Genomic DNA, 57,671 nt, shown 5'->3' with positions numbered 1-57,671 from the left:
GCTGAGCGTGTACGATCCCGGACAGGTTCAACGTTCCGGCGCACAGAAGCACGGTTACGATGACGAACCCGATGGAAACTTCATAGGAAACCATCTGCGCGGCGGAACGCAGCGCCGACAGGAACGGGTACTTGGAGTTGGATGCCCAACCACCGATAATGACACCGTAGACTTCCAGCGATGACACCGCGAAGACAAAGAGAACGCCGAGGTTGATGTTGGCGATCACCCAACCGTCCGCCACCGGGATAACGGCCCAGGCTGCAAGAGCCAGAAGCACGGACACCAGTGGCGCCAGCAGGAACAGCACCTTGTTGGACCCGGACGGGATCACCGGCTCTTTCAGAACGAACTTCAAGAGGTCGGCGAAACTCTGTAGCAAGCCCCATGGGCCAACCACGTTCGGACCACGGCGGATCTGGACAGCAGCCCAGATCTTGCGGTCTGCGTAAAGCACATAGGCGACAATCACCAGAAGCACGACCATCAGCAGAATGCTCTGGAACGCCATCCAGAGGAACGGCCAACCGTAGGTCGTCATGAACTCAGACATATCGGTCCCCTACCCCTTATTCTGCTGCTTCTGCCGCTCGCGTTTTGGCGAGCGCCGAACACTCGGCCATCGTCTTCGACGCGCGAGCGATCGGGTTGGTCAGGTAAAAGTCGCGGATCACGTTGGCGAAGCCCGCGCTATCCATATCGGCCTTGGCGTTACCGAGCTTTTCGATATCGCCAGCATCACCGGCCTCGATCGCATCAATGCCCGTCATGTGCGGCACAGCTTCAAACAGCTTGGCACGCAATTCGGCAAGAGAGTTGAACTCCAGCGTCTGACCAAGAACCGCAGACAATGCCCGCAGGATCGCCCAGTCCTCGCGGGCATCGCCCGGAGGGAACGCAGCCCGGTCAGCCATCTGGACGCGGCCTTCGGTGTTGACGTAGATCGCGGATTTTTCCGTGTAGGCGGCACCTGGCAGAATCACGTCGGCACGATGTGCACCGCGGTCGCCATGCGTCCCCTGGTAGACAACGAAAGCCCCTTCCGGAACTTCAACTTCATCGACGCCGAGCAGGAACAGCACATCCAGTGCGCCCGGCTCGAGCATTGCGCCGGTGTCCTTGCCACCCTCGCCCGGTACGAAACCGAGATCGAGCGCGCCGACCTGCGAAGCTTCGGTGTGCAGGATGTTGAAACCGTTCCAGCCGTCTTTCACGACACCCAGAGACTTGGCAGCCTCGGCAAGCGTTGCCAGGATTTCAGCCCCGTCCGGACGGTTCAGCGCACCCTGGCCGATGATGAACATCGGACGCTCGGACTTTGCCGGAGCGTGCTTCACGAATTGCTTCAGGCTGTCCGGACCGGCCCCCAGATAGGTCACCGGATAGGTCAGGTCTGCATTTTCGCCGATCAGGCCGATGGTCACGTCGCCCCGGACCCAGCGTTTGCGGATACGGGCGTTCAGAACCGGTGCTTCCTGGCGCGGGTTGGTGCCAATCAGCATGATCGCGTCAGCGTCTTCAATGCCTTGTATGGTGCTGTTGAAGAGATAGCTTGCACGGCCATTTTTCGGATGCAGCGGAGATCCCGGGAAGCGGCTATCGATGTTGGCAACACCAAGCTTTTCCATCAGGGTCTTCAGCGCAAACATGTCCTCAACGCCTGCCATCTGGCCGGCCAGAGCACCGACTTTGTCAGCGCTCGTGGCCTTCACCTTGTCGGCGATGATCTGGAACGCTTCGCCCCAGGACACAGGCTGCAGCTTGCCGTCCTTCTTGGCATAAGGCCGGTCGAGGCGCTGGGTCTTCAGACCGTCCCAGATGTAACGGGACTTGTCGGAGATCCACTCCTCGTTCACCTCTTCGTTGAGGCGCGGCATCACCCGCATGACTTCCTTGCCGCGCGTGTCGACACGGATCGCGGAGCCAACCGCGTCCATCACGTCGATGCTTTCGGTCTTGGTCAATTCCCAAGGACGGGCGTGGAACTCATAAGGCTTGTGCGTCAAGGCACCAACCGGGCAAAGGTCTGCGACGTTGCCCTGCATTTCGGACGAAAGAGCCGCCTCGAGATAGGTGGTGATTTCCGCATCTTCGCCGCGGCCGATCAGGCCCATATCGGTGACACCGCACACTTCCGTCGTGAAACGGACGCAACGTGTGCAATGGATGCAGCGGGTCATGATCGTCTTGATCAGCGGACCGATTTCCTTGTTCTCGACAGCGCGCTTGTTCTCGTGGAACCTGGATCCATCGACGCCATAGGCCATCGCCTGGTCCTGCAGGTCGCACTCGCCGCCCTGGTCACAGATGGGGCAATCCAGCGGGTGGTTGATGAGCAGGAACTCCATCACCCCTTCGCGGGCCTTCTTGACCATTTCGGACTTGGTCTCGACTACCGGCGGCTCGCCGTTGGGTCCCGGACGCAGGTCCTTCACACCCATGGCGCAGGAGGCGGTCGGCTTGGGCGGTCCGCCCTTCACTTCCACCAGGCACATGCGGCAGTTGCCGGCAATCGACAGCCGGTCATGGTAACAGAAGCGCGGAACCTCGGTGCCCGCCTCTTCACAGGCCTGAAGCAGCGTGTAGTCCGCCGGGACTTCCACTTCCTTGCCGTCGATGATGAGCTTCGTCATCCGTTGCTCTCCAAATCCCGTTCCGCTTACTCAGCCGCCACCATGGTCGAAGAAGACTTCGACTTGGCGACATAGTCATCGATGCGTTGCTCGATAACAGGCCGGAAATTCTTGATCAAACCCTGGATCGGCCAGGCGGCCGCGTCCCCGAGTGCGCAAATCGTGTGGCCTTCGACCTGCTTGGTCACCTTGAACAGCATGTCGATTTCCTCATAGGAGGACTCACCCTTGACCATGCGTTCCATCACACGCCACATCCAGCCCGTGCCTTCACGGCACGGCGTGCACTGGCCGCAGCTTTCGTGTTTGTAGAAGTAGGACAGGCGGGCAATGGCCTTGATGATGTCTGTCGACTTGTCCATCACGATCACGGCCGCCGTGCCCAGGCCGGAGCCGAGGCCGCGCAACGTGTCGAAGTCCATCGGCGCGTCCTTGATCTGCTCCGATGTCAGACACGGAACAGATGAACCGCCTGGAATAACGGCAAGCAGATTGTCCCAACCGCCCCGGATGCCACCGCAATGCTTGTCAATCATCTCGGCAAACGGAACGCCCAGCTCTTCCTCGAAGGTCGACGGCTGGTTGACGTGACCGGAAACGCAGAAAAGCTTGGTACCTGTGTTGTTCGGACGGCCGAGCGCCGAGAACCATGCAGCACCGCGGCGCAGGATGGTCGGAGCAACAGCGATCGATTCCACGTTGTTCACCGTGGTCGGGCAACCATAGAGGCCGACGTTCGCCGGGAACGGCGGCTTCAGGCGCGGTTGGCCCTTCTTGCCTTCCAGGCTCTCCAGCAGCGCAGTTTCCTCGCCGCAGATGTAGGCGCCTGCACCGTGGTGGACATAAATGTCGAAGTCGTAGCCGTTCTTGTTGTTCTTGCCGATCAGACCGGCGTCATACGCCTGGTCGATAGCTGCCTGAAGGCGTTCGCGCTCACGAATGAACTCGCCGCGTACGTAGATATACGCAGCAATGGCACCCATCGCATAACCGGCGACGAGGCAACCTTCGACCAGCGTGTGCGGATCGTGCCGCAGAATTTCGCGGTCCTTGCAGGTGCCTGGCTCGGACTCGTCGGCGTTGACGACGAGATATGCCGGACGGCCATCGGACTCTTTCGGCATGAACGACCATTTCAAGCCAGTCGGGAAGCCCGCACCGCCACGGCCACGCAGACCCGAATCCTTCATTTCCTGAATGATCCAGTCGCGCCCCTTGTCGATGAGGCCCTTGGTATCGTCCCACTGTCCGCGCTTCTTGGCGCCTTCCAGGCCCCAGTCGTGGAGACCGTAGATATTGGTGAAGATCCGATCCTGATCCTTCAGCATCTCTTCCCCCTAGTCTTCGCTCTTGGAGGAGGCCACTTCACCGGCTTCCACGCGCTTGGAAAATTCCGTTTCCTCGCCGGAAGCGAGGATCTTTGCCTGTTCGACCCAGCCATCACGCTCGATCCGGCCCTTGAACTTCAACCGGCTATCGACCCAGGCAATCTCCTGAGGACCCCAGTTTGCGACCTGGTCGAAATGGTAGAACCCGAGTTCGTTGAGCGTTTCTTCCAGCTTGGGTCCGACGCCCTTGAGTTTCTTGAGGTCGTCTGCCTTGCCGTCACGCGCTGACTTCAGCAGCTCAGGCTCTTTCTCGCCCTCACCGCCCTTGTCCGCTGCGGAGGTCTCGTCATCACTGGCATCAGCGGTGCGAGCAACCTCGACTTCTGTCCGGTCGTTTGAATCGGGACGACCCTTGTTCTCGCTGCGCGCCTTGGGTGTGGAAGGAGACGTTGCGGCGTCGCCCTCACCAGACTGCGCCTTTTTGGGCGCCGCAGGCTTTGCTTTCTCCGGTGCGGCAACTTTGCCAACAGGTTCTTCGGTCTTCTGCTCGGATTTGGCTGCATGAGCAGCTCTCACACGAGCGACCGCGTCTTCAGCCGGCGTCGGCACACCATCATAATCGTTGCCGCCTGCGTTGATCGAAGGACCGGCAAAGGCATGAGAGGCTACTTCAGATCCATCGACCAGATGCGGGACAGGCAGAACACCCTTTGTATCGTCATCGATCTCGGTCAGGCTCGTCTGCCCCCCCTCGGCCATGGCAAACCGGCGACCGTTTTGCGGGCCCGGTGTCACTTCCTTGCCGGCGGCAATATCATCGATCAATTCGTTGAAGCTATCCGGCGTGAGGTCTTCATAGGTATCCTTGAAGATCTGCACCATCGGCGCATTCACGCAAGCTCCCAGGCACTCGACTTCTTCCCAGGAGAACATGCCGTCCTCGGAAATTTCGTGCATGTGCTTGGCAATGCGGCTCTTGCAGATCTTGATCAGATCTTCGGAACCGCGTAGCTGACAGGGCGTCGTGCCGCAAACTTGGATGTGCGCCTTCTTTCCGACCGGCTGCAACTGGAACATGGTGTAGAACGTTGCCACTTCCAGAACACGGATCTTCGGCATGTCCAGCAGCTCCGCGATATAGCGGATCGCCGGCTCACTCACCCAGCCATCGTTCTGTTCCTGCGCACGCCACAAAAGCGGAATGACCGCGGAGGCCTGACGGCCTTCCGGATAACGGTCGATCAGCTTCTTCGCCCACTCGAGGTTCTTCTCGGTGAACGCGAAGCTTTCTGGTTGTTCCGCGGCAAGTCGACGAACTGCCATGGTGTTATCCCCGTTCTGTCATAATGACCGGAGCCGGACGGGCGGCTGCCAGGGTCGAAAATTGGTTGTGAGCCGCCCGCATCAGCGGTCGACCTCACCGAACACGATGTCCATCGACCCCAGCACTGCCGAAACGTCGGCAAGCATGTGCCCGCGGCACAGGAAGTCCATGGCCTGTAGGTGGCTGTAACCCGGAGCCTTGATCTTGCAACGGTACGGCTTGTTGGTACCGTCCGCGACCACGTAGACGCCGAATTCACCCTTCGGTGCCTCGACGGCGGCGTAAACTTCGCCCTCGGGCACGTGATAGCCTTCGGTGTAAAGCTTGAAGTGGTGAATAAGCGCTTCCATGGAACGCTTCATCTCACCACGCTTCGGCGGCACGATCTTGCCGTCGATAGAGGAAATCGGACCGGTTTCGACGGTCAGCTTTTCAAGACACTGCTTCATGATCCGGACTGACTGGCGCATTTCTTCCATGCGGATCAGGTAGCGGTCATAGCAGTCACCGTTCTTGCCGATCGGGATATCGAAATCAAGTTCGGAATAGCATTCATAAGGCTGCGACTTGCGCAGATCCCAAGGCGCACCGGAGCCGCGAACCATCACACCGGAGAAGCCCCACGCCCAAGCGTCGTCCAGATCGACAACGCCGATGTCAACGTTACGCTGCTTGAAAATGCGGTTGTCGGTCAGGAGACCCTCGATATCGTCCAGCGTCTGCAGGAACGGATCGCAGAAATCCCAGATATCGTCGAGCAACTCGCGCGACAGATCCTGGTGAACACCGCCCGGACGGACGTAAGCGGCGTGCATACGCGCACCGCAGGCCCGCTCGTAGAACACCATCAGCTCTTCGCGGGGCTCAAAGCCCCAAAGCGGTGGCGTCAGGGCGCCGACGTCCATGGCCTGGGTCGTCACGTTCAGAAGGTGCGACAGCAGACGGCCGATTTCCGAGTAAAGGACGCGGATCAACTGGCCGCGTTTGGGAACCTCAACACCGAGCATACGCTCAACAGCGAGGGCAAACGCATGTTCCTGGTTCATCGGCGCCACATAGTCGAGGCGATCGAAATAAGGAACGGCCTGCAGATACGTCTTCTGCTCGATCAGCTTTTCGGTTCCACGGTGCAGGAGACCGATGTGCGGATCCACACGCGTTACCACTTCGCCGTCAAGTTCAAGCACGAGACGCAGCACACCGTGCGCCGCCGGGTGCTGCGGACCGAAGTTGATGTTGAAATTACGAACCTGAGCCTCAGCCATTTTGAGGTTCCTGCATTTTTTGCGTGAAATAGGCGATGACTTCGGGACCGGTCATTCTGCGGGTTTCATTAGCGAAAGCGTAGTTTTCCGGCTGTTCGTCAACGAAAATTTCGGACATGAACTTGAACACGGAAGGGTCGTCAAAGGCTTGCGCGGAAACGTTCACATGCGAGCCATCGGCCATGCGCCACATCAGTGAGGAACCGCATTTGCTGCAGAAAACCCGTTCGCCGTAGTCGGAAGACTTGTACACGCCGAGCGCATCCTCACCTTCAACATCAAGACTGTCCATCGATCCGCAGCTGACGGCCATGTATGTACCACCGGCCCAGCGGCGGCACATGGCGCAGTGGCAGACCCCCATTTCGCCATCAACGGGCGTTGCGGTAAACCGCACCTCGCCGCAAAGACAACCACCTGAAAGTCGTTCGCTCATTCCTGCTCCGCCCCTCAGTTCGTCGTTGCCTTCTCGTCACCAGGCAGCACGTAGTCCGTGCCTTCCCAGGGCGAGAGGAAGTCGAAGGAGCGCATTTCCTGATTCAGGCGTACCGGTTCGTAGACAACGCGTTTCTTCTCGTCGTCGTAGCGAACTTCCACAAAGCCCGTAACCGGAAAGTCCTTGCGCAGCGGGTGGCCGTCGAAACCGTAGTCGGTCAGGATACGGCGAAGATCCGGATGGCCGGAAAACAGAATGCCATACATGTCGTAGGCTTCCCGCTCGAACCATTCAGCACCAGGAAACAGCGGTGTCAGGGATGCGACCGGCGTATTCTCGTCGGTGGCCACCTTCACGCGGATGCGCTGGTTCTGAACAGGAGACAGGAAGTGATAGACAACGTCGAAGCGCTTTTCACGCGACGGATAGTCCACACCGCAAATGTCCGTCAGATTGACAAACTTGCACGAACTGTTGTCGCGCAGAAAGCGGATCGCATCGAGAATATCGGTCGCGTTTACGGTCAGCGTCAGCTCACCGTATTCGACCTTCCAGGACACAAGGGACTCACCCAGACCGAGCTCGATATGCTCAGCGAGTTCCTTCAACGTCTCGTCCATCGTGTTCGACCTCACTCGTGGATCAACAGGCGGCCAACCGGTTCCGGTTACGTGCCAACTGCAGATCGATCCAGTTTGCCGGGTCTTCAGTGCGCCCCACAGGACGCGGCCCGGTCAGTCAGTTTCGCGGGCGCCATGCACCCATTTCCTCAAAAATCCGCCGCCTCTCCGGCGGCAGATCCTTATCGCTCGATCGTGCCCGTACGGCGGATCTTCTTTTGAAGCATCAACACGCCGTAGAGCAGCGCCTCGGCTGTCGGAGGACAGCCCGGCACATAGATATCGACCGGCACGACCCGGTCACATCCACGCACCACAGAATAGGAATAGTGGTAGTAACCGCCACCATTGGCACAGGAGCCCATGGAGATGACATAGCGCGGCTCAGGCATCTGGTCGTAGACCTTGCGCAGCGCCGGCGCCATCTTGTTGGTCAGCGTTCCGGCAACGATCATGACATCGGACTGGCGTGGAGAAGCGCGCGGCGCGAAACCGAAGCGCTCGGCATCGTAGCGCGGCATGGACATCTGCATCATTTCCACGGCGCAGCACGCCAGACCGAACGTCATCCACATCAAAGAGCCGGTGCGGGCCCACTGGATGAGGTTGTCGGTGGAGGTGACGAGGAAACCCTTGTCAGCCAACTCGTTGTTGACTCCCATGAAGAATGCGTCATCCGCCCCGACAGGCTTGCCCGTGTTCGGGTCGATAACACCCTGCGGCTGTGGCGCGACGAGCGGCTTGGTCGTGGTCAATCCCATTCCAGCGCTCCCTTTTTCCATTCGTAGATGAAGCCGACGGTCAGGACACCGAGAAAGACCATCATGGACCAGAAGCCGAACCAGCCAAGGTCACCGAAAACAGTTGCCCAGGGGAACAGGAACGCGACTTCAAGGTCGAAGATGATGAATAGGATCGAGACCAGATAAAAGCGCACGTCGAATTTCATGCGCGCATCGTCGAAGGCGTTGAAACCGCACTCATAGGCCGACAGCTTTTCCGGATCCGGATTCCTGTAAGCCAGGATGAACGGCGAAATAAGCAGCGCAAGGCCGATCACCAGCGCAATGCCGATGAACACAACGATCGGGACATATTCCCGCAAGAGTTCTTCCATGTCTTTCGCGTCCTTGCATATGGAGGCGGATCGGGAGGCGATCCGGTGCCGGGGCTGCGCGCCCCGTTGCCTCATTATACCGGCAGGTCACGCAGTGCCCGTCGGCATAATGAAACCAACATGCGATCGCACGCTTAGCTTACGACTTGGTGCAACGCAAGACCCACATGCGGTCAAACTCTTGCCATGTTTGCACCTACTTCGCACCTACCCCCGACAAATCCTTAATTTCAGCCAGTTTGCAGGTGGGCAAAAACTTTGCACAACCCTTCAGGAAATATGCCGCACCTGCGTTCGTATTCAACCCGCGCGCAGAATCGCGAACTGCGACATTCAAACACCAAAAGAGCTGAAATTTGAATGAACTGCGCCGCACCTGCATTGAACGCATGATAGTCATATTACCGTCGATGCCAAGGGGGGCGACGACCGGCGCAACAAGACAACCGCTTCAAGCGCGGCGTAACCATTTCGGCAGATTTATCTGGTGAAGAAGAGAAACCGTGAGTGGCGCGAGTGACGGGGCTCGAACCCGCGACCTCCGGCGTGACAGGCCGGCACTCTAACCAACTGAGCTACACCCGCACATTCACGGTATCTGCGCCATTTCCCGTTGCACCAAAGTACATTGATGGGAAGTGGCGCGAGTGACGGGGCTCGAACCCGCGACCTCCGGCGTGACAGGCCGGCACTCTAACCAACTGAGCTACACCCGCTTCGTCAGGCAACGCGTTGTCGCCCTGAAGTGGCGCTGATGTACGGCGGCTGGTTTGGGAAGTCAAGCACCCTATTCCATCCGAATTGCCGTTTTTTGACAAAGCCGCGCCCAATCGCAGATTTTCCCCAAGGCTGCTTTGCCATTCAGTGTGGATAACTTCCTGTTTCGTAACGGAATTGTCTGTGCCTTGAGCGGCCATTTTCTGTTGGCTTCAAGCAAGACCGTTTCGCCGGCACACAAGGTGACTCAGGTTTGCGCGGCTCCCGCAAGCTGGCCGGGCATTATTATTCCGCAGGCACCAGCCGCGTGTCGCGCAGCAGGCCTTCCTTGGCGAGAATTGGAACGGCCGCGGCAGCGAACAAAGAATTTATTTCCTTGAGACTGCGCATCACCTCCAGATGGGCGTTGCTCGATTCCATGCTCTCAACCGTCTTGGACTTCAATCGCTCAAGATGCCGGTTATGGCTTTCCCTCTCCAGCGTGCGCATCTTGTCTTTTTCTGCAATCAGCTCACGCGCGGAAGCGACATCGGCGGAGACCAGCACATTGAGGGCCAACTCCATATTTGCCAGAACGCGGTCGTGCATCCAGGTCAGCTCCTTCAGCCCTTCCTGCGAAAAGCTGATCTTGTTTTTCTGCAGTTCAAGCGCAAGTTCGAGAAGGTTCTTTGCCACCAGGTCACCTGCCCTCTCCAGATTGACCGCGAAACCGACCAGTTCCATGCTGCGTTCGGCCTGTTCTCCGGTCAGCTCTCCTCGGTTTACCTCCGCGATATAGAGTTTGACCGAGGAGTGGATCGCGTTGACCTGATTGTCCAACTGCTGCAGGCGCCTGATTTCCGGCTCACTGCCCTTCTCCAGCATCATGAGAACCGGTCTGGCCATCACCTCGACCAGCTCTCCCATGCGCAGCAACTCGCGTGTGGCGCTGGCAAGGGCGAGCCTGGGGTTGCCGATCAGTTGTTTGTCGAGCGCGCTTTGCGGCATCAGCCGGTCCCTCTCCTCTGCTTCCTCTGTGTCAGGCACCAGGCGCTCAACCAGCCAGGCCACCGGCTTCGTCAGTGGCAGACAGACAAGAACGAGAAGAAGATTGAAGAGGACATGAACGGCAACAATCTGCTGTGCCGGATCCGTGCTGAGCGCTGCCAGCGGCAGATCGTGAACTTCTAGCGCCAGCATCACCAGCACAGCACCGGTGGATCTGAACACAAAATTTCCGAGTGGCAGAAGCTTGGCCTTGCGGTCCATGCCGCGCGTCAGCCAGAGCGCGACGATACCGGCACCGATGTTTGCCCCCAGCACAAGCGGAATGGCGGCCTCGTGCGGCAGGCCAGTCTTCTGCACCAGGGCAGCGATCATCAGAACGGCTGCCACGCTGGAATGCACCAGAAACGCCAGCAGAGCGCCAACGGCCATTGCCGTCGGCGTGTCCTGCGCAAGGTAGCCTGCAAACTGCGGCATGAACCGCGCTTCCTTCAAAGGCGTTGTCGCCTCGCCGATCATTTGCAGCGCAATCAGAATGAAGGCGATTCCCAGGAGAATGCGTCCGATCTGCTTTGCAGAGCGCGCGTCGAGCTTCAGGAACAGCCAGGCGCCACCTCCCAACAAGAGAGGCACCAGCCAACTGAGATCGAAGACAAGGAACTGAACGACAAGCGCCGAGCCGAGATCGGCCCCCAGCAGCACCGCCAATCCGGCAGCGGTGGTGATAAAACCGGATGTCGCAAATCCTGCCGCCAGAATCGCAACCGCTGTTGCGCTTTGCAGCAAGATGGCAACAGCTGTTCCCGACAAGGCGCCGGCAACCGGCCCGGCAGACGCCTTGCCAATGGCACGCCTGAGAGAGGGCCCGGCAGCTCTTTCGAACCCCGTTCGCACCATCCGAACCGCGTACAGGAGCAGCATGACCGCCCCGAACATCTTGATGAAAACTAGGATCCCCATCGCGCCAAGTAGCTACCTTCAAACAAGTTTTTTATTTAGCCGAAGAAGTTTATCGGACAAAAAGGAAAAAGAAAACTCACCAATCGAAGGCAAAACGAAATCAACACAGCACAAAAGTGCAACCGAGCGCAGGAACCCGGGAGGCAACGTGAGTTTGACCGTCTCCGCCAGCCAGTCGCTTGGCGTAGCCTAACGACAGCAAACAATGCAAATAGCCCCCGATGCACCTACACCGTGGGTTCAATTGGCGGATTTTAAGAGAGGGAATGGTGGGCGATGAGAGACTCGAACTCCCGACATCTTCGGTGTAAACGAAGCGCTCTACCAACTGAGCTAATCGCCCTCAACGAGGTGAGACGCCTTTTAGGGGCTCGCCAGCTGCTTGGCAAGAGCAAAATCTCAGATTTCTAATTCCATGACAAAGCCTGTGGATGACGGTGGGAACTGAAGGCAAACTGGCTATTCCGGAAGCAGGAGAAAGCCAACACCATGCTGACGTCACGCCGGTCAATTCTGACAGGAATTTTGTCAGGTCTCTTCGCTCTGCCGCTTTTGAAAGGGGCCCGCGCTGCCTCTTCTGCCAATGGCCGCAAAGCGTTGGTCATCGGCGCAGGTATCGCCGGTTTGGCTGCCGCGAAAACGCTGGCAGACAGTGGTTTTTCTGTAATCGTGCTTGAGGCTCGCAGCCGGATCGGCGGCCGTCTGCATACTGACAGGTCACTGGGTACGCCGCTGGATCTTGGAGCAAGCTGGATCCACGGAACCAGAGCCAACCCGATCACGGAACTCGCACAGCGTTTCTCTCAACCACTGTTCGACTGGGACTATGATAACGAGGAGGTCTTCGATCTGACCGGACATGATGGCCGCTCGGTCGAGCGTTTCGAGATCTTCGCAGATGCTCTGGAGGGCTTCATGGAGGAAAATGAAACCTCCCTCTCCCGGATTTCTGCCAAGAACGCCATCAGGAAGATTCGCCAACAGAGATCCCTGTTGCAGCTCACAGATGCCGAAATCGGCTTTCTGGCGCATAGCCTGCTGGAACAGGAATTCGCAGCTTCAGCCACCGAATTGTCGCTGGCGGGCGTAGACGAAGGCACGGCATTTGGTGGACCAGATGCGGTGCTGCCGAACGGCTACGACAAGATTGCACTAGGGGTATCACAAGGATTGACCATCCTCACCGAAGCCGTCGTGGACCGCATCGAGCATTCCTCGAAAGGCGTCAGCGTCAGCGTCGCTGGCAAGGTTCTTGAGGCCGATTATGCGGTCTGCACTGTGCCTCTCGGTGCCCTGAAGGCCGGTTCAATCGCCTTTTCCCCGCCTCTCCCCGATACCAAGTGCCGCGCTATCGATGCTCTCGGGATGGGCTTGCTCGACAAGGTCTATCTGTCGTTTCCAGAACCCTTCTGGCACGAAACCGTCCTGAATTTCGGCCGCATCTCCACCACCCATGACGCATTTGCCTATTGGCCAAATCTTTTTCCCGTCACTGGAAAACCGATTCTCTGCGCGCTGAATGCCGGAGCCTTTGCGCTGGAACTTGAAAAGCTCAGTGAAGAGACCCGCAGACGCGCCGCCTTTGAAGCGCTGCAGACCATGTTCGGACGCGACATACCGCCACCTGTCGCCAGCATAAGCTCAGCCTGGCAAGAGGATAATTGGACACAAGGCTCCTACTCTTTCTTGCCGGTTGATGTGGCGCCCGGTGCAAGAACGGCTCTGGCTGCGGACCTCAACAGCCGGGTCTTCTTTGCTGGAGAAGCAACAGTTGCCGACTATCCGGCAACCGTACACGGCGCCTGGCTTTCCGGACAACGCGTCGCGCAAGAGGCAATAGCGCACGCCAGGTAAGCCTACTGGAACTTGTAGGCAAACTGGAGCATGTCGGCGAGCCCGCGCTGCGGGTTGTCCGCGGCAAGTCCGTTCTGATTGAAGAACTGCACCAGACGGGCAATCCCTTGCTGATCGTTCGGTCCCCTCGGCGGCGGCTGATCCATGAGCTTTGCGGCTATAATCCAGGACATCGTCCGGCGAAGACGATTCTGATTTGCGCTGAAGTCGGGATTGCTGGCGGCACGTTCGAACAAGCCGCCCCAGGCCTGATTGACGGCATCATTGATAGCCTCGACCCGAATGAAACCGGCCTTGTTGGGACTGCGCGCCTTGTTGAGAAGGTGATCGATATTATAGCCGGCAAGGTCGGATGGCGTCGCCTTGATGCCATAGACCTGTTCGACAAAACGCAGCCAGGCTTTCTGATAGGAAGAATAACCCGCCCTCACCCAGACGCTGGCATATTCATCAGGATTGCCGGGTTTCTGCACGACAGCAACGTTTTTCAGGCTGCTCCTGCCGACTTTGGCAGTGTGTACGTCATCATCAAAATCATCGAGGAACACCAGGCGGCCGAGGGCTTCAGGGTGTTCCACCTGAACCTGCACCAGAGGGTTACGGACCCAGGCATCAAAAAGCGCCCGCTGGCGCCTGCGGATCAAGGCTTGCAGTGACATTCGAACTCCTGTCGAGCAATTGTCATCGCCTCACGACAGGCGGACTATACTGAAGACGGCGCACGTCGCCAGCCCTCCACCCAAAATAGATCAGCCAGACAAGAAAAACCCCGCATCCGTTTCCGGATACGGGGCTCAGCGAAGAAATCGCAGGTGAGCGCTATTAGGCGTTCACGGCGTCCTTCAGGCCTTTGCCGGCCTTGAACTTCGGCGTCTTAGAAGCCGGGATCTGAATCGTTTCGCCAGTCCGCGGATTACGGCCTTCGGTTGCTGCACGTTCGGAAACAGTGAAGTTACCAAAACCGATGATGCGGACTTCGTCACCGCTTTTCAGCGTTTGGGTCACAGCATCAAAAGTTGCGTCAACTGCTTCGCCTGCCTGCGCCTTGGTGAGGCCGGTCTTTTCTGCAACAGCTGCGATCAGATCGTTCTTATTCATAGCAGATACCTTTCTAAGAAACGGCAGATTGCCGACGATTCCTGTCAGCGCCGTTGCGCGAAATTCGGTTGATTTGAACTGAAACGCAAGTGGTTTTTTCGCAGAAAACAGCCATTTCGACCGATTATTCAAAAGAAAAGCCCCGGTTTTCCCGGGGCTTTCCAATTTATGCACTGCAATGTCGCGATTAGTGGGCAAGAACGCCGGAGGCGTCATCGTCCTTTTCACGCGCTTTGGTTGCGGCCTCGTGGGCTGTCTCATCCCATTCGATGGGTTCAGGCTGGCGAATAAGAGCGTTTTTCAGCACTTCTTCCATGCCCGAAACCGGGATGATCTCAAGCGAGTTCTTGACCGAGTCCGGAATGTCCGCCAGATCCTTGGCGTTGTCTTCCGGGATCATGACCAGCTTGATGCCTCCACGCAGAGCGGCCAGCAGCTTTTCCTTCAGACCACCGATCGGCAGGATGCGACCGCGCAGGGTGATTTCACCAGTCATCGCCACATCCCGGCGAACCGGAATTCCGGTCATGGTCGAGATCACAGCCGTTGCCATGGCAATACCCGCGGACGGGCCATCCTTGGGGGTGGCGCCTTCCGGAACGTGGACGTGAATGTCCTTCTTCTCGAAGGTCGGCGGTTCGATGCCGTAATCGATCGCCCGCGAACGGACGTAGGACGCCGCTGCAGAAATCGATTCCTTCATCACGTCTTTCAGGTTGCCGGTGACGGTCATCTTGCCTTTACCAGGCATCATGACGCCTTCGATGGTGAGCAACTCACCGCCGACTTCCGTCCAGGCAAGGCCAGTCACGACACCGACCTGATCTTCAAGTTCTGCTTCACCGTAACGGTAACGCGGCACGCCGAGATATTTCTCGACAACTTCGCTCGTCACCGTGATGCTTTCCTTTTCGCTCATCAGGATGTCCTTGACCGCCTTACGGGCCAGGGTCGCCATTTCACGCTCAAGGTTACGCACACCCGCTTCACGGGTGTAGCGGCGCACAATGAAGTGAAGCGCTTCATCCTCGATGGAGAACTCACCTTCACGCAGGCCGTGATCCTTCTCGGCTTTCGGAATGAGGTGACGGCGGCAGATTTCCACCTTCTCTTCTTCCGTGTAGCCGGCAATGCGGATCACTTCCATACGGTCCATCAACGGGCCCGGAATGTTCAGCGTGTTCGCCGTCGTCACGAACATCACATCCGAGAGGTCGTATTCTACTTCCAGATAGTGGTCCATGAAGGACGAGTTCTGTTCCGGATCCAGCACTTCCAGCAGAGCCGAAGACGGATCGCCGCGGAAATCCATGCCCATCTTGTCGATTTCATCGAGCAGGAAGAGCGGGTTGGACTTCTTCGCCTTCTTCATCGACTGAATGACCTTGCCGGGCATCGAGCCGATGTACGTCCTGCGGTGACCGCGGATTTCCGCTTCGTCACGCACTCCGCCAAGCGACATGCGAACGAATTCACGGCCCGTGGCCTTCGCAATCGACTTGCCGAGCGAGGTCTTGCCGACGCCGGGAGGGCCAACGAGACACAGGATCGGACCACGCAGCTTGTTGGCCCGGCTCTGCACCGCCAGATACTCCACGATCCGTTCCTTGACCTTCTCCAGGCCATAATGGTCGGTGTCGAGAACCTTCTCAGAGAAGGCAAGATCGTGTTTGACCTTGGACTTCTTGTTCCACGGAATGCCGATCATCCAGTCCAGATAATTGCGCACGACGGTCGCTTCCGCGGACATCGGGCTCATCTGTTTCAGCTTCTTGATCTCGGCAGCGGCGCGTTCGCGCGCTTCCTTGGTCAGCTTGGTCTTCTTGATCTTGTCTTCGAGTTCGGCAATCTCGTCGCGGCCGTCCTCGCTGTCGCCGAGTTCCTTCTGAATGGCCTTCATCTGCTCATTCAGATAATACTCGCGCTGGGTCTTCTCCATCTGCCGCTTGACGCGGGAGCGAATGCGCTTTTCCACCTGCAGGACAGAGATTTCACTCTCCATCATGCCCAGAACGCGCTCAAGCCGCTCTGCGACGGAAACCACGCCGAGGATTTCCTGCTTTTCCGGAATCTTGATTGCCAGATGAGAGGCAACCGTATCGGCCAGCTTGGAATAATCATCGATCTGGTTGATCGCGCCCAGAACTTCCGGCGAAACCTTCTTGTTCAGCTTCACGTAGTTTTCAAACTCGGACACGACCGAGCGCGCAAGCGCTTCGATTTCGATGTTCTCGCCATCACGCTCCGGCAGAACCGTTGCGGAGGCTTCGAAGTAGTCGGTACGGTCGGTGTAATCGCCGATCTGCGCACGTGCGCCGCCTTCCACCAGAACCTTCACCGTGTTGTCGGGCAGCTTCAGAAGCTGCAGCACGGTCGCAAGGGTGCCGACGTTGTAGATCTGGTCCGGATTGGGATCATCATCAGCGGCATTCATCTGTGTCGCCAGAAGAATGTGCTTGTCGGTGGTCATCACCTCTTCGAGCGCCTTGATTGACTTCTCGCGGCCGACGAACAGCGGCACGATCATATGCGGGAAGACAACGATGTCGCGCAGGGGCAAGACGGGGTAGACAGACGTGCTGTCCTGATCTGTGGCGCGAATTTCTGCGTCGCTCATTTTTTTTCCTTTCTCAGCGTGTCCCGGCCCCACTCGGTAAAAGGCAGCCAAAACACTGGAAAACGGCTTCGAACCGAAGGTCCTGAAGGCCAGACCACGGCACCCCTGATGGGCGCGCCGACAATCCGCATAAGCCGTCCTTAGGTCTATTAGGTGGACACCAGACCTGCCGGTGTCAAGGCAATCGGTTGCTGCCCACAGGTCTTGTCTGTTGACGACTCATCGTGCCGGTGGAAAACGCTGCACCACATGGCCCTGTCGCCCAAAAACAAAATGCCGCTCGGTTGGAGCGGCATTTCGTCAAAGTCACTGGAAACAGACTTCAGCGCCTCAGGCGCTGGTAGCCGATGTTTCTTCACGGTCTTCGTAAATGTAGAGCGGGCGCGCCTCGCCCTTCACGACTTCCGGAGAGATCACGACTTCCTTCACGCCCTTCAGACCCGGCAGCTCATACATCGTATCGAGCAGGATGGATTCAAGGATCGAGCGCAGGCCACGAGCACCGGTCTTGCGTTCGATGGCCCGGCGGGCGATTGCCTTGAGGGCTTCCTCGTGGAAGGACAGTTCAACCTGTTCCATTTCGAAGAGACGCTGATACTGCTTGACCAGAGCGTTCTTGGGCTCTGTCAGGATCGTGACCAGGGCGTCCTCATCGAGGTCTTCCAGGGTCGCAATCACCGGCAGACGGCCGACGAATTCCGGAATGAGACCGAATTTCAGCAGATCTTCCGGTTCCAGTTCGGAAAACAGCTCGCCAATGCGGCGATCTTCCGGAGCATGGACCTTGGCCTGGAAGCCAATGGAGGTCTGCGTTCCGCGGTCGGAGATGATCTTGTCGAGACCGGCAAAAGCACCACCACAGATAAACAGGATGTTGGTCGTGTCCACCTGCAGGAATTCCTGCTGCGGATGTTTGCGACCACCCTGAGGCGGCACAGAAGCAACAGTGCCTTCCATGATCTTCAGAAGTGCCTGCTGAACACCCTCGCCCGAAACGTCCCGGGTAATCGACGGATTGTCGGCCTTGCGGCTGATCTTGTCGACCTCATCGATATAAACGATGCCGCGCTGCGCACGCTCGACGTTATAGTCGGCGGACTGCAGAAGCTTCAGGATGATGTTCTCAACGTCCTCGCCCACGTAACCGGCTTCGGTCAGCGTGGTGGCATCTGCCATGGTGAAAGGCACGTCCAGAATGCGGGCAAGGGTCTGCGCAAGCAGCGTCTTGCCGCAACCGGTCGGCCCGACCAGCAGGATGTTTGATTTCGCCAGCTCGACATCGTTGTTCTTCGATGCGTGATTGAGGCGCTTGTAATGGTTGTGAACGGCGACCGACAGAACCTTCTTCGCGCTGCCCTGCCCGATGACATAGTCATCCAGAACATCGCGAATTTCCTGAGGAGTCGGGATCCCGTCCCGTGATTTCACCAGCGAGGATTTGTTCTCCTCACGAATGATATCCATGCACAGCTCGACACATTCATCGCAAATGAAAACAGTCGGGCCGGCGATCAGCTTGCGAACTTCATGCTGGCTCTTGCCGCAGAAGGAGCAGTAAAGCGTATTCTTGGAATCGCTGCCGCTGGCCTTGGTCATGTAGTCAACCTCGCGTTTACGGGGGATATTTCCCCTTAATCTCTCCGGTTAAGGCCAAATTATGACTGAACCGGTTCAGAAGCGGCGCACACGCGCCACTTCACATTGTGATGTCATCATGCTTCGCCAGTAAAAATCAATATAGGTTTAAGGCGAAGATGAAAACCCGGCATCACCCGAGGATTTTCCGGCTTTAAGCGTGGAAATTCAATCCATGCTTAAAGCCGGGTAACTCTCTCACTTCTCTTCGTCGCTGCCGAGCGTGTTGCGGTCGGTGATCACCTTGTCGACGATCCCGAATTCTTTAGCTTTTTCAGCGGTCATGAAGTTGTCACGTTCCAGCGCGCCCTCGACCTGGTCGAGAGTACGGCCGGTGTGCTTCACGTAAATATCATTCAGCCGGCGCTTCATAGCCAGGATTTCCTGTGCATGAAGCATGATATCGGCCGCCTGACCGCGGAAACCGCCGGAAGGCTGGTGCACCATCACCCGCGCATTCGGCAGGATGTAGCGCATACCCTTCTCGCCTGCGGTCAGAAGGAGCGAGCCCATGGAAGCGGCCTGGCCAATGCAGAGCGTCGACACAGCCGGACGAATGAACTGCATGGTATCATAGATCGCGAGACCAGAGGTCACGAGACCTCCCGGGGAATTGATGTAGATCGCGATCTCTTTGCTCGGGTTTTCAGCTTCCAGATACAGAAGCTGAGCGCTTACCAGGGTTGCCATATGATCCTCGACCGGGCCGGTCAGGAAGATGATGCGCTCCTTCAGCAGGCGCGAATAGATATCGAAGGCCCGCTCTCCCCGGTTGGTCTGCTCGACCACCATAGGCACGAGAGTGTTCATGTAGATATCGACAGGATCCTTCATACCTCATCCATATGCTTGAGATGTTGCCTGGAGACTCTCCAGACAGGAAACAGGCCTTGAAGCGCATCGATTCAGGGCCTGACTCGAAAAAAGCGACACCCCGTATATATGGGATGTCGCCCTCAACGCAAAGTCATGACAGATGCGGCGTGAATGCAAGGTTAAATCTGCAGCCACATCTGGGGATAGACGGGAAAACCGATTGGCCAGATTGGCCGCTATCGAGAGGATGCTCTCGATAGCGGTTTGACCTTAGGATTCGTCTTCTTCCTCAGCGACCAGCTTCTCCAACTCTTCCTTGGTCACCGTCTTGTCGGTCACCTTGGCGAGTTCCAGCATGAAGTCGACGACCTTTTCCTCGTAGATCGGCGCACGCAGGGAAGCCAGAGCCTGCTGGTTGTTCTTGTAGAATTCGAACACCTGCTGTTCCTGACCCGGGAACTGGCGGACGCGGTCGTAAAGAGCGCGCTGCAGTTCTTCGTCAGTCACCTGGATGTTGTTCTGCTCACCGATTTCGGACAGGACAAGACCAAGACGGACACGGCGTTCAGCGATCTTGCGGTATTCCGCTTTCGCTTCTTCTTCCGTCGTTTCTTCGTCTTCGAAGGTCTTCTCGTTGCGCTGCATGTCTTCTTCGACCTGACGCCAGACAACATCGAACTCGGAGTTCAGAAGCTTCTCGGGCAGGTCGAACGAATAGTGCTCATCCAGCTTGTCGAGCAGCTGGCGCTTGACGCGCTGACGGGTCATCTGACCGAACTGGCCTTCGATCTGGCCGCGGACGATTTCCTTCAACTTGTCGAGAGACTCAAGGCCGAGGTTCTTCGCAAACTCATCATCGACCTTGGCTTCGCCGGGAGCTGCAACTTCCTTGACGATGACGTCAAAGGTTGCTGCCTTGCCGGCCAGATGTGCAGCCGGATAGTCGTCCGGGAAGGACACTTCCACGACCTTCTCGTCGCCAGCCTTCACGCCAACGAGCTGCTCTTCGAAGCCCGGAATGAACTGACCGGAACCGAGAACCAGCATGCCGTTTTCGTCGGCACCACCTTCGAAAGGCTCGCCGTCGATCTTGCCAAGGTAGGACATGGTGACGCGGTCGCCGTCGGCAGCCGCACCGTCTTTCGCGTCGAACGGAGCGTTGTTCTTGGCAATCTGAGAAACCTGCTCGTCGACTTCTTCTTCGGCGATTTCAACGACCGGACGCTCGATTTCGATACCGGAAAAATCGACGATCTCGAAGCTCGGCAGAATGTCGTAGGTCATCTTGAAGGAAAGATCGGCGTCACCGGCCATGATCTTCTCGGCATCTTCTTCCGGCAAATCGATTTCCGGGGTCAGAGCCGGGCGCTCGGAGCGCTCCTCAACGGCTTTCTGAGTCGTTTCCTGGATGGTGTTCGACAGGATCTCGGCCATGGCCTGGCGGCCATACATCTTTTTCAGATGGGCCAGCGGAACCTTGCCCGGGCGGAAGCCCTTGATGTTGGCCTTGGATTTCAGGTCGGCCATGTAATCGTCGAGCTTGGCGGCGAGATCACCAGCCGGAATGTCGATTTTCAGCTCACGCTTGAGGCCCTCGGAGAGGGTTTCGGTTACCTGCATGGGTTTTGTCGTCCTCGGTCCCGAGCGGCAATCCGCCCCGGAGGTTTCGTTTTTAAAATCCCGTGTGCCGCATTGCCTGCACTCCCCTTTTGCCGGGAGCGTTCAAACGGCAACGCATCGCCTTGAACACAGTCCAAGACGCACGATGGGAGCGCGATACTGCGTAGGCCCGAAAGTGTCAAGGGGAGACAAGGGTTTTGCTGGCGCAAATCGCCTGAAATCGGCTCTTTCGGCAAGGTCATTTGATCTTTGCCGGCCACCTGGGCCGAAACGTTCGCCCCTGGCTTCACCGGTATTCCCGCAGCACATGTCGCCGCCGAACACTGCGCCTGTCGCACCAGCTGCACCACAACGATGCTCCTTACCAAGGTGGCACTTGAGCGCGTAGCGCCTGCAAGGCTTTCAACACCCAGCCCCAAGTGACGACCGCACCGGATCATGGCTCAAAGGGAGAAGCCTAATCAGCCCAAATACCAGCAGGCATGGAAATATCGATCATAGAGAAGAATGGTGCGGATGGAGGGACTTGAACCCCCACGCCTTGCGGCACCAGAACCTAAATCTGGCGTGTCTACCAATTTCACCACATCCGCATCGCAGTGAGTGACGCGGCACCCAGCGATTTAAGCGGGGCCTCTATAGCATCGCAAATTTTCCCGTCAAAGGAAAAAGCGGTGCTTTGCCTCATCGGAAACCGGACTTCTCCACAAGTGTGCGAAGCGCAGGTTTCAGGGCTGTCCCAAGATCCTCTGAGGTCAGCCCCGGCCCCGCCTCCCGGCCCGCTTCACCGTGTAGCCAGACCGCCATTGCCGCCGCCTCAAAGCCGGGAACGCCCTGCGCCAGCAGACCCACGACGATTCCGGCGAGCACGTCGCCGGACCCTGCCGTTGCAAGCCATGGCGGCGCATTGCAATTGATCGCCGCCCGCCCATCCGGTGCTGCAACAACACTGTCCGGCCCCTTCAAAATCAGGACAGCCCCGGATCTTCGCGCCGCCACGCGAGCGCGTGATAACTTGTCACCGGAAAGATCAGAGAAAAGACGGGCAAACTCCCCCTCATGCGGCGTCAGGACAACAGGCTCCGGATGCGATTTCAGACGAACGAACAATTCGGATGGGTCGTCCGCGAAACTCGTCAGCGCATCGGCATCGAAAACGCTTGCCCGCTTGCCATCCAGGATATCCGAAACTGCCAAGCGCATCTTTTCCCCGACACCATAGCCTGGACCTATCAGAACCGCATTGAGGCGCCTGTCAGACAAGAGATCGCGAATTCCGGTTTCGGATGCAACCTTCTTCAGCATCACTGCCGTCAGATGGCTGGCATTGACCAGAAGCGCATCCGGGGGCGAGGCCAGCGTGACGAGGCCCGCCCCTGCCCGCAATGCAGCCCCGGCCGACAGCCGCGCAGCGCCTGTCGCCGCAACCGGCCCGCCGAAAACAACCGCATGTCCTCTGGAATACTTGTGACCGGTGGGCGCGACTTGCGGCCAACTGCCCAACCAGAGTTCGGGACCGTTGGCGAATGCGGCGGGCGCGATTTGATCGAGCACACCCGCTTCGATGCCGATCTGTGCAACACTGATCCGGCCACAGAGTTGCCGGCCAGGATAAAGCAGATGTCCCGGCTTCTGACGGAAGAAGGTGACTGTCTCACGTGCGCTGACGGCCTCGCCATCAACCACCCCGTTTGCCCCCTGAACTCCCGACGCCAGATCCACGGCAAGCACAGCGGTACCGGAAGCATTGACAGCTCGGACCACCTCCGCAACACCACCGGTCAAAGCCCGGTCCAATCCGGCACCGAAAAGAGCATCTACAATCAAATCGGCATCTGTCAGAGAAGTGTTTAAATCGCCCGCGACATGATCGCCCTCTGCCGCAAGAAGGGCAGAAAGTTTCATACGCTGAAAAGCTTCAAGCGCATCCCCTTTCAGACCATCTCGTGACTTGAGCAGCCTGACTTCAACGTCGTATCCCGCCGCGGCCAGACAACGCGCTGCAATGAAGCCATCACCGCCGTTGTTGCCGGGTCCGCACAGAACGACAATCCGGCCAGATGCAGGCACCATATCCGCGGCAGCTTTCGCCACTGCCTGGCCTGCACGTTCCATCAAGTCAATTCCCGGAACGCCGCCCTCTATTGTGAGTCGGTCCGCAGTTCCCATTTCCTGCGGGGTCAGCAGCGCACATTGCAGCATCGCGTCGTGCAGGCTCATTTTTCAGCCACCTCTTCTCTTCGCCCCGGCCTCAGACAGCGCCGAACCGGATCTCGCGCCCTGCAACCAGGTTCAGACCAGAGGCACGGAAATGCGGATGGCGACACCTTTGGCGGTGAATTGCCGATCAATCTTGCCGTTCATCTCGCCAGCCACCAAGGCTTCCATAAGCCTGCTGCCGAAGCCGAAGGTCTTCGGAGACTCGACCACCTTGCCGGTCTCCTCAAGCCAATCGAGTTCAAGCTGCATGCCCTTTTTAGCCGGGACGACCCTCCAGACCACTTCGAAGCGTCCGTTCTGGGCAAAGACATCGGAATATTTCATCGCGTTCGTCGCCAGTTCGTGAAACACCAGCCCGAGCGCATGGGTCCCAGTCTCACTGAGTTGAACCGCCGGCCCCGCAAGTTTGATGCCCTGGGCTCCTTCGCCGAAAACCTGTTCAAGCTCTTGCAGAAGCAATGCCTTCAGATCGGCCTTTGACCATCTGGAGCGGGTCAGGAGATCCTGGGCATTTGCCATCGCCTGCAACCGCGAACTGAACGAATCGTTGAATTCCTCCAGGCTTTCGGAAGCTCCGGCTGTCTGGCGGGCAATTGCAAGAATGCGCGCAATCGAATTCTTGATCCTGTGCTTCATTTCCTGAAGCATCAGGTCCTTTTCCTGGATCGTCTTTTCAGACATTTCCTTCAGGCGCTGATTGGCCTCCCTCGCCCGCAACCGGGAACGAATCGAAACCGCGAAAGCCGCGGAGAAAAGCAGAGAGACCGAACCAAGCATGAAGGTACGCCAATAAAGAAAGGCATTGTCCTTGTGGGCTGCTTCGATAACCGAGATCTCCCAGACTCTCCCGCCAACTTCAATCTGCCGCGTTACAAGATAGCGCGCCTCTCCGGCACGCTCTTCAAAACCTTCCGATGTATAAAGGTGTTCGGCGGCACCGTCCGTAACATCGGTGGTGTTGACGAGAACAGGAACCGGAGTTGGTGACGTCAGCGCGGCCTTGTGCAGATCTCCGGTACGAAATGGCGCATAAACAAAGCCTTCGATCCGATCTTCCCCGTTCAGCGTTTCTCCGCTGCCATCCTCCACTGCCAAAAGGGGCAGATACGCCAGAAAGCCGGTTTGCTTTTCGTTTGTGATTTCCTGAACAAGCATCACAGGGGCCGAGGCTTTCACGGCAAAATTTTCAGCTGATGCTATCATCGCTTTGCGGCGTGTTTCATCGGCAAACATATCGTAGCCCAGAGCAGCCTTGTTACGCAGATCCAGCGGCTCAATCAAAACGATGGGAGTACGATACGGCTGATCTGTAGCCGGCCAGACCTGACGTTCCAGGTCATAGTTCTCCAGCAACAGCTGGCTGGCTTCATCCTCGCTACCGGCCCGTGTCAATCTGGCGAAGCCAATCCCCTGCATTCCCGACAGGTGCCCCTTGAGGAAAAGCCCCAAGGCAAAGCTCTGAAACTTGGGCCGAGATATCGACCCGCGATCGGCTTCAAAAAACGAATGCGTTGCCGCAATGAGGGAAAAATTCTGTTCGGTGCGTCCGCGAATACGGTCAACAGCTTCTTCGGCGAGTATTTCGAATTCGCGTCGCTCAACGGCCCGCTCCCTGTCCAGAATGACATAGGTGAGCGACAGGCCAATCGCCGCACTTATCACGAACACAAGAAGGGGTATGTGTCTTTTCATCGCCGCTGGCCTGACCCTGGAAGAAAGCTTGAAGGACTCAGAATTAGAAAGTTTTCACGGGCCCGGCAACAAAATCATTTGCAAAACGAACATGAAAACAACAAGAATCTTCATAACATTTGTTAATTTCAGTATTCGCGACAGTATCAATCAAAAAATACGTAAGCTTAAATCCGGGAACAACGTTAAGTTGAACGTATTCCCTCAAGACCTCAAGCAGATCAACGTAAATCCTAGGCCCAGATCATATCTTCACGCCCCTCCCGGCGAACGTTGTAGTCTGTTTTGGGAAACAACAGGCTGTACGAAATGCTGCCGGCGGACACACTGAATGTAGCAGACCCGCTCAGGGACTGCGGTAACACCGTTTCGAGCAACAACGCTGAAAAGGCACTTCTGTGCTGCTCTTCCACGCTACCTGCCGTTTTCTCATCAGCTTCCGGTGCAGCGGCACAGCCGGCAGTCCAGTTGATGGACAGACACGCCCGCCCCCGATGCAGTATCGTCTTGCAGGTAAGAGATATGTTGCCAACACCCTCCAGCCCTGAATCGGAAAACGTCGAAGCAATCAATTCATGAAGCCCAAGCCCCACATAAAGCGCAGCATTGGGCGTCAGCAGCGGGTTTTCGCCTGTCGTAGAAATCGGAACAACGCGCCTTGCGCCGAACAGCAGCATTTGAGATCGCGCAAGATCGAAAAGGCGCACACCGAACCAGTCAGCTTCCGTCACAAGGTCCTGGGAATTGGAGAGGGAAAAGATACGCCCCTGAAACTCGGCTATGAACTGCTCAAGGGACCCTGAATAGCGCGCGGACTGCGTGGCAAGGCTCTGAATGACCGCCAGAAGATTTTTCGACCTGTGGCTGACCTCAAGCAGAAGATCCTTGAGCGCCTGCTCCCTGCGGCTGCTTTCAGTGATGTCGACGATGGTTGTCAGAACCTGTGAAACATCTTTGACACCGGCAATCGTTTCGATGTGGACTTCAAAAATCTGACCACTGTCGGTCATGACCTGCAGTTTAGCCGCTTGCCCGGTTTGCAGCACCACCTTCTTCGCCTCACCGAGCTGCCTGCCGATGCCCGCACCAAAGATTTCCTCATCCGTCGGGGCATCCCCGACAGGCGCTGACCAAATATGCGGCAGGTTCGTGATGTAGAGGTAATTCAGCAAGTCGTCCTGCAGCATGACGCAGGTACGCGAACGCAACAGGGCGAGAATGAGGTATTCCCGAAGCTGCTCATCGGACTGGCTGGCATTGTGCCATGTAAGCCTGCGCAAAGATTTCCTCACTAAAATTTGCAGACCAGACGCTGCGTTCATCAAAAACCAGCAGGGACTGGCACTCTCGCGTTTACCTTCGTAGCACGCCCGCGATGAGCGAAAGTACTAAAACCGCACCAAACAATCCGGCCAGGATGAGAGCAACCGGCACCGTTGCACTTCCCATTCCCAAGAAACCGAACGTGCCGGCGACAAGTGCGATGGCCACGAGAGCCAAAGCATAAAAGAGCATAAGTGTCTCCATTCTCCCGTGTGTCTGCAACGCACAACGATAAGGATGGTTCCTCGCTCGGAAATTGCGCTATCTCGGCCTACGTCCTTTTCACCGCCTTGTTGCCGCACTCGATTGACGTGAGATTGTGCAAATCACCATGCACACAGCGGATGTACGTCTGGACCAAATGATAAAATACAGCCTACTTTTTAATCTGTTTGCTCAATTTAACATCATATGACCAATGTCATGTGTGGTAGGCAATCATTCCGTTCGTATAATTTGCCGCTTTTAGTGGCGGATTTCCCCGAACGGGTAAAATTTCCGGGGTGGCATGCCGGGTTGGCACACATCGTGCTTTATTGCTGACAACGGTCCCTTCCGGGCTCGGGTGGGTCGCTTTGACCTGCGCACCGGAAAAGGGCACGCCGAACTTATCCGGCCTTTAAAGTGGAGAGAGACACAAGGTGATGAAAAAGATCGAAGCGATCATCAAGCCCTTCAAATTGGACGAGGTCAAAGAAGCTCTGCAAGAGGTCGGTCTCCAGGGCATCACCGTCACGGAAGCCAAGGGTTTTGGTCGCCAGAAAGGCCACACGGAACTTTATCGCGGCGCAGAATACGTCGTGGATTTCCTGCCGAAGGTGAAGGTGGAAATCGTGCTTGGCGACGACATGGTTGAAAAAGCCGTTGACGCCATCAGATCCGCCGCGCAAACAGGCCGCATTGGCGACGGCAAGATCTTCGTATCAAATATCGAAGAAGCAGTCCGTATCCGTACCGGTGAATCCGGCATAGACGCTATCTGACCCACCCATTCCGGCAACCGCCGGCAATCCGAATTCCGGTCCCACGCAACGGAGCCAAATATTAGACACTTTGCAGGACCGGAACAGTACCCAACCGTTCACATGAAAAACTAAAGGGATGGACACTATGACCACTGCCGCTGAAATCCTTAAGGAGATTCAGGAAAAAGACGTGAAATTCGTCGACCTGCGCTTTACCGATCCTAAGGGTAAAATGCAGCACGTCACCATGGACGTAGCACTCGTTGACGAAGACATGTTCGCTGAAGGCGTTGCTTTCGACGGCTCGTCCATTGCCGGCTGGAAGGCCATCAACGAGTCCGACATGATGCTGATCCTCGATCCGGAATCTGCACACATCGACCCGTTCTTCGCGCAGTCCACCATGGCGATCTTCTGCGACATCGTCGACCCGGTCACCGGCGAAGGCTACAACCGCGACCCACGCATGACCGCGAAGAAGGCAGAAGCCTACGTCAAGTCCGGCGGCTTCGGCGACACCGTGTTCGTCGGTCCGGAAGCTGAATTCTTCATGTTCGACGACGTCCGCTTCAACGCTGACCCGTACAACACCGGCTTCATTCTCGACAGCTCGGAACTGCCGTCCAACATGGGTTCCGAATACGAAACCGGCAACCTCGGCCACCGTCCGCGCACCAAGGGCGGCTACTTCCCGGTTCCGCCGGTCGACAGCGCTCAGGACATCCGCTCCGAAATGCTGTCCGTCATGGCAGAAATGGGCGTTCCGACCGAAAAGCATCACCACGAAGTGGCTGCTGCCCAGCACGAACTCGGCATGAAGTTCGACAACCTGACCCGTTGCGCCGACAACATGCAGAAGTACAAGTATGTCGTCCATCAGGTAGCTCATGCTTACGGCAAGACCACCACGTTCATGCCGAAGCCGGTATTCGGCGACAACGGCACCGGCATGCACTGCCACCTGTCCATCTGGAATAACGGCGAGCCGACTTTTGCCGGCAACCAGTATGCCGATCTTTCGGAAAACTGCCTGTACTTCATCGGCGGTATCCTGAAGCACGCCAAAGCGCTGAACGCTTTCACCAACCCGTCGACCAACTCCTACAAGCGTCTGGTCCCGGGCTACGAAGCTCCGGTTCTGCTGGCCTATTCCTCGCGTAACCGTTCAGCTTCCTGCCGTATTCCGTTCACGGCTTCTCCGAAGGCAAAGCGCGTTGAAGTTCGTTTCCCGGATCCGACCGCGAACCCATACCTCTGCTTCTCCGCTCTGCTGATGGCCGGCCTCGACGGGATCAAGAACAAGATCCACCCGGGCGATGCAATGGACAAGAACCTCTACGACCTTCCGGCCGAAGAGCTTGCAGAAATCCCGACCGTTTGTGGCTCTCTGCGTGAAGCACTGGAAGAAGTCGATGCAGACCGCGAGTTCCTGAAAGCTGGCGGTGTGTTCGACGACGACCAGATCGACGCTTACATCGAACTGAAGATGGAAGAAGTCGAGCGTTACGAAATGACCCCGCACCCGGTCGAGTTCGACATGTACTACTCTGTCTGATCCCATCAGGTTCAGATCAACGGAAAGGCCGGGCATTTGCCCGGCCTTTTTGTTTGGTCGGCGTAACGATGTCTTTGCATTCAACGGATGCTTGTGACGCTGGAAGTGCCCTGGTGGCCACCGCCCTCAGCAGGCCTCAAGCTCGGCCTGAAATGGATCTCACTCAAATAAATCGCGCAAGATCTAAGTGTTTACGCGCAACCAGTCAGCAAGTGACGGCCGCTTGCTGCGCCCCCGTCCGCGCATCGCCGGAGATGCGATCATTGCGTTAAGAACGGATTCCTGCGTCGTTTCGGCAGCCGCCTGAAACAGAACATCGATCTTGTCTTCTCTAAGAATATCGCGAGCGACAAAGTCACCCTCTTCGAAGTGCGCGACCTTGGCGGCAGTTGAAAAGGCGAGCGCGATATCGCCGCTTCCATTGCCATAGTAGGCACCCAGCCGCGCCACCCCCGCCCCGGCCCGCCGCGCAATCCGTTTCAATTGCCGGCTTTCCAGAGGCACATCCGTCGCCAGAACGACGATGACAGAACCGCGTTCTTCGCTTTGCCTGGCCTGTTTTGGGTGCGGTCGCCGTCCATCCGGCATCACCAGATCGCCGGGCCGGCCAAAATTGGCAAGCACCAAAGCGGCAAGCCTGTGTTGACGTTCGCCAAGATCAAAGACACGAGACGCCGTGCCGACACCACCTTTGAAACCAAAGGCACTCATGCCCGTCCCGGCCCCGACGCTGCCCTGTTCAACCGTTCTACCGGCCGCATTCAGGGCCGCCTCGGCATCGGCTTCGCTCAAGGCCATTGCCTGAATGTCGCTCAGATAGCCATCGTTACATTCCATCACCACTGGATTGATGGTTCCTGTAGAGCGGCCAATCTCCGGGTTTTCGGCAATCGACCGACGGATAAGCGCGTTTACGCCGGTTCCAACGCCAAAGGTGTTTGTCAGCAGGATCGGTGTTTCCAGCGTTCCCAGTTCATCGACCTGGATCAGACCAGCGCTCTTTCCAAAGCCGTTGATGACTTCGACAGCGGCTGGAAGCTTCTCGCGAAAGAGATTGCCGGAATGTGGCACAAGAGCGGTGAACCCGGTTCTGAGATCGCCCTCGTTCAAGGTCCGATGGCCGACAGCAACACCGTCGATATCCGTGATGGCGTTCAGGGGACCAGGCTCCAGAGTGCCGCAGATGAGGCCATGAGCCCGGGAAGGAGACTGTGGGAGATTGGACGACATGGAACACCGGATGAAAATTTCACTGTTCCGTGTTGAAAAGCAGGATCAACCAAATCTCAAGACGAAAAAGCCTCCCGAAGGAGGCCATTCGCAGACATTGTGGATGAGATCAGTAACAGACGCGCTGGTAACCGACGACAACGTAGCGGCCGTAATAACGGCTCCAACGGGTCACCGGGCGCTTCTGGCAGCGGACCGGCTGGTAGTAGCGCGGCTGAGCCTGGGAAGCGATGATGGCGCCGGCGGCAAGGCCGATGATGGCACCAGCGGCAATCGCACCGCCGCGGTTCTTGGCATGAGCTTCATTCGGAGTAATGGTGACGGCAGCGGTAGCCATGGTGGCGACTGTGACGGCGGCTATTGCAAACTTGCGAAACATGACGACTCCTTTCGATTGTTGAACAGCGGCTTTCCGTGCGCTGCTGATGATTTCAATTTAGGATTTGCCGGCAACTTTGGCTGTGACCACCATCACGATGCTTCACTTTCGCCGGATTAAGCTTGAAAGTATGTTTGAAGTCGCCGGCCCCTCGCGGTCCGGCAAGAAAAAAGGAGTTTTCCATGTGGGTGATTATGGCGGTTTCCATTCAGCTTTTAAGTGGTCCGAATGTCTGGGCTGTTGCCGATCAAGGCACGTTTCAGGATGAGACGGAATGCCAGGCAGCACTCAGCGAAGCCGTCCCGCGGACACTCTCGGAAGGCATGCGCCTTGCCTGGGAAGGTGGCGAGCTGAAATTCGTCTGCGTGAAAGTGCGTGCCAACGGCCAGGCAGGCAACTAACCGCCGCCTGAGAGCATCTGCGCTCCCGATTTTCCGGCCGTCGCAATTTACAAGTCCTGCGGCACGCGCTAGAGCACGACCGCAGGAATGCCGGCAGGCACACAAGACGGACGGACAGGCGAACATGAGCGAGTTCAAATCGGACTTTCTAAACGTTCTTTCAGAACGCGGTTTCATTCATCAGATCTCCGACCCCAACGGTCTAGACGCTCTTTGCGCGAAGGAAACCGTAACAGCCTATATCGGCTTCGACTGCACCGCTCCGAGCCTTCATGCCGGCTCTCTTGTTCCGATCATGATGCTGCACTGGTTCCAGAAAACCGGCCACCGTCCCATCGCGCTGATGGGTGGCGGCACAACGCGCGTCGGAGATCCCTCAGGCAAGGACGAATCCCGCAAGATCCTCACCGAAGAGGTGATTGAGGAAAACAAGGCCGGCATTCGCAAGGTTTTCGAAAAGCTCCTCACCTTCGGCGAGGGCCCGACGGATGCAATTATGGTAGACAATGCCGACTGGCTGCTGAAACTGAACTACGTCGAATTTCTGCGCGATATCGGACGGCATTTCTCGGTCAACCAGATGATCCAGCGAGACAGCGTGCGCCTGCGCCTGGAACGCGAGCAGCATCTGTCCTTCCTCGAATTCAATTACATGCTCCTTCAGGGCTATGACTACCTGGAGCTTTACCGGCGTACGGGCTGCCGCCTTCAGATGGGCGGCTCCGACCAGTGGGGCAACATCCTGTCCGGCACGGATCTCGTCCGCCGACTGGGCGATGTCGAAGCGTTCGCCCTCACCTCTCCGCTCTTGACCACGTCGTCGGGCGCGAAAATGGGCAAGACCGCCGCCGGTGCGGTGTGGCTCAACGAAGAGCAGCTTTCCGCCTATGACTACTGGCAATTCTGGCGCAATACGGAAGACGCGGACGTTGAGCGTTTCCTGAAGCTGTTCACGGTTCTGCCGATGGACGAAATCGCCCGCCTGGCCGCGCTTGAAGGCTCCGAAATCAACGAGGCCAAGAAGATCCTGGCCACGGAAGCAACCGCATTGATCCACGGTCGGGAAAACGCCGAAGCGGCTGCAGAGACCGCACGCAGGGCCTTTGAAGAAGGCCAGACGGCCGAGGGCCTGCCGACGGTGGAAATCGCAAAAGCGGATCTGGAAGCGGGCCTCGGGGTCTTGTCCGCATTCGTAACCGCCGGGCTTTGCGCCTCCAACGGAGACGTTCGCCGCAACATCAAGGGTGGTGCCGTGAAGATCAACGACAAGGGCGAACAGGACGACAAGCGCCAGATCACGCTTGCAGACGTTACCGGTGACGGCATCGTCAAACTGTCTCTCGGCAAGAAAAAGCACGTGCTTCTCAAGCCGGTCTAAGCGACCCAAGCTCTCGACGGACAAAAGCCGGGCCCATGCCCGGCTTTTTTGTTCCGCCCTCCTGACCAGTCATCTCGAACGCAGCCAGACGGAGACCGCAAATCAGAGCACCAGACCGGCACGGAAGAGCTTTTGCTCAGTTTGGCTGAAACTCGAACATCTTGCGGAAGATACCAGGGGCAATCGCCGAAATCGGATTGACGGAAAGCACCGGATCGGAAACGGGCCCCGACAGACGATAGGTCACGCCGATCAGGCCTTCGCCTGAACCGCCGCCGAGTGCAAAACCCAGCAACGGTATCTTGGCGAAAAAGTTGTTGAGTGCGTAGATCGGCACGAAAGTACCTGTCAGGTTGAGCGTTTGCCGCGACAGATCCACCGAACCGCTGACAGTTCCTCCAAGAGCATTGCCTTCAAGAGCACCGCGGCTGATGGTCAGCAAATCGCCGTCCCGCGAGAAGTTGATATCGAGTGTTTCGAAACTCGCGGTATCCGCCGCTTCACTGCTGTTGACCGGCCGCCCGTCGGGAATTTTTTTGGCACGGTTCTGTTCCCGGATACGTTGGATGGCCGGATCTTCCGTGATCCTTAGCGAGCGAACGTTGAAGTCGCCGACCCAACTGTTCTCGTCGGCCATTGCAACGTTGAGGACGCCAGTTCCGCCGCGCATCCGCTTGTAGAGATCGAGAAAGCGAAGCGTCGCACCGGTATTCTCGAACCGGCCGATGGCCGCTTGCGAGCCTCCCTGGTCCGTCACGGTGAATTCGAAATTCGCGCGACCGTTCACCAGCCCTCTCAAGTCCGCTGAAATCAGTCCCTTGGCGCCGGTATCGATCTTGCCCACGAACTTTTCGATGGCCTGATTGTTGAACCCGGTGACCCGGTCGATATTGGCGGCAATTCTTGCGCCACCTGAAAAATCGCCCGCGCCCTTGCTGCTGCCTGGGCTGCGCATGCTCTTGATGAGCCCACGGCCGTCGAAAGAAGATCCGGCAAATATGATATCGTAGCGCCCGTCGGACGCCTTCTGGATGTCGACTTCGACATTGTCACCCGGACGCAGCTTGAACGTGCTGAAGGCCGCGCTGACGAGATCACCGGCCAGCGACAATCGCATGGAACCGGCAACGTCGACCCCTTCCGAGACAAGTTTGAAATCCTTCACCCGGCGCTGCTTGTCTGTCTCGACCAGCTTGAAGGATGCCTTCGCAGGAACGCCCTTGGCTTTCTGCCATCCAAGTGCCTGAAGCCTGACATCCGTCTGCTTCAGATCGATGACAAATTCCTGTCCGTCACTGACCTTGGCAACGCTGAGCTTCATGTTGCCCTGAAGAAAGGTCGTCAGATCAACACCCTTGTCCTTCAGTTGCTGTGCGTTGAGTGAAACCACCACATCCTGGCGCGCAGCAACGCCGGACTCGCCCAAGGGCACGACCAGGTCGATATCGGCCTGAAGTCCATCCAGGATGCCCTTTCCGGTAATTGCGACCTGATCCTTGTTGGCATCCAGCGCAACATCCGACTTGCGGACCGTGTGCCCCATTATCGGGTTGCTGTCCGAGAAATTCTTCAGCTGGCCTGTCGCCTGCCAGTCGATATCGGCAAGGTCGATTTCCCTGCCCAACGGAAACGACGCGGTAATGTCGAGTTCACCTGATCCTTCAACGCCGTCATTCTTGAGGTCTGCCCGGTCCAGCACACGGAAAGGCGCGCTGTTGACCATTGCCCCGAGATCAGCCGCTGCTCCCTCCATACGCGCGTTCACGTTTGCCATCTTGCCATCCCGCAACGGCAGGTGATGAATCTGGAAGACACCATCCGGCACGACAACCGGGCCACCTTTCGAAGACGTCGCCGTTCCGTTTTTAGCTGAAACGGTCAACGTCTCGTCCTTGATTGTGAGCGTGCCTTCGAGACCGGCGATCTCGGGAACGTCACCCACAGGTGTCACCGCACCGTCGGAAAACGTCATGTCGAGGCTCATATCGTTGCCCGACCAGCCCGGATCAGGGTTACGCGGATCGAATGCCGGCGGACGCAGCGCCCCCGTATAGGAAACCGTCTCGATCAGACCGTTCTTCAGGCGATCGATGATCCAGCGGCGTGCCGGCGGCACAAGCGTGATCGGCCAAAGCTGCTTCGCCACGGCAAGCGGTATCAGTTCGCCGTCGGCGGCGAGCGCCAGATATGGCCCTTCAGGGGTAATCTGCAGAGAAGCAACCCCATGGACTACCGCCTTGCCGGCGCGAGCCGTGAAACGGTCAACCGTCAGCAGTTTCTCAAGCGGATCGAACCGTGCACGGACCTGGATGCCATCCAGCATATTCGGCTCTTCCGGAACATCGGCAGATCCAAACTGCGGATATTCCGAATCGAGATTGATCTGCCACTCGTGTGAATCACCTGCGACAGGCCCGATAGACCCTGTAAAAAAGATGCGCGAGTTACCGCGAATGACATGCGATTTGGTAATCTCAATCGTGTCCTGTCCTGCCTCGAACAGCAGCGACAGTGCTGCATCGTCAAAGGCCACCAGTGTCTTGCCGAGTTGAAACCAGCCATTGCGAATGCGGGCAACCGCATTGGCAGAAATGAATTTGCCGTCTCCCGTCAGCCGGCTTTCGATTTTCGCGGAAGCCGGAAGCCCCAGTCCCTTGCCCTGCACCGATCTGGCACTTGGACCGAGCAATTCGGCAAGTGTGATGCCGTTGACCACAACGCCGATGCTCTTGGCATCCGCACCTGGGGGGGCATTGCGGGCAAGCTCCAGCCGCCAGGTGGATATGTTCCCGGCGACACGGGCGAAGGCGCGTATCGAGCGGTTCTCGTCGCGAAGAATGTCCGCATCGATGCCCGAGTAGCGCCTGGGAAATGATCCGGCCAATTCGAAAGTGGCATCCCGGATCTTCACGAAGCTGAGCCCCCGGCGGGCGAACTGGTCGTCCACGACATCGCTCACCCTGTCGACCGCCTCCATGAGCGGCCCCATTTTGGGGAGCTTTGCCGGCCCACCGGCCAGAACGATCCGGACATGAGGTTTCACGAGGTTGAGCGACGAGAAATGAACCTCGCCGGAAAGCAGCGCATCCCGGTTCAGCGGTGCGGTCAATTCAGGAAAACTGATGCTGACAGGCGATCCACCGGCAATGTCCACCTTCGCATCGGATACCAGGATATTGATGCCCTCTGGAGCGGTAAAATCGACGCTCGCACTGCCGATGGACAGCTGCACCTGGCCGCGCGTGCCCTGATAGGCAAGAAGGCTCCCGAGAAGCGGAATGCGTACCGGACCAGTGGCAAAAAGAAAGATGAGACCGGCAACGAGACCTATCAGAACCGCGGCGGCAAAGTAGCGCAAACGCTTGCGTTTTTGCCGCCCCTTTTTGGGCGTGTTCTCAGGTTCGCCGGATTTTGGCAAATACGTCAATCCAATCTTTCGCCTGTATGCGTAAGACAGGCGCTTGGGTTCGAGTTTGGAGCAAGGCAACGCGTTATGCCGTCGCTGTTCCGGACGAGTCGCTTGGCGATTGATGATACTGCGAAAGCTTTGCTAAAAGCGACCACAGCCATTGCAGTAGCAGCCGGAAACCGGCATTAACGCACAAACTTTGACAGAAGGAAGGCATGATGAGCGAATTGGCCGTCGGGGATGTCGCACCGGATTTCGAACTGGAAGGGGATGGCGGCAACAAGGTGTCGCTGAGCGCCCTGAAAGGAAAACCCGTCGTGGTGTATTTCTATCCCAAGGATGACACTCCGGGCTGCACCAAGGAGGCTATCGCCTTCACGGAGCAGACCGACGCTTTTGCCAAACTCGGCGTGACCATTATCGGGCTGTCGCCAGATACCGCGGCAAAGCACGACAAGTTTATCGCCAAACATAATCTTGCGATCAGACTTGGGGCGGATACGGAAAAGGAAGCTGCTGAAGCTTATGGCGTCTGGGTCGAGAAATCCATGTATGGCAAGAAATACATGGGCGTCGAACGGTCCACGTTTCTCGTCGGTCCGGACGGCAAGATCGCGCAGATCTGGCGCAAGGTAAAAGTTCCCGGCCACGCGGACGCCGTGCTTGAGGCTGCGCAAGCCCTGTGAGGTCTTCTCCTCGACAACGACCTGCCAACCAGTGAAGCGTCCCGGAATGGAAACCATGCCCCACAGCCTCGTTGCCGGAGCAAAGGCGATTGTCTGCGCACCGGACACGGCCGAAAAGGTTCGGCTTGCCTATGCTGTTTCAAGGGCGTGGTTTCAACGGGACCTGGCGCTCGGCTCCCCTTCCCTGGACGGAGAAATGCCGGACCGGCCGGGGCGGCCCGACAAGCCGGTTCTGCTGGCACCGCGCGACATGCCCAAACGCAATTTGAAGGGCAAGGCAGGCCGCCTTGCCCTGATTCACTCGCTGGCGCACATCGAACTCAACGCAGTGGATCTGACATGGGATCTGATTGGCCGGTTTGCGCACGTCCGGCTACCACGCTCCTACTATGACGACTGGGTTCGGGTCGGGCTGGAGGAAGCAAAACACTTTGCCATGCTGCAGGAGCGCCTTGCGAAGCTGGATGCCTCCTATGGAGATTTTCCCGCCCATGATGGTCTATGGCAGGCAGCCCAGGACACCGGACACGACCTTGCAGCGCGTCTGGCCATCATTCCCCTGGTCCTGGAGGCCAGAGGCCTCGACATCACGCCGCCGATGATCGAAAAGGCACGCGAAATCGATGACGAGGACACCGCAAAATGCCTCGACATCATTTATCGCGACGAGAAGAACCACGTCGCCTTCGGTGCAAAATGGTTCCGATTCTTGTGTGACCGGCAGGGAATCAGACCCGAACCGGCTTTCCAGGGCTTTGTGCGCCGCCATTTCCGGGGAGCGCTGAAACCGCCTTTCAACGACCGCGCGCGTTCTGAAGCAGGACTAACCCCCGGTTTTTACAAGCCTCTTGCGCGTCTTGCCGGATAAATTTCACGCGCATGAAGACGAATTATTAACCTTACCAAATTCTAATCAGGCTCAGATCTCTTGCAGAATGCAGACAGTGACTGAGTGACAATGCAACAGCGCCAAGAAACGACGCGGACCTATCAAGCCCCCCGGACAGAGCCACATCACCCGGCTCTGGAAAAGGGCGCAAAGACAACCACCTACAGTGTGAGGCCGGTTCACCTGATTTGCGGGGCAATCGGTTGCGTGACGGCAACCTTGGCAGTCGCAGGCACGATAGGTTACTACGCCCTGCGCAGCGACATGATGGCTGAGGCCAGCGCGGAACGGACGGAACTGGTGCTGGAGTATCAGGACCATATCGACCGCCTGCGCACCGAAATCGCCAATCTGACGAGCCGCCAGATGGTCGACCGGGAAACTGTCGAGATCAAGGTCATGGACGTGCTTCGCCGGCAACAGGATCTCAATCAGCGCCACGCCATCGTTGCCGACCTTGTGGCACGGGCAGAAAGCGTTGGGATCTACTTGAGCGATAGCAAGCCGATGCCGCCGGAAAAACCCTCCATCGATGAGCGTAACCTCGCCTCCCTGGATGGCAACGACAAGTCAGCAATCGGCGGCGAGAGCGAACTGATTGAAGAACCGGTCAAGGCTCTAGGCTTGCGTGATGGGTCGACACGGTCGTTCGATCCGCTGACCATTCTTCAGCAGCCGGTGAAAGATGCCGCCGCATCAGACGCTGACTTAAAAAAAAACTCTGAAAAGCAAGCTGCGCTTGATGCCGTAAAAGCGCATATCTCCGTGATGGGCGAGGAAAGCACGGCCGCGGTCGACGCGATCACCATCGCCACGGAAGGCCGTATAGAGGATATCCTGGGTATCACACGGTCCATTACGCCCGGGCTTAACGCGACATTACGCGAAAAGACATCTCTCGGTGGTCCGTTTCAGCCGCTCAATGACGAGAACTTCCCTGACCGCCTGGACCGTGCCAACACCGCTCTTGAAACTCTGAGGCGTGTGAAGTTCACAGCGCTGCGCCTCCCAATCCAACGGCCGGTCCGCAACGGCTCGGTATCCAGCACCTATGGCCCGCGCGTCGACCCGTTCCTGGGACGGCTGGCGATGCACACCGGTATCGATTTCAAGGTCGCCTATGGCGCAAATGTTGTTGCAACGGCACCTGGCACGGTGATCAGCGCGGGACGTCATGGCGGTTACGGCAATATGGTGGAAATCCGCCATGCAAATGGCTTCATCACCCGTTACGCCCATATGAGCCGCATTAAAGTTTCAAAAGGCGATCATGTCCTGGCTGGCGACCTTGTCGGCAATGTCGGTTCCACCGGTCGGTCCACTGGCCCGCATCTTCACTATGAGATTCGTCGAAACAACAAGCCCAGCAATCCGGCTCCCTTTCTGGCCGCCGGCGATCGCTTTGCTGCGCTGGCACTTTGAAAGTCATTCCAACAAAAAAAACGGGGCCAAGACGGCCCCGTTTTCATGTGCGTTGGACGATGTGTCCTTAATCGATGTCCGCAACTTCGACCGGGTCTCCACCAAAGACACGCTGAGCCAGCGCAGCTTCCATGAACTCGTCCAGATCGCCATCGAGCACATCCCCCGGAGACGTGCTTTCAACGCCCGTGCGCAGGTCCTTGACCAGCTGATAGGGCTGCAGGACGTAGGAGCGAATCTGATGCCCCCAGCCGATATCGGTTTTTGAGGCAGCTTCTGCACTCGCCTCTTCTTCACGCTTTTTCAGCTCGGCTTCATAAAGACGGGCCTTCAGCATCGACCAGGCGGTTGCCCGGTTCTTGTGCTGCGAGCGCTCGGACTGGCACTGCACCACGATGCCGGTTGGCTGGTGTGTGATACGCACGGCGGAATCGGTAGTGTTCACGTGCTGACCACCCGCGCCGGACGCTCGGTAAGTATCGATGCGGCAGTCGCTCTCGTTGATGTCGATCTCGATGGAATCGTCGATCACCGGATAGACCCAGGCGCTGGAGAAGCTGGTATGACGGCGCGCGTTGCTGTCGTAGGGCGAAATCCGAACGAGCCGGTGCACGCCCGACTCCGTCTTCATCCAGCCGTAGGCGTTCTCACCCTTGATCAGCAAGGTCGCGGATTTGATACCCGCCTCTTCACCGTCATGATATTCCAGCACCTCGACCTTGAAGCCGCGCTTTTCCGCCCACCGGCGATACATGCGCAGCAGCATGGAAGCCCAGTCCTGGCTCTCGGTCCCACCAGCACCTGAGTTGATTTCCAGGTAGGTGTCGTTTGCATCAGCTTCGCCGGACAGCAGCGAATTGAGCTGAAGCTGGTTGACCTTGCCTTTCAGACCGCGAAGAGCTTCCTCGGCATCGACGACGACAGACTTGTCGTCTTCCATCTCGCCAAGTTCGATCAGTTCGATGTTGTCGGAAAGGTCCTGCTCCAGAGATTTGATGCCAGAGATGCTGTCATCGAGCTGCTGACGCTCGCGCATCATCTTCTGCGCCTTCGAGGGCTCATTCCACAGGTTCGGATCTTCAGAAAGGGCGTTCAGCTCTTCCAGACGGACAACGGCCTGGTCCCAGTCAAAGATGCCTCCTCAGCAGGCTTATGGCCTGCTTGATTTCATCAACGATCGCTTCCATTTCGGCGCGCATCGGATACCTCGCTTTTGATGTGAAGCGGCCCGGTCTCCACAAAGAGGCACCGGGCCGAGAATTGGAGCGGGACATTACCCAAGCCGGACTGCGCTGTAAACCGTCGAAACGGATCGCCAACGGCCCGGCCAGTCAAGCTGCCTCTCGGTCGGCTGGATCAGTAAAGTCCACCCGTGCCGACCGTAACGGCCTGCTGCGCTTCCGGAGAAACGGCCGTCGGAACCCCCATCGTGTCCTGGAACCCGATGACGGAGTAGCTGTCCGGCGGAGCCATGCCCGGTTTGAAGGCTTCCAGAATAGATCCCGGCGCACCTGCCGCGGTTCTCAGACCGGTGCGGCGGTTGATCGGAATCAGCTGGAGGCCCTTGGGCACCCGGAATTCCACCGGTGGCTTGTCGGCCAGCGCAGCCTTCACGAAGTCGATGAAGATAGGCGCTGCCACCTGACCGCCGGTTGCACCGCGGCCCATCGGTTTCGGGGTGTCATAGCCAACGAAGACGCCAACGGCCAGATCCGGGGTGAACCCCATGAACCAGGCGTCTTTTTCGTCGTTGGTGGTGCCGGTCTTGCCGGCGACCGGACGCCCGACCGCCCGCACGGATGTCGCCGTGCCGCGTTGAACCACACCTTCCATCATGGAGGTGATCTGATAGGCGGTCATCGGATCGAGAACCTGCTCGCGGTCATCAATGAGGGTCGGCTCGTCCTGCCCCTCCCAGACGTCCTGCGTGCAGCCGTCGCAAATGCGGCTGTCGTGCTTGTAGATGGTGCGGCCATACCGATCCTGAATACGGTCGATCAGGGTCGGCCGCACTTTCTTGCCGCCATTGGCGATCGTTGCATAGGCGGTCGTCAGGCGCAGCACGGTGGTTTCCCCCGCACCAAGCGACATGGAAAGGACCGGAAGCATGTTGTCGTAAATGCCGAAGCGTTTCGCATATTCGGCAACCAGCGGCATGCCCATGTCCTGCGCGAGGCGGACGGTCATGACGTTTCGCGACAGCTCGATCCCCGTGCGCAAGGTCGACGGGCCGTAGAATTTGCCGCCGTAGTTCTGCGGCCGCCACGTGCCGAGGCCCGGTCCCTGGCTGATTTCCAGAGGCGCATCCATGATCACCGAAGACGGTGTGTAGCCATTATCTAGTGCGGCAGCATAAAGGAACGGCTTGAAGGACGAACCCGGCTGCCGGTAGGCCTGCGTAGCGCGATTGAACTCGCTCTGCGCGAAGCTGAATCCGCCCACCAGGGCAAGCACGCGGCCTGTATAGGGGTCCATCGCAACCAGCGCGCCGGATACCTTCGGAATCTGACGCAGTTCATAGGTTCCCGGTGCAACCGGGCTCTCTTCCACATAAACAACATCGCCAGGCGTCAGGACGTCAGAGACGGCACTGGGCGTCTTGCCCTTGACGCGGGCCCATTTCATGGTGCTCAGGAACAAGGGGCCGGTCTTGCGTTCGTCGGAGAGCTTGCCGCTGACTTCACGTTCCGGCTGAAGGCCTATCTTGGCTTCGTCGCCGCCAGCTTCCAGAACCACTGCGAGCTTCCATTCGGGAAGGTCGCCCAAGGCTTCCACCTTCGCCAGATCAATTCCCCAATCAGCGCCAATCTCGATTTTGTCGACCGGACCTCTCCAGCCTCCGCGCTTGTGATCGAAGTCGATCAGACCATTCATAAGCGCCTTGCGGGCGAGTTTCTGCATTTCCGGATCAAGCGTGGAGCGAACCGAAAGCCCACCTTCATAAAGGCGCTTGTCGCCAAAAATGTCAGCCACTTCGCGGCGGACTTCTTCGGTAAAATACTCGGCGGAGACCAGTCGGGAACCGGTTTCACGCGGTTTGACGACAATCGGCTTCTGTTTGGCTTCCTCGCCTTCCTGGGCACTCACGTACCCATCAGCGATCATTCGGTCGAGCACGTAGTTGCGCCGCGCGATTGCAGCTTCTGTCTTCCTGTAGGGATGATAGTTGCTTGGCCCCTTCGGCAGCGCTGCCAGATAGGCGATTTCTTCCAGCGAGAGCTCGTGAACGGACTTGTCGAAATAGATCAGCGACGCGGCAGCAACACCATAGGCACCAAAACCAAAATAGATCTCGTTCAGATAAAGCTCGAGAATTTCGTCCTTGGAGTAGGCCTGCTCGATACGCAGCGCCAGAATGGCTTCCTTGACCTTGCGCTCATAGGCGGCAGAGCGGCGTTCGCGCTCCTCGCTCACGAGATCCGACAACAGAAAGTTCTTTGCCACCTGTTGCGTGATGGTCGAAGCCCCTTCCGGACGGCGGCCCGAGCCGTAATTCTGGATGAAGCGCACCGCTGCACGGGCAATGCCTTCCGGGTCGACACCGATGTGGGTGTAGAAATTCTTGTCTTCGGCCGCGATGAAGGCTTCCTTGACCCGATCCGGAATCGCCTGGATCGGCAGGAACATGCGCCTCTGGGTCGCATATTCGGCCATCAGACTACCATCGGCCGCGTGCACGCGGGTCATGACCGGCGGCTCGTAGTTCTTCAGGGCGGTATAATCCGGCAGATCCTTGGTCAGGTCCTGCAAATACATCCAGACTCCAGCGGCAATCAGCAACGCAAAGATCGCGCCGATTCCGAACAGGTAGCCAAAAAACTTCACCAAAAATCTCATACCGCGGGCTCGTCTTTCCCCGTTCCTAGCGCTTCCAGCTTTTTAACACGGAAACTTTTGCTCAGCATCACCGATGCAGACAGTCGCACAAACTTGTTCGTCTTCCTCGTGCACCAATATGGCGATGCTGAGGCAATCGCCAGTGCAAACCTGCCAATTTTAAAGCAATACAATGATTTTTACTGGGACGGCAAAGCTTGCTGCCGGGCCAGCCGGGGCCGGAAGAATCCATCAACGGCCTCTGTTACGGCGTTGGCCATGCGGTCACGCCACTCGTCTGAAATGAGAAGCTTTTCGTCATACTCGTTGGACAGGTAGCCGAGTTCGATCAGAACCGACGGCACATCATGGGCTTTCAGCACTCGGAAACCAGCAGAACGATGCGGATTATTGATCAGCCGAACCGCGCTTTTCAGCTCCTCAACCAGCGATCTGGCGAAGTAGACCGAAAACGACCGCGTTTCGCGCCGCGCCAGATCGATCAGAATATCGGTAACCTCGGTCGGCTCCTCCGCAAGATCCACACCGGCAATCACATCCGACATGTTTTCCGACTGAGCCAGATCTTCGGCCAGTTGGTCGGATGCCCTGTCGGAAATCGTGTAGACAGTTGCGCCGCGTGCGAATTTCTGGCCGCGTCGAACAGAATCGGCGTGAATGGAAATGAACAGGTCGGCTTCGAGTTCATGACCGATCTCAACCCGGCGCCCCAGGGGGATGAATGTGTCGTCATCCCGGGTCAGCTTCACATTATAGAGACCGCTTTCGTCCAGTTTTTCCTTCAGAAGCTTCGAAAAATCGAGGACGATCGCTTTCTCGAGGGTTCCATGAACGCCTACCGCCCCGGTGTCGATCCCGCCATGGCCCGGATCGAGAACGATCAACGGCTTGTCCTTGTTCTTTGGCGCGGTCAGCCGATCACTCTTGGGTTTGGAATTGTCCTTGGTAGCGACACGTTTCGGCCTGGAAGTTTCGACGAAGGTCCTGAAATCCTCAGCACTCGCAGTCACCAGATCGACCACAAGCCGGGCCGGCTGATCATCGACGGCGGGCAGGAAGAACGTCTTGTCGACCTTGACCGGCCCCGTCAGATCCATCACCACACGGGATCTGCCGACCGCGAACAGGCCGAAGCGCCAGTCGGCGACGAGCCCTCTTCCGCTTTCGCCGGAATCGGCCGGTATCGAAAATTCCACTTCCGGAAGATCGATAATCAGCCTGTCCGGATTGGCCAGGCCGGAAATGACCGGTGAGACTTGCCGATTCATGTCCAGAACGAATCGCGTGCGCGTTTCATCACCCGCCACGCGCGCTCCGGTCACCTGGGCTTTCTCCGGCTCGGCAGATGCGGTCATCGTCAGCGCGGCGAGCGTGCCGGCACTGAGGCCCAAAACCACGGCAACAGACATCACCAGTGTCAAAACTGCGCTCAGGGCATGGTTTACTTGCGGTTTCATTCCGTCCTTGAACTCAATTATTTCGGTCACGTTGTTCGAAAACTTCGCATATTGAGCCCCCACCGGCCCTGTCATACGCCATACGCTACGCAAGGAAAATGCCATATCCAATTCACATTGCTTGCAATGCGCAGCGTCGGACCGTAAAAGTACCTTACGGATTTCGGTTTGAAACCGATACCGTCCCGGGTAGCGGACATGGGTATCTATCCACAACGCTATCGCATTCCCAGGCCTTCTAACGACAGAACAGAGGCCGTTCTGCCGCTTCAAGACAAGCCCTGGAAGAAAGTGGACCTGGTATCGGCACCTCTTTGAGACCGCCCGCCTCGCGACGTGATGCCCTTACAAAACGGCAAATTCCCCGGCGAGGTTTTTCGGCGGCCGTTGGGAGCGAACCCATTCCGGAACCGGATGCAGGTCCATTGGCGATGCCAGGCTGCATTCCGGCGCAAGGTATAATGACTTAACTAGAGGGCCTGCGTTGCCTGAAGGACCCGCGCGATGCACATGGTGATCGACATACAGCAAGGTACCGCTTCAGCGGCTGCCTGCGTTGATCATACGACCGCGCCGGGCGCAGATGCTCTCTCTCATCTTAGCAAAACAAATACGGCAGATATCCTCCTACTGGGCGATGCGCGTTTCGCACATGCGCCCATGAGCGCTGCCGTGGAGAAGTTTAATAATGGCAAACAAAATGCTGATCGACGCGGGCCACCCGGAAGAGACCCGGGTCGTCGTCGTGCGTGGCAATCGGGTTGAAGAATTCGACTTTGAAGCAGCTAATCGCAAGCAGCTTCGCGGGAATATCTATCTTGCAAAGGTGACGCGGGTTGAACCTTCCCTGCAGGCGGCATTCGTCGAATATGGCGGCAATCGCCACGGGTTCCTTGCTTTCAGTGAAATCCACCCGGACTATTACCAGATCCCGGTAGCTGACCGCGAAGCTTTGCTGGCAGCGGAAGCAGCCGACAGGCAGCGCGATGATTCGGATGGCGAGGAAAAGCCAAAGCGCCGCCGCCGCTCCCGCGCAGCACGCAACGAAGCCACCGACTCTGTCGCCAGTGACAAGGTTGAAGCGGATGCTTCCGACGAAGCTGCCGAAGGTGACGAGGAAGCTGTAAAAGCCGACGAAGCGGATGGCGAAGCTGTGTCTGCCCGCAGCGCAGACGAGACCTCCTCTGACGAAGACGACGACGAAGCTTCATCTTCCGCGGAAGAAACAGACGAAGATGAGGAAGAAGAAGAAGCTCCGGTTCGCTCGCGTGGCCGTGGTCGCGGCCGTCGCCGCCGGCACCAGAACGATGATGACGATGATGCCGACAACGATGTCGACGCCGTCGAATCCGTTGGTGCGGAAGATGCGATGGAAGAAGTTCCCGAGCGCATTGTCCCGCTGCGCAAGCAATACAAGATCCAGGAAGTCATCAAGCGCCGCCAGATCATTCTGGTGCAGGTGGTCAAGGAAGAACGCGGCAACAAGGGTGCCGCGCTGACCACATATCTGTCGCTGGCAGGCCGCTATTCCGTCTTGATGCCGAACACCGCCCGTGGCGGCGGCATCTCGCGCAAGATCACCCAGCCGACCGACCGCAAGCGTCTGAAGAAGATCGCCTCCGAACTGGATGTGCCGGAAGGCATGGGCGTTATCCTGCGCACGGCCGGTGCGAGCCGGACCAAAGCGGAGATCAAGCGCGACTTCGAATACCTGATGCGGCTTTGGGAAAATGTCCGCGAACTGACCTTGAAATCCAGTGCTCCAAGCCTCGTTTACGAGGAAGGCAGTCTGGTGAAACGGTCGATACGTGACCTTTACAACAAGGACATCAACGAGATCCTTGTTGCGGGCGAAGAAGGCTACCGCGAGGCAAAGGACTTCATGCGCATGCTCATGCCGAGCCATGCAAAGAACGTCCAGCCCTATCGCGACCCCTCCCCGCTGTTCATCCGAAACGGTGTGGAACCGCAGCTCGATGCGATGTTCTCTCCGCAGGTCACGTTGAAATCCGGCGGCTATATCGTCATCAACCAGACGGAAGCTCTGGTGTCGGTTGACGTGAACTCCGGCAAATCGACCCGCGAACACAATATCGAGGACACCGCACTCCAGACCAACCTGGAAGCTGCGGAAGAAGTGACACGTCAGCTGCGCCTGCGCGATCTTGCCGGCCTGATTGTCATCGACTTCATCGATATGGAAGAATCGAAGAACAACCGGTCCGTCGAGCGCAAGCTGAAGGATTGCCTGAAGAACGACCGCGCCCGCATCCAGGTTGGCCGCATATCGCACTTCGGTCTTCTGGAAATGTCGCGTCAGCGCATCCGCACCGGTGTTCTGGAAAGCTCGACCACCCCTTGCCCGCATTGCCAGGGCACCGGCATGATCCGGTCGGTGGAATCTGTCGCCCTGCACGTGCTGCGGTCAGTTGAAGACAACCTGCTGAAAGGCGCGTCCCACAATCTGATCATCCGCACCACCACGCATGTCGCACTTTACATCCTCAACCAGAAGCGTTCGAACCTGGTCGATCTGGAAACCCGCTTCGCCATTGATGTGGAAGTCCATGCGGACGACATGGTCAACGGCCAGCTTTATGTTCTGGAGCGCGGTGCACCGGTTGATCGCGACCGTGTGCCGATGCCTGCGCCGGCGATTGTCCAGCCGGACACGATCGAGATCATCGACGAAGAAACAGAACAGCCGGAGATCGAGGAATTCGCGCAGCAGGACGACGACAATGATGGCCGTCGCAAACGCCGCCGTCGCAAGCGCCGGAGAGGCGGTTCCGACAACCAGCAGGATGATGGCGAAACGCGGCAGGTGAACGCCGAGACGGACGATGCCGATGGCGATGACGAACAGCCGCAGGAAGCCCGTTCAGGTGAAGAAGACGGCGATGACGAACCGCGCCGCAAGCGCCGTCGCGGTCGCCGTGGCGGACGCCGCGGACGCCGCAACGGTGACGAGCTTCAGGCTGAAGGTGGCGCCGAAAATGACGGCGAAGGCGACGGTGACAACCGCGACGCAGCTGCCTCCGGTGAGACCCAGGACGATCAGCCCGGTTCAGATGCCACCGCTGCCGCCGAAAACGGCAACGATACAGTGGTCGCTGAAGCAACGTCGCAGGATGATGCCCAGGCTGACGACGTGAAAGCTGCTGACGGTGAGACAGCCTCGGACGCGAGCGGTGAAACCCCGGCGGACGAAGCTGCTCAGCAGGACAATGTTGCCGCTCCGGCTCAGGCCGAGGCAGCAGAAGAAAGCCCGGTGACGGCTGAAGCCGAAACCATTGTGGTCGACACGCCAACGTCCGAACAACCGGTTGCCAGCGAAGCCGACGCCGAAGAAGAAGCCCCAGCCCCCAAGGCACCGGCCGAGCCGGTTGTCACCAGCGAAACAACTGGCGACGACACCAAGGACGACAAGCCGAAGCGCGGCGGCTGGTGGCAGCGCGGCCGTTCGTTCTTCTGAAGAGCATTCGACAAGCTTTGAAATAGAAAAAGGCGGCCAATGTGCCGCCTTTTTTATTGCCTGCTTGAGACCGGCTAACGCCCCGAGCCGAGAAAGCCGGAAAGCCTTTCCAATGCGTCCTTCATGTCTTCATGGGCACCGGCAAAGGAGAAGCGCAAGAATTCGTGGCCGTGCACCGGGTCGAAATCAACTCCCGGCGTTGCCGCAACCCCTGCCTCGTGCAGCATCCGCTTTGCGAAGTCGAGACTGTCTGTGCTGAAGCGGCTTATGTCCGCGTAAATGTAAAAGGCTCCGTCCACCGGCAACAGCCGGTCGAGACCGATCTTCGGCAGCCCGTCCAGCAACAACGCGCGATTGGCCGCGTACCCCGCCTTGACCGCTTCCAGTTCCTGCACCGCACCAAGGGCTGCTTCCGCTGCGATCTGAGACAGCTCCGGTGGGGAAATATAAAGGCTCTGGGCTATCCGTTCCGTCGGGCGCACCAGTTGCTCCGGCAACACCAGCCAGCCAATGCGCCAACCGGTCATGCAATAGTATTTCGAGAAGCTGTTGACGATGATGACGTTCTGCGACGTTTCCAGAGCGGTCCTCTCATCGCCGTCATAGGCAAGGCCGTGATAGATCTCGTCCGAGATGAACCAGATCCCCGCATCGTCGCAATAGCGGATCAGATCCTCCAGGGCCTCCGGCGTCATCATGGTGCCGGTTGGATTGGCCGGGCTGGCAACCAGAACACCTTTCACGGGCCCTTCTTTCCGCGCCTCTTCCAGATGGGCCGGTGTCAGGCTCCAGCGGGTTTCCGCGCCTACCTCGATCTCGACCGGGACAAGGCCGAGCGCTTTCAGGATGTTGCGATAGGCCGGGTATCCGGGCGCTGTCAGGACAATGCGGTCACCTGGATCAAACGCGGCCAGAAACGCGAGATTGAATCCTGCCGAAGAGCCCGTGGTCGCCATGATCCGCTCTACGGGAACCTCGACACCATAGGTCCGGCGATAATGAGCAGCCAATGCCTCTCGCAAGGGGCGGATACCGAGCGCCTCAGTGTAGCCGAGACGACCGTGGTCGAGCGTCTTCCTTGCCATTTCCAATGCGGCTTTTGGAGCCGGAGCCGACGGTTGCCCGACTTCCATATGGACAATCCTGCGCCCCTCTGCTTCCAGGCGTGCCGCTTCGGCTAGAACATCCATGGCGATGAAGGGCGCAACATCACTGCGGCGAGACGGCTGAAGAAGAGACTTTTGCATGTGTCCTGAAAATCCGGCTGAGAAACTGGCTTCACCCTATCGCGGATTTTTCCATTCGATGCAACGCAACGCGGCATCTGCAGATTTTGGAACGTTCCTCTGCCATGCAAGCTTGAGAACCTTACTTTTTTGTCATGCCGGTTTCCTTGACCCGCAACGCACACCTCCATACCTTCGCCACACATTCATGTCCCAGGATGAGATCTGTCTTTGAAGATGAGCCTGGAAAGCATTCCGGTCCGGATTGGAGTTTTGCACCTGTGCCTGGTTCCGACATTTTGAACATCGGTTTTCCGCGCAACATGGCGCGCAAGGCGGTCGCTCTTGCCTGCGCTACCGCCCTCGCCTTGCCCGTTTTATCTTTGCCCGCAACGGCTCAGGGGCGCAGCCTGCCGCTGGTGCGGGATGCGGAAACGGAACATCTTCTGAAGGACTATGCGACCCCCATTTTCAAGGCTGCCGGTATTTCGCATTCAGAACCGGAGATCATTCTGGTCAACGACAAGAGCTTCAACGCTTTTGTTCCCGACAGCCGCCGCATGTTCATCAACATCGGCGTCATAATGGAATCGGAAACACCGGGCGAAGTGATCGGCGTCATTGCCCATGAATCAGGGCATATTGCGGGACGCCACCTTGTCCGTCTGCGGGCCGCTGCCGCCAACGCCCAGATCATCTCCGTCATCGGCATGATCCTCGGTGCGGGTGCCGCCGCAGCGGGGGCGGCCTCCGGGTCTGGCCAGGTTGCGACCGGCGGTGGTGCGGTGATCATGGGGTCGGGATCCGTCGGCCAGCGGTCATTCCTGTCGTATCAGCGCGGTGAAGAAGCCGCGGCAGACCGGGCTGCTCTAAAATTTCTGAGCGCCACCAAACAAAGCCCGCGCGGACTGCTGAAAACCTTCGAACGCATGTCGGAACAGCAGATGTTCACGCGCAAATACGCCGATCCCTATGCGCAGAGCCACCCGATGGCCCAGGACCGTTACAACAGCCTGGTGACCGACGCGCAGAAATCGAAATATTTCAATCAACCGGAAGACTATGTGCTGCAATACCGGCACGATATGGTCCGCGCCAAGCTGTTTGCCTTCACCAGCCACCCGTCCGCGACGCTGCGCGCCTATCCGCGCAGCGACAAGAGCCCGCCGGCTCAGTACGCCCGTGCCATCGCCGCAATGAAGAGCAAGGGCAAAGGCGCGGTCAAGGAAATAGATGCCCTGATCCGCACCCAGCCGAACAACCCCTATTACTATGAGCTCAAGGGACAGGCCCTGCTTGAGGGTGGCGATCCGAAAGCCGCCATCGCCCCCTTCCGCAAGGCATTGTCGTTCAAACCGACAGAACCGCAGTTCCTGACATGGCTCGGATATGCGCTGGTTGCCTCCAACGACAAATCAAAACTGCCGGAAGCCGAACGAATCTTGAAACAGGCAATCCAGCGGGACAAGAACTCAGGCGTTGCCTACAGCCAGTTGGCCATTGCCCATGGCCGCCAGGGTGAGCGTGCGGAGGCTGATCTGGCGACCGCGAAGGGCCTGATGGTGAGCGGAGATTTCCAGGCGGCGAAACGCTACGCGGCCCGCGCTCAAAAAAGTTTGAAGAGGGGAACGCCAGCATGGCTTCAAGCCGACGACATTGTAGCGTACAACCCACCTAATCTGCCGAAGAACGGCCGCTGACACCTGTGACACGTATGGGATGCCGTCCGAACGCAAGAGACGGTTGCCTGAGGAGCCTTGAATGACCCAGATTTCCCCGAAGCCCCTGTTCCTGAAGACCGGGTCGCTTTGCCCGCCGGCGCTGCTGCGCATCCTGTCGGCTTGTGCGCTTGTGCTCGCCCTGCTGGCCGGCCCTGTTGCCGCACAGGAGGTGGACCGCAGCGAGATCGAAAAAATCGTGCGGGAATACCTGCTGGAGCATCCTGAAGTGATTGCCGAAGCCCTGACCGAACTTGATCGCCGGGAAAAGGAAGCTGCTGAAGCTGCACGCGTGCAGACCCTGACCGACAGCGCAGATGTTCTTTTCAATTCGTCCCGCCAGGTCGTGCTTGGCAATCCGGAAGGCACCGTGACGCTGGTTGAGTTCTTCGACTACAACTGCGGCTACTGCAAGCGCGCACACGGCGACATGGTCAAGCTGATCGAAGAGCATCCGGACCTGAAGGTGGTTCTGAAGGAATTCCCGGTTCTTGGCCAGGGCTCCGTTGAAGCGGCTCAGGTTGCTGTTGCAGTCAACTCCATCGCACCGGAGAAATATAGCGAATTTCACGAAAAGCTTCTGCTGAGCCGCGGACAGGCCAATCGTGCCAGCGCCCTCGAAGCAGCGAACTCCGTCGGCATTTCCGAAGATGATATTCTGGAATCCATGAAGACCGACGAAGCCAGCCAGACAATCGAAGAGGTCTATTCCCTCGCCAACCGCCTCGGCTTGACGGGCACCCCCTCCTATGTCGTGGGCAACGACGTGGTTATGGGCGCAGTCGGCTACCAGGAACTGAGCCAGAAGCTCGACGCACTGCAGAACTGCGGCCAGACAACCTGCTGACCCGGTGAGCCGAAACAGCGTTTCGGCTCACACTTGCCTGTTGGAAACCCCCATTCCTCATGTCAGTGAGAAATCGGGGGTTTTCCTGTTTCAATTGAATCCCTATAAGAAGCGTGGCTCGTCTCCTCGAAGAGACGAGCCAAAGATCTTTGTCCGCCCGAACAAACGGCGGAGCAAGAGCGTGGTTGCGGCCCCGGCCTGACGGACCCTGATCGAGTCGCAGGGCAGGAAATTCCGGGTCTGACCCCATCCCAGTATGGAGCAGTCGCCCGGCAAAGCGGCCAGTCGCGTGTCTTGCGGACCGAGTATGAGAGCCAAACATGATGCGTAATGATAACAAGAAATTTGACACGGCCCTGATCCGGGACCTCGCTGTTCTCCTGGACGAGACAAATCTCTCGGAAATCGAACTGGAACAGGGCGATACGCGTATCCGCGTTGCCCGTCAGATCTCGATCAGCGCACCGGTGAACGTTGCAGCGCCCATGGCCGCCCCTACGGCGCCGGCAGCAGCACCGTCCCAGGCCGCGCCCGCACCGGCAGCCGAACCGGCTCACGCCGGCACAACCGTCAACTCCCCCATGGTCGGTACAGCCTATCTGGCAGCCGAACCAGGCGCACCGAACTTCATTCAGGTTGGCGACAAGGTCACCGAAGGTCAGACGATCCTGATCATCGAAGCCATGAAAACCATGAACCACATTCCTGCCACCAAGGCGGGCACCGTCAAACAGATCCTGGTGGACGATGCGCAGCCGGTGGAATTCGGCGAACCGCTCATTATCGTCGAATAAGGAGCCGTCGTGGCCATGTTCTCCAAGATTCTCATTGCCAACCGTGGCGAGATTGCCCTGCGCATCCTGCGCGCCTGTAAAGAGCTTGGCATCTCCACTGTTGCGGTTCACTCCACGGCTGATGCGGATGCCATGCATGTTCGCCTTGCAGACGAAAGCGTCTGCATTGGCCCACCTGCAGCGCGCGACAGCTACCTGAACATCCCGCAGCTTCTTGCGGCATGTGAAATCACGGGTGCTGATGCCGTCCACCCGGGCTACGGCTTTCTGTCGGAAAACGCACGATTTGCGGAAATTCTCGAAGCCCACGGGGTCGAGTTCATCGGCCCGACGGCCGAACACATCCGCATTATGGGCGACAAGATCCAGGCCAAGCAGACGGCCAAGGACCTCGGCATTCCCGTTGTTCCAGGTTCCGACGGCGCGGTGACGGCAGGAGATGACGCTCACGCAATCGCTCGTGAAATCGGCTACCCGGTACTGGTCAAGGCCGCAGCCGGTGGCGGCGGTCGCGGCATGAAGGTTGCCCGCTCCGAGGCCGAACTCGACACGGCTCTGTCTACCGCGCGCTCGGAAGCCAAGGCAGCCTTCGGCGACGACGCGCTCTACATGGAAAAATATCTCGGCAAGCCCCGACATATCGAGATCCAGGTTCTGGGTGATGGCAAAGGTAACGCGGTTCACCTTGGTGAACGCGATTGCTCGCTGCAGCGCCGCCACCAGAAAGTGCTTGAGGAAGCACCCTCCCCGAGCCTCAATGCGGACCAGCGCAAGGAAATCGGCGAAATCGTTGCCGTAGCCATGCGCAAGCTGAAGTATCGCGGCGTCGGCACGGTAGAATTCCTCTATGAAAACGGTGAGTTCTATTTCATCGAAATGAACACCCGTCTGCAGGTGGAACACCCCGTTACGGAAATGATCACCGGTATCGACCTCGTCAACGAGCAGATCCGCATTGCCGCCGGCGGTACGCTGGACATGACCCAGGATGACATCAAGTTCGAGGGCCATGCCATCGAATGCCGCATCAATGCCGAAGATCCGGTCAACTTCACGCCGTCTCCGGGCACCATCACCTATTATCACCCGCCAGGTGGTCTGGGTGTACGCGTCGACAGCGGCGTCTATCAGGGCTACAAGATCCCGCCGTACTACGACAGTCTGATCGGCAAGCTGATCGTGCACGGACGCAACCGTGTAGAATGCATGATGCGTCTGCGCCGGTGCCTGGATGAATTTGTGGTTGACGAAATCAAGTCGACTATTCCGCTTTTCCGCGATCTGGTGGAAAATCAGGACATAGCGAACGGTCAGTACGACATTCACTGGCTGGAACAATATCTGGCGAAAAAGTCCAGCTGACCGGATACGGGAACGGGTGTCTGGAGCATTGCGTGTTTGAATGAGCGCGCAGAAGATGCTCCAGAAGACCGGTTGCGACCAGATTTCAGATGTTCCTATCGCGCATCTGCCGGTCCGTCGTTTCCCACTTGGTGAGTGAGGCCTCATGGCTGGTTACAAAGACGACATCGTTCTGGAAATCACTCCGCAGGTGCTTTTGAAAGCCTATGCCTGCGGCCTGTTTCCGATGGCGGAATCTGCCGAAGACCCTGGCCTCTTCTGGCTGGAGCCGGAACGCCGCGGCATTCTCCCCCTCAACAATTTCCACCTGCCTCGCCGCCTGCGTCGCACGATTCGAAACGACGTGTTCGAGGTTCGGGTCAGTACGGATTTCCAGGGCGTCATCGACGGCTGCGCCCACCCGATGCCAGGGCGGCAGAAAACCTGGATCAACCGGGAAATCAGACGCCTCTACGGTGAGCTGTTCGACATGGGCTATTGCCACACCATGGAGGCCTGGCAAGACGGCGAACTGGTCGGCGGGCTCTATGGCGTCAGCCTGAACGGAGCTTTTTTCGGCGAAAGCATGTTCACCTTCCGCACCGACGCCTCCAAGGTATGCCTTGCGCATCTGGTTGCCCGGTTGATTGCCGGAGGTTATTCGCTACTCGACACACAATTCGTCACCGACCATCTCAGCAAGTTCGGCACTGAGGAAGTTCCTCAGGCCGCCTATAACGAACGGCTCAGTGAAGCGCTGAAACTGGAAACCGACTTCTATGCCCTGTCACCGCAAGCCAACGGCCAGGAGGTGTTGGCGGTGCTTGATAGCTGGAACGAGCAATAGACCGGCCCCCGCTTCTAAACTTTACGAGGCCACCGGCAGAGTAGGACCGGACCAGCCAAACAACAGACTTGGAGACCTCCGGCGGCAGCCGGCTTTCAGACGTCCTGCGCCGAACGATCTCCGGCGTTCAATGCGCAAGAACACCCTTTTCAGGCAGTAAACGACCGGGGTGGCCCACTCAATTCTTTGCCCCCGCGCCAGTTCCGACCAGATCGCGAATTGTAGACCATGATGGCGACAGGAAAGCACTCATTCTGTGCGTGAAATCCTGCGTTTGAAAAGCCCTCATCGCGTTCCGGAACCCAAGTTCGGCGGCTGGTTCTTCCAAAGCGATATAAAACAAGTCCGACGGTGACTGATTTTTCGCCCAGAAATCCCGGGCTATCTTGAGCCAGAATTCGTACTCATAAGAGGGTGTCCCGCTGGTCATGAAGCCATCGGTTGATTTCGCATTGTCACTCTTTTTCACTCCCCCCGAATATGCCCGATCGAAAGCTCCCAGGTCTTTCAATCTCTGCCACAGGTGATGACGGTATTTCCCGTCAGACTTTCCAGTTGCACCGCTAGCGTTGCGTCGGTCGTCTTCCCCCATCGCGCGCGAAACCCGTTCCAGCTTTTGACCGCTGGTGAGACTATTGAGCCATATTGCCAACAGACCGGCTTCGATATTTTCTTCCAGTTTGTCGTGCTTGAACCACTTGTAGCCGCGAGGCACATGAGCAAAGGGAGACCGCTCCAGCGAGCGCCGGAGTCGTTCGATATCAACCGAACCGCCGGTACGCGCAGCTTCCTGCATTTTCAGTATTTTCTGGGTGGAATTGATATAGACCAGATTATAGTGAAACTTGATGTACTGAAGATACTTCTGGGGATTGGTATCAAACTGCGGCGGCGAAGGAAGAGGTTCCTTTTCGCCCTTCACAGCATCGATTATGTAGAAGGTCGCAATTCCCGCAGCCACCGGATTGGTGATCAAGGCAGCCAGGGGACCTTTCATGGTGCCCTTCAACGCCGTCCAGGCCCAGCCTGGTTCTGTATCGTGCCCTTTCGGCAATAGCTTTCGGACAGCCTCATCAGCATTCACATAACTGCTGCCTGTCTTGATCAGAATATTTTCCCAGGCCGGTTTGCAGACGTTGTTGAGACGGTTGCTCAGCTCCTGAAGCTTCATCCATTCCCGTTCCATCCGACTGCTCCTCGATCGACAATAAGTATCCCCTTCTTTACATCGCATATTACCTTACGTTATGTGTTTTAAGTCACAAATAAATTACATAGGAGCAGAAATATATTTCAAAATATACTTTCAATTGCATAATAATTTTATGTATACCCATTTAAGGGATTCAACGATCAATTACAGATAATCTGACGGCAGCTCACCAGACAACATTCCCCCTGCCCCACGTCTGCTGTACCGAACGGTTTGCGGGCGCCTGTTCGGGCTGAAACAAAAAAAGCCCTGCAAATGCAGGGCATTTCAGTCTTGATGTTCACAGTGCACGGTGATCAGCCGCCCGGCGTCCAGGCTTCGTAATCGCCGGTCACTTCCGGACGTTTTTCCGGAGTCAGGATAGAGCCATGCGGCCGGTAGGCTGCAGGCGTGCCCGTCGGATTGGACCGATGGGCCTGCTGCCAATGCTTGGCGTGGTAGGTTTCATCGGACGGCGGCGTGTCGACGCGGTGATGCATCCAGCCATGCCAGCCCGGAGGAATGGCGGAGGCTTCGGCGAGACCGTTGTAGATCACCCAACGCCTTTTGCCTGCGCGTTCCTTGTAGTATTTGTTGCCGAACTCATCCTCACCGACAAACTCACCCTTGCGCCACGTGAAGAAGCGGGTGCCCATCGTCTGGCTGTTCCACCAGGTAAACAGTTCTAGCAGCAGAGTTTTCATGGCCCTTTGAAGGTCCCTTGATTGCAAGTCGGAAACATCCTTTGCCACGCCAATAGGGCGGGACGGATTTTGCCGGACTATGGCGCTATCGGCTGCGTCTGTCCAGACTTTGCATCCAGAAAAGAACGGGAAATTGCGCGCCCGGTCTGATCGCCGCTGTCACAACGCGTGCATCCGTTTGCAAGCCATGCGTATCAAGTATGGCCTCAGTGAAGTTTCAGACCCTTGAAGGGGGCAAAGCCGGCATTGCGGATATGTTTCGCCGCTGCCGAATGCTGTTGGGGTGTCCCTTCTTTCTTTACGCCGGCGAAGACCTTTGGCGGATCTTCCTGTTTGCTCTCGAACGCAGCTTCCACGGCACCTTCTACCGCGGCACGCTTTTGCGTGGCAACGCGGTGGTGCAGCCGCGCACCGGCAAGCGATTGCATCTTTTCCGCCTGTTCATCCATGGCCTTCTGGATGCCATAGATGTTGTAGAAGCCGGAGTTCTCCAGAATCATCGGACGGTCGTCCGCCAATATCCACTTCAGCCGCTTGAAAAGCGTCGACGGAGAAACCGGCTTGACCAGAACATGATGGGCCCCTGCCCTCAAGGCCTTATCCACCAGTGGGCGGGTACCATGCGCGGTGATGAAAAGAATCGGCACATAGCAAAGCGGCTCCATATGACGGTGCCGCACAAGGCGCAGAAACTGGTAACCGGACGTCGGCGCCATGCGCCAGTCAGTGAGAATCACATTGGGCGGTTCAGCCAGACTGGCCTCAAGCGCCTCGTCGACCGAATCGAATACCCGCACACGCGCGACCTTGAAACTGAGCAGTATCGAACGGAGAATCGTCTGCATCGGTTTGCTGTCTTCCACGACGACAGCATCAATGTCTTCCATCGCTAGTCCGAATGCGGCGTGATGTTTCATCAAATGCAGACCTTTTTCCCTATCCCGTCCGCATGAAACCAGCCCCGGCTTAAACCCGGTTGAAATCCGTCGTCGCCATTTTCGTCAAATTGTCATCAAATGCAGTCTATTATCATCCACAGGGACTTGCGCCTTGTGGCGCCTGCACTCCTTCGCCGGGAAAGCAAGCGCTAATTTCCTTGGCAAAACGGGGTCCCCGCTCCGGTCCCCATTATCCACACACCCACACAAGATTTTGCGTTTGCCCACAATCCAGGCACTACCTGTTGTCACTCCGGCCTTGACCTTAAGATTTCGTTTACATTAGTTTCTCATCATTGCGATGTGAGTAGTCGGGAGCCCATTCGGGCGCTTCGGTCAGCAAAAATCACCAGTATCAGGCGTACCGCTCCAGGTCTTTGACCCCAAAGCCAGGAGACGGGTTTTGTTGTGCCGACTTCCTGGCGCATGTCGCGACAAACCTGTTGATGACCACTATATATAGTGGATAGAAACACAAGATACGCTACATACAGGCTCGAAGCCTGTAACTTGCAGGACGGCATCCGAACCTAGAGGCAGGCGGCCACGCCACGTCGGATGCGATGCGGTCAAGGCTGGTTCGGGGGAACCGGCAGTAATCTAAAAGGGGACTTGAGAAGATGCGGATCGAGCGGCGCTATACCAAGGAAGGTCAATCGCCTTACGCAAGCGTTGAATTCCGGAACGCTACCAGCGAAATCCGGAATCCGGACGGATCCATT

45 protein-coding genes and 4 tRNA genes (2 of these 49 cut by a window edge) are annotated in these 57,671 nt (G+C 57.7%); 15 read left to right on the top strand and 34 right to left on the bottom strand.

The features are described from left to right. The 13 genes from nuoH to AC2A6O_RS24630 all read right to left on the bottom strand — a co-directional run. Positions 1-553, bottom strand: partial view of an NADH-quinone oxidoreductase subunit NuoH gene (gene nuoH / locus AC2A6O_RS24690; protein WP_498931063.1) — the 5' portion only. Its footprint begins 506 nt before the window's first position; 553 of the gene's 1,059 nt are visible here — the first part of the coding sequence; it begins with the start codon at positions 551-553; the stop codon falls past the left edge of the window. 16 nt (positions 554-569) lie between these two features. Further along, complete coding sequence (gene nuoG / locus AC2A6O_RS24685) at positions 570-2,633, bottom strand: NADH-quinone oxidoreductase subunit NuoG (protein WP_498931061.1); 2,064 nt, start codon at positions 2,631-2,633, stop codon at positions 570-572. Between the two features lie 26 nt (positions 2,634-2,659). After that, a complete protein-coding gene (gene nuoF, locus AC2A6O_RS24680; protein WP_148586732.1) occupies positions 2,660-3,961 on the bottom strand; it encodes an NADH-quinone oxidoreductase subunit NuoF in 1,302 nt (433 codons plus the stop codon). Positions 3,962-3,970: 9 nt separating this feature from the next. After that, on the bottom strand, positions 3,971-5,284 hold the full coding sequence (nuoE, locus tag AC2A6O_RS24675; protein WP_498931059.1) for an NADH-quinone oxidoreductase subunit NuoE: 1,314 nt from the start codon (positions 5,282-5,284) through the stop codon (positions 3,971-3,973). 81 nt (positions 5,285-5,365) lie between these two features. Continuing rightward, complete coding sequence (locus AC2A6O_RS24670; protein WP_148586730.1) at positions 5,366-6,550, bottom strand: NADH-quinone oxidoreductase subunit D; 1,185 nt, start codon at positions 6,548-6,550, stop codon at positions 5,366-5,368. Beyond that, entirely contained in the window at positions 6,543-6,986 is a 444-nt protein-coding gene (locus AC2A6O_RS24665) for a GFA family protein (RefSeq protein ID WP_498931056.1), read from the bottom strand. Before AC2A6O_RS24665 ends, AC2A6O_RS24670 begins: the two co-directional genes overlap by 8 nt. A gap of 14 nt (positions 6,987-7,000) precedes the next feature. After that, a complete protein-coding gene (locus AC2A6O_RS24660; protein ID WP_148586728.1) occupies positions 7,001-7,606 on the bottom strand; it encodes an NADH-quinone oxidoreductase subunit C in 606 nt (201 codons plus the stop codon). A gap of 182 nt (positions 7,607-7,788) precedes the next feature. Beyond that, the gene (locus AC2A6O_RS24655; protein WP_498931054.1) at positions 7,789-8,367 is read right to left on the bottom strand and encodes a NuoB/complex I 20 kDa subunit family protein; all 579 of its coding nucleotides are present in this window, start codon (positions 8,365-8,367) and stop codon (positions 7,789-7,791) included. Continuing rightward, a complete protein-coding gene (locus AC2A6O_RS24650; protein WP_148586726.1) occupies positions 8,358-8,723 on the bottom strand; it encodes an NADH-quinone oxidoreductase subunit A in 366 nt (121 codons plus the stop codon). The genes AC2A6O_RS24655 and AC2A6O_RS24650 overlap by 10 nt, the downstream gene beginning before the upstream one ends. Positions 8,724-9,231: 508 nt before the next feature. After that, positions 9,232-9,308: transfer RNA gene (locus AC2A6O_RS24645), tRNA-Asp, on the bottom strand. A gap of 54 nt (positions 9,309-9,362) precedes the next feature. Beyond that, positions 9,363-9,439, bottom strand: a tRNA-Asp gene (locus tag AC2A6O_RS24640). A gap of 286 nt (positions 9,440-9,725) precedes the next feature. Further along, complete coding sequence (locus tag AC2A6O_RS24635) at positions 9,726-11,384, bottom strand: Na/Pi cotransporter family protein (protein ID WP_498931052.1); 1,659 nt, start codon at positions 11,382-11,384, stop codon at positions 9,726-9,728. Positions 11,385-11,651: 267 nt separating this feature from the next. After that, positions 11,652-11,727, bottom strand: a tRNA-Val gene (locus tag AC2A6O_RS24630). 146 nt (positions 11,728-11,873) lie between these two features. On the opposite strand from AC2A6O_RS24630, the gene AC2A6O_RS24625 reads away from it, so the two are divergent. After that, positions 11,874-13,238, top strand: coding sequence for a flavin monoamine oxidase family protein (locus AC2A6O_RS24625; RefSeq protein WP_498931050.1), 1,365 nt, complete (start codon positions 11,874-11,876; stop codon positions 13,236-13,238). A gap of 2 nt (positions 13,239-13,240) precedes the next feature. Here AC2A6O_RS24625 and AC2A6O_RS24620 read toward each other — a convergent pair whose 3' ends face one another. The 11 genes from AC2A6O_RS24620 to AC2A6O_RS24570 form a co-directional block, all read right to left on the bottom strand. After that, entirely contained in the window at positions 13,241-13,897 is a 657-nt protein-coding gene (locus AC2A6O_RS24620; protein ID WP_498931048.1) for a hypothetical protein, read from the bottom strand. A gap of 163 nt (positions 13,898-14,060) precedes the next feature. Beyond that, positions 14,061-14,336 (bottom strand): non-specific DNA-binding protein Hbs, encoded by a 276-nt coding sequence (locus tag AC2A6O_RS24615; protein ID WP_006934728.1) that lies wholly within the window; start codon positions 14,334-14,336, stop codon positions 14,061-14,063. A gap of 187 nt (positions 14,337-14,523) precedes the next feature. Next, entirely contained in the window at positions 14,524-16,953 is a 2,430-nt protein-coding gene (gene lon, locus AC2A6O_RS24610) for an endopeptidase La (protein WP_498931047.1), read from the bottom strand. 330 nt (positions 16,954-17,283) lie between these two features. After that, positions 17,284-18,549, bottom strand: coding sequence for an ATP-dependent Clp protease ATP-binding subunit ClpX (gene clpX / locus AC2A6O_RS24605; protein ID WP_148586721.1), 1,266 nt, complete (start codon positions 18,547-18,549; stop codon positions 17,284-17,286). Between the two features lie 237 nt (positions 18,550-18,786). Next, on the bottom strand, positions 18,787-19,422 hold the full coding sequence (locus tag AC2A6O_RS24600; protein WP_148586720.1) for an ATP-dependent Clp protease proteolytic subunit: 636 nt from the start codon (positions 19,420-19,422) through the stop codon (positions 18,787-18,789). Between the two features lie 252 nt (positions 19,423-19,674). Next, the gene (gene tig, locus AC2A6O_RS24595; protein ID WP_498931044.1) at positions 19,675-21,024 is read right to left on the bottom strand and encodes a trigger factor; all 1,350 of its coding nucleotides are present in this window, start codon (positions 21,022-21,024) and stop codon (positions 19,675-19,677) included. Positions 21,025-21,532: 508 nt separating this feature from the next. Next, a tRNA-Leu gene (locus AC2A6O_RS24590) sits at positions 21,533-21,617 on the bottom strand. Between the two features lie 91 nt (positions 21,618-21,708). After that, the gene (locus tag AC2A6O_RS24585) at positions 21,709-23,244 is read right to left on the bottom strand and encodes an NAD(P)H-hydrate dehydratase (RefSeq protein WP_498931042.1); all 1,536 of its coding nucleotides are present in this window, start codon (positions 23,242-23,244) and stop codon (positions 21,709-21,711) included. 72 nt (positions 23,245-23,316) lie between these two features. Beyond that, entirely contained in the window at positions 23,317-24,936 is a 1,620-nt protein-coding gene (locus AC2A6O_RS24580; RefSeq protein WP_498931040.1) for a CHASE domain-containing protein, read from the bottom strand. 233 nt (positions 24,937-25,169) lie between these two features. Then, positions 25,170-26,216: an HWE histidine kinase domain-containing protein gene (locus AC2A6O_RS24575; protein WP_498931038.1), complete on the bottom strand. Its 1,047-nt coding sequence runs from the start codon at positions 26,214-26,216 to the stop codon at positions 25,170-25,172. A 73-nt stretch (positions 26,217-26,289) separates the two neighbouring features. Next, a complete protein-coding gene (locus tag AC2A6O_RS24570) occupies positions 26,290-26,451 on the bottom strand; it encodes a DUF1328 domain-containing protein (protein ID WP_498931036.1) in 162 nt (53 codons plus the stop codon). Positions 26,452-26,903: 452 nt separating this feature from the next. Between AC2A6O_RS24570 and AC2A6O_RS24565 the strand changes: the two genes are divergently transcribed. Together AC2A6O_RS24565 and glnA are read left to right on the top strand one after the other, a co-directional pair. Next, positions 26,904-27,242 carry a P-II family nitrogen regulator gene (locus tag AC2A6O_RS24565; RefSeq protein WP_006934743.1) on the top strand — a complete coding sequence of 113 codons (339 nt, stop codon included), beginning with the start codon at positions 26,904-26,906 and terminating at the stop codon, positions 27,240-27,242. Between the two features lie 127 nt (positions 27,243-27,369). Continuing rightward, entirely contained in the window at positions 27,370-28,779 is a 1,410-nt protein-coding gene (gene glnA / locus AC2A6O_RS24560) for a type I glutamate--ammonia ligase (protein ID WP_148586714.1), read from the top strand. Positions 28,780-28,962: 183 nt separating this feature from the next. Here glnA and AC2A6O_RS24555 read toward each other — a convergent pair whose 3' ends face one another. Then, positions 28,963-30,009 carry a DmpA family aminopeptidase gene (locus tag AC2A6O_RS24555; RefSeq protein WP_498931034.1) on the bottom strand — a complete coding sequence of 349 codons (1,047 nt, stop codon included), beginning with the start codon at positions 30,007-30,009 and terminating at the stop codon, positions 28,963-28,965. Between the two features lie 109 nt (positions 30,010-30,118). Further along, positions 30,119-30,388, bottom strand: coding sequence for a tyrosyl-tRNA synthetase (locus tag AC2A6O_RS24550; protein ID WP_148586712.1), 270 nt, complete (start codon positions 30,386-30,388; stop codon positions 30,119-30,121). 182 nt (positions 30,389-30,570) lie between these two features. Between AC2A6O_RS24550 and AC2A6O_RS24545 the strand changes: the two genes are divergently transcribed. Together AC2A6O_RS24545 and tyrS are read left to right on the top strand one after the other, a co-directional pair. Beyond that, the gene (locus AC2A6O_RS24545; RefSeq protein ID WP_148586711.1) at positions 30,571-30,789 is read left to right on the top strand and encodes a hypothetical protein; all 219 of its coding nucleotides are present in this window, start codon (positions 30,571-30,573) and stop codon (positions 30,787-30,789) included. Between the two features lie 124 nt (positions 30,790-30,913). Then, positions 30,914-32,167, top strand: coding sequence for a tyrosine--tRNA ligase (gene tyrS, locus AC2A6O_RS24540; RefSeq protein ID WP_498931031.1), 1,254 nt, complete (start codon positions 30,914-30,916; stop codon positions 32,165-32,167). Positions 32,168-32,303: 136 nt separating this feature from the next. Here tyrS and AC2A6O_RS24535 read toward each other — a convergent pair whose 3' ends face one another. Next, positions 32,304-35,594 carry an AsmA-like C-terminal domain-containing protein gene (locus AC2A6O_RS24535; protein WP_498931029.1) on the bottom strand — a complete coding sequence of 1,097 codons (3,291 nt, stop codon included), beginning with the start codon at positions 35,592-35,594 and terminating at the stop codon, positions 32,304-32,306. Between the two features lie 200 nt (positions 35,595-35,794). Here AC2A6O_RS24535 and bcp point away from each other — a divergent pair, with 200 nt between their 5' ends. The 3 genes from bcp (at position 35,795) to AC2A6O_RS24520 (ending at position 38,573) form a co-directional block, all read left to right on the top strand. Continuing rightward, a complete protein-coding gene (bcp, locus tag AC2A6O_RS24530; RefSeq protein WP_498931027.1) occupies positions 35,795-36,262 on the top strand; it encodes a thioredoxin-dependent thiol peroxidase in 468 nt (155 codons plus the stop codon). A 46-nt stretch (positions 36,263-36,308) separates the two neighbouring features. Beyond that, a complete protein-coding gene (locus AC2A6O_RS24525; RefSeq protein WP_498931025.1) occupies positions 36,309-37,130 on the top strand; it encodes a ferritin-like domain-containing protein in 822 nt (273 codons plus the stop codon). Between the two features lie 90 nt (positions 37,131-37,220). Next, positions 37,221-38,573, top strand: coding sequence for a M23 family metallopeptidase (locus AC2A6O_RS24520; protein ID WP_148586707.1), 1,353 nt, complete (start codon positions 37,221-37,223; stop codon positions 38,571-38,573). Positions 38,574-38,640: 67 nt separating this feature from the next. Here the strand turns inward: AC2A6O_RS24520 and prfB are convergent. The 3 genes from prfB to AC2A6O_RS24505 all read right to left on the bottom strand — a co-directional run bounded on the left by prfB (position 38,641) and on the right by AC2A6O_RS24505 (position 43,867). Beyond that, positions 38,641-39,772 (bottom strand): peptide chain release factor 2 gene (gene prfB / locus AC2A6O_RS24515; RefSeq protein WP_498931023.1). Its coding sequence is split into 2 segments (ribosomal slippage): positions 38,641-39,702 and positions 39,704-39,772, totalling 1,131 coding nucleotides; the frame shifts between segments, so codons are not numbered across the junction. A gap of 157 nt (positions 39,773-39,929) precedes the next feature. Further along, positions 39,930-42,410 (bottom strand): penicillin-binding protein 1A, encoded by a 2,481-nt coding sequence (locus AC2A6O_RS24510; protein WP_148586705.1) that lies wholly within the window; start codon positions 42,408-42,410, stop codon positions 39,930-39,932. Positions 42,411-42,589: 179 nt separating this feature from the next. Then, a complete protein-coding gene (locus AC2A6O_RS24505) occupies positions 42,590-43,867 on the bottom strand; it encodes an N-acetylmuramoyl-L-alanine amidase (protein ID WP_286192754.1) in 1,278 nt (425 codons plus the stop codon). Positions 43,868-44,555: 688 nt separating this feature from the next. On the opposite strand from AC2A6O_RS24505, the gene AC2A6O_RS24500 reads away from it, so the two are divergent. Then, a complete protein-coding gene (locus AC2A6O_RS24500; RefSeq protein WP_498931020.1) occupies positions 44,556-47,342 on the top strand; it encodes an Rne/Rng family ribonuclease in 2,787 nt (928 codons plus the stop codon). Positions 47,343-47,416: 74 nt separating this feature from the next. Here the strand turns inward: AC2A6O_RS24500 and AC2A6O_RS24495 are convergent, their stop codons facing one another. Beyond that, on the bottom strand, positions 47,417-48,589 hold the full coding sequence (locus tag AC2A6O_RS24495) for a pyridoxal phosphate-dependent aminotransferase (RefSeq protein ID WP_498931018.1): 1,173 nt from the start codon (positions 48,587-48,589) through the stop codon (positions 47,417-47,419). A 260-nt stretch (positions 48,590-48,849) separates the two neighbouring features. Between AC2A6O_RS24495 and AC2A6O_RS24490 the strand changes: the two genes are divergently transcribed. From AC2A6O_RS24490 to aat, 5 genes are all read left to right on the top strand, one after another. After that, positions 48,850-50,268, top strand: a complete 1,419-nt coding sequence (locus AC2A6O_RS24490; protein WP_498931016.1) for a M48 family metalloprotease — start codon at positions 48,850-48,852, stop codon at positions 50,266-50,268. A gap of 61 nt (positions 50,269-50,329) precedes the next feature. Beyond that, positions 50,330-51,133 carry a DsbA family protein gene (locus AC2A6O_RS24485; RefSeq protein ID WP_148586701.1) on the top strand — a complete coding sequence of 268 codons (804 nt, stop codon included), beginning with the start codon at positions 50,330-50,332 and terminating at the stop codon, positions 51,131-51,133. Between the two features lie 323 nt (positions 51,134-51,456). Further along, positions 51,457-51,927, top strand: coding sequence for an acetyl-CoA carboxylase biotin carboxyl carrier protein (accB, locus tag AC2A6O_RS24480; protein WP_148587340.1), 471 nt, complete (start codon positions 51,457-51,459; stop codon positions 51,925-51,927). Between the two features lie 15 nt (positions 51,928-51,942). Continuing rightward, positions 51,943-53,289, top strand: a complete 1,347-nt coding sequence (gene accC, locus AC2A6O_RS24475; RefSeq protein WP_148586700.1) for an acetyl-CoA carboxylase biotin carboxylase subunit — start codon at positions 51,943-51,945, stop codon at positions 53,287-53,289. Positions 53,290-53,434: 145 nt separating this feature from the next. After that, a complete protein-coding gene (gene aat, locus AC2A6O_RS24470) occupies positions 53,435-54,115 on the top strand; it encodes a leucyl/phenylalanyl-tRNA--protein transferase (RefSeq protein ID WP_498931014.1) in 681 nt (226 codons plus the stop codon). A 178-nt stretch (positions 54,116-54,293) separates the two neighbouring features. Here the strand turns inward: aat and AC2A6O_RS24465 are convergent, their stop codons facing one another. The 3 genes from AC2A6O_RS24465 to AC2A6O_RS24455 form a co-directional block, all read right to left on the bottom strand. Further along, the gene (locus AC2A6O_RS24465; protein ID WP_498931012.1) at positions 54,294-55,301 is read right to left on the bottom strand and encodes a hypothetical protein; all 1,008 of its coding nucleotides are present in this window, start codon (positions 55,299-55,301) and stop codon (positions 54,294-54,296) included. 323 nt (positions 55,302-55,624) lie between these two features. Further along, entirely contained in the window at positions 55,625-56,011 is a 387-nt protein-coding gene (locus tag AC2A6O_RS24460) for an NADH:ubiquinone oxidoreductase subunit NDUFA12 (protein WP_148586697.1), read from the bottom strand. Between the two features lie 206 nt (positions 56,012-56,217). After that, entirely contained in the window at positions 56,218-56,928 is a 711-nt protein-coding gene (locus tag AC2A6O_RS24455) for a response regulator (protein WP_209001298.1), read from the bottom strand. A gap of 641 nt (positions 56,929-57,569) precedes the next feature. Between AC2A6O_RS24455 and AC2A6O_RS24450 the strand changes: the two genes are divergently transcribed. Then, a protein-coding gene (locus AC2A6O_RS24450) for a vitamin B12-dependent ribonucleotide reductase (protein ID WP_498931009.1) crosses the window boundary here: on the top strand, positions 57,570-57,671 show its beginning. The gene runs 3,582 nt beyond the window's last position; the window shows 102 of its 3,684 coding nt (coding positions 1-102); the start codon lies at positions 57,570-57,572; its stop codon lies off the right edge, out of view.

It is taken from the genome of Labrenzia sp. ATLA3 (assembly GCF_057180185.1).
Note: the sequence above shows the minus strand (reverse complement) of the source record. Positions and strands in the feature narration are given on the sequence as shown.

Bases quoted from the DNA above. Each gene is read 5' to 3' on its own strand.
- nuoG (WP_498931061.1), bottom strand. From the start codon at position 2,633: ATGACGAAGCTCATCATCGACGGCAAGGAAGTGGAAGTCCCGGCGGAC.
- nuoF (WP_148586732.1), bottom strand. From the start codon at position 3,961: ATGCTGAAGGATCAGGATCGGATCTTCACCAATATCTACGGTCTCCAC.
- nuoE (WP_498931059.1), bottom strand. From the start codon at position 5,284: ATGGCAGTTCGTCGACTTGCCGCGGAACAACCAGAAAGCTTCGCGTTC.
- AC2A6O_RS24670 (WP_148586730.1), bottom strand. From the start codon at position 6,550: ATGGCTGAGGCTCAGGTTCGTAATTTCAACATCAACTTCGGTCCGCAG.
- AC2A6O_RS24665 (WP_498931056.1), bottom strand. From the start codon at position 6,986: ATGAGCGAACGACTTTCAGGTGGTTGTCTTTGCGGCGAGGTGCGGTTT.
- AC2A6O_RS24660 (WP_148586728.1), bottom strand. From the start codon at position 7,606: ATGGACGAGACGTTGAAGGAACTCGCTGAGCATATCGAGCTCGGTCTG.
- AC2A6O_RS24655 (WP_498931054.1), bottom strand. From the start codon at position 8,367: ATGGGATTGACCACGACCAAGCCGCTCGTCGCGCCACAGCCGCAGGGT.
- AC2A6O_RS24650 (WP_148586726.1), bottom strand. From the start codon at position 8,723: ATGGAAGAACTCTTGCGGGAATATGTCCCGATCGTTGTGTTCATCGGC.
- AC2A6O_RS24635 (WP_498931052.1), bottom strand. From the start codon at position 11,384: ATGGGGATCCTAGTTTTCATCAAGATGTTCGGGGCGGTCATGCTGCTC.
- AC2A6O_RS24625 (WP_498931050.1), top strand. From the start codon at position 11,874: ATGCTGACGTCACGCCGGTCAATTCTGACAGGAATTTTGTCAGGTCTC.
- AC2A6O_RS24620 (WP_498931048.1), bottom strand. From the start codon at position 13,897: ATGTCACTGCAAGCCTTGATCCGCAGGCGCCAGCGGGCGCTTTTTGAT.
- AC2A6O_RS24615 (WP_006934728.1), bottom strand. From the start codon at position 14,336: ATGAATAAGAACGATCTGATCGCAGCTGTTGCAGAAAAGACCGGCCTC.
- lon (WP_498931047.1), bottom strand. From the start codon at position 16,953: ATGAGCGACGCAGAAATTCGCGCCACAGATCAGGACAGCACGTCTGTC.
- clpX (WP_148586721.1), bottom strand. From the start codon at position 18,549: ATGACCAAGGCCAGCGGCAGCGATTCCAAGAATACGCTTTACTGCTCC.
- AC2A6O_RS24600 (WP_148586720.1), bottom strand. From the start codon at position 19,422: ATGAAGGATCCTGTCGATATCTACATGAACACTCTCGTGCCTATGGTG.
- tig (WP_498931044.1), bottom strand. From the start codon at position 21,024: ATGCAGGTAACCGAAACCCTCTCCGAGGGCCTCAAGCGTGAGCTGAAA.
- AC2A6O_RS24585 (WP_498931042.1), bottom strand. From the start codon at position 23,244: ATGAGCCTGCACGACGCGATGCTGCAATGTGCGCTGCTGACCCCGCAG.
- AC2A6O_RS24580 (WP_498931040.1), bottom strand. From the start codon at position 24,936: ATGAAAAGACACATACCCCTTCTTGTGTTCGTGATAAGTGCGGCGATT.
- AC2A6O_RS24570 (WP_498931036.1), bottom strand. From the start codon at position 26,451: ATGCTCTTTTATGCTTTGGCTCTCGTGGCCATCGCACTTGTCGCCGGC.
- AC2A6O_RS24565 (WP_006934743.1), top strand. From the start codon at position 26,904: ATGAAAAAGATCGAAGCGATCATCAAGCCCTTCAAATTGGACGAGGTC.
- glnA (WP_148586714.1), top strand. From the start codon at position 27,370: ATGACCACTGCCGCTGAAATCCTTAAGGAGATTCAGGAAAAAGACGTG.
- AC2A6O_RS24555 (WP_498931034.1), bottom strand. From the start codon at position 30,009: ATGTCGTCCAATCTCCCACAGTCTCCTTCCCGGGCTCATGGCCTCATC.
- AC2A6O_RS24550 (WP_148586712.1), bottom strand. From the start codon at position 30,388: ATGTTTCGCAAGTTTGCAATAGCCGCCGTCACAGTCGCCACCATGGCT.
- AC2A6O_RS24545 (WP_148586711.1), top strand. From the start codon at position 30,571: ATGTGGGTGATTATGGCGGTTTCCATTCAGCTTTTAAGTGGTCCGAAT.
- tyrS (WP_498931031.1), top strand. From the start codon at position 30,914: ATGAGCGAGTTCAAATCGGACTTTCTAAACGTTCTTTCAGAACGCGGT.
- bcp (WP_498931027.1), top strand. From the start codon at position 35,795: ATGAGCGAATTGGCCGTCGGGGATGTCGCACCGGATTTCGAACTGGAA.
- AC2A6O_RS24525 (WP_498931025.1), top strand. From the start codon at position 36,309: ATGGAAACCATGCCCCACAGCCTCGTTGCCGGAGCAAAGGCGATTGTC.
- AC2A6O_RS24520 (WP_148586707.1), top strand. From the start codon at position 37,221: ATGCAACAGCGCCAAGAAACGACGCGGACCTATCAAGCCCCCCGGACA.
- AC2A6O_RS24510 (WP_148586705.1), bottom strand. From the start codon at position 42,410: ATGAGATTTTTGGTGAAGTTTTTTGGCTACCTGTTCGGAATCGGCGCG.
- AC2A6O_RS24505 (WP_286192754.1), bottom strand. From the start codon at position 43,867: ATGAAACCGCAAGTAAACCATGCCCTGAGCGCAGTTTTGACACTGGTG.
- AC2A6O_RS24500 (WP_498931020.1), top strand. From the start codon at position 44,556: ATGGCAAACAAAATGCTGATCGACGCGGGCCACCCGGAAGAGACCCGG.
- AC2A6O_RS24495 (WP_498931018.1), bottom strand. From the start codon at position 48,589: ATGCAAAAGTCTCTTCTTCAGCCGTCTCGCCGCAGTGATGTTGCGCCC.
- AC2A6O_RS24485 (WP_148586701.1), top strand. From the start codon at position 50,330: ATGACCCAGATTTCCCCGAAGCCCCTGTTCCTGAAGACCGGGTCGCTT.
- accB (WP_148587340.1), top strand. From the start codon at position 51,457: ATGCGTAATGATAACAAGAAATTTGACACGGCCCTGATCCGGGACCTC.
- accC (WP_148586700.1), top strand. From the start codon at position 51,943: ATGTTCTCCAAGATTCTCATTGCCAACCGTGGCGAGATTGCCCTGCGC.
- aat (WP_498931014.1), top strand. From the start codon at position 53,435: ATGGCTGGTTACAAAGACGACATCGTTCTGGAAATCACTCCGCAGGTG.
- AC2A6O_RS24465 (WP_498931012.1), bottom strand. From the start codon at position 55,301: ATGGAACGGGAATGGATGAAGCTTCAGGAGCTGAGCAACCGTCTCAAC.
- AC2A6O_RS24460 (WP_148586697.1), bottom strand. From the start codon at position 56,011: ATGAAAACTCTGCTGCTAGAACTGTTTACCTGGTGGAACAGCCAGACG.
- AC2A6O_RS24455 (WP_209001298.1), bottom strand. From the start codon at position 56,928: ATGAAACATCACGCCGCATTCGGACTAGCGATGGAAGACATTGATGCT.